This is a genomic window from Streptomyces eurocidicus (genome assembly GCF_002891295.1).
Classification (GTDB): domain Bacteria; phylum Actinomycetota; class Actinomycetes; order Streptomycetales; family Streptomycetaceae; genus Streptomyces; species Streptomyces eurocidicus.
Genome location: NZ_LGUI01000012.1, coordinates 1 through 57,671, shown reverse-complemented (window position 1 = coordinate 57,671; position 57,671 = coordinate 1). Strand labels below are relative to the sequence as shown.

General features: G+C 68.8%; 41 protein-coding genes, 1 tRNA gene, 3 rRNA genes and 1 pseudogene (1 of these 46 running past the window's edge). 31 read left to right on the top strand and 15 right to left on the bottom strand.

Annotated features, from left to right (window positions below; all coding sequences use genetic code 11):
- The 3 genes in view from AF335_RS29625 to AF335_RS29615 are tightly spaced (at most 35 nt apart) and all read left to right on the top strand, a layout consistent with a single transcriptional unit that may run on beyond the window.
- Nucleotides 1–250 carry the 3' end of a M16 family metallopeptidase gene (locus AF335_RS29625; RefSeq protein ID WP_102921525.1) on the top strand. The gene continues 1,133 nt to the left of window position 1, outside the view, so 250 of the gene's 1,383 nt are visible here — the last part of the coding sequence; its start codon lies beyond the left edge, outside the window; it ends in the stop codon at nucleotides 248–250.
- Nucleotides 251–285: 35 nt separating this feature from the next.
- The gene (gene dapB / locus AF335_RS29620; protein WP_102921524.1) at nucleotides 286–1,038 is read left to right on the top strand and encodes a 4-hydroxy-tetrahydrodipicolinate reductase; all 753 of its coding nucleotides are present in this window, start codon (nucleotides 286–288) and stop codon (nucleotides 1,036–1,038) included.
- A 5-nt stretch (nucleotides 1,039–1,043) separates the two neighbouring features.
- Entirely contained in the window at nucleotides 1,044–1,505 is a 462-nt protein-coding gene (locus tag AF335_RS29615) for a tetratricopeptide repeat protein (RefSeq protein WP_087925965.1), read from the top strand.
- Between the two features lie 136 nt (nucleotides 1,506–1,641).
- Here the strand turns inward: AF335_RS29615 and AF335_RS29610 are convergent, their stop codons facing one another.
- Both AF335_RS29610 and AF335_RS29605 read right to left on the bottom strand, forming a co-directional pair.
- On the bottom strand, nucleotides 1,642–2,202 hold the full coding sequence (locus tag AF335_RS29610; protein ID WP_102921523.1) for a hypothetical protein: 561 nt from the start codon (nucleotides 2,200–2,202) through the stop codon (nucleotides 1,642–1,644).
- A 122-nt stretch (nucleotides 2,203–2,324) separates the two neighbouring features.
- The gene (locus AF335_RS29605) at nucleotides 2,325–2,567 is read right to left on the bottom strand and encodes a hypothetical protein (protein WP_102921522.1); all 243 of its coding nucleotides are present in this window, start codon (nucleotides 2,565–2,567) and stop codon (nucleotides 2,325–2,327) included.
- A gap of 207 nt (nucleotides 2,568–2,774) precedes the next feature.
- Between AF335_RS29605 and thyX the strand changes: the two genes are divergently transcribed.
- From thyX to AF335_RS29560, 8 genes are all read left to right on the top strand, one after another.
- On the top strand, nucleotides 2,775–3,515 hold the full coding sequence (gene thyX, locus AF335_RS29600; protein WP_102921521.1) for an FAD-dependent thymidylate synthase: 741 nt from the start codon (nucleotides 2,775–2,777) through the stop codon (nucleotides 3,513–3,515).
- A 174-nt stretch (nucleotides 3,516–3,689) separates the two neighbouring features.
- The gene (dapA, locus tag AF335_RS29595) at nucleotides 3,690–4,589 is read left to right on the top strand and encodes a 4-hydroxy-tetrahydrodipicolinate synthase (RefSeq protein ID WP_102921520.1); all 900 of its coding nucleotides are present in this window, start codon (nucleotides 3,690–3,692) and stop codon (nucleotides 4,587–4,589) included.
- A gap of 150 nt (nucleotides 4,590–4,739) precedes the next feature.
- Nucleotides 4,740–6,425 (top strand): ribonuclease J, encoded by a 1,686-nt coding sequence (locus AF335_RS29590; RefSeq protein ID WP_102921519.1) that lies wholly within the window; start codon nucleotides 4,740–4,742, stop codon nucleotides 6,423–6,425.
- Nucleotides 6,426–6,970: 545 nt separating this feature from the next.
- Nucleotides 6,971–8,494: ribosomal RNA gene (locus AF335_RS29580) — 16S ribosomal RNA — on the top strand.
- Nucleotides 8,495–8,768: 274 nt separating this feature from the next.
- A 23S ribosomal RNA gene (locus AF335_RS29575) occupies nucleotides 8,769–11,892 on the top strand.
- 73 nt (nucleotides 11,893–11,965) lie between these two features.
- Nucleotides 11,966–12,082 (top strand): 5S ribosomal RNA (gene rrf, locus AF335_RS29570).
- Together the 16S, 23S and 5S rRNA genes form the textbook arrangement of a ribosomal RNA operon.
- 117 nt (nucleotides 12,083–12,199) lie before the next feature.
- Nucleotides 12,200–12,883, top strand: coding sequence for a DegT/DnrJ/EryC1/StrS family aminotransferase (locus AF335_RS29565; protein ID WP_102921517.1), 684 nt, complete (start codon nucleotides 12,200–12,202; stop codon nucleotides 12,881–12,883).
- 84 nt (nucleotides 12,884–12,967) lie between these two features.
- Nucleotides 12,968–13,043: transfer RNA gene (locus AF335_RS29560), tRNA-Thr, on the top strand.
- 123 nt (nucleotides 13,044–13,166) lie between these two features.
- On the opposite strand, the gene AF335_RS29555 is transcribed toward AF335_RS29560, so the two are convergent.
- Nucleotides 13,167–15,827, bottom strand: a complete 2,661-nt coding sequence (locus AF335_RS29555) for a SpoIIE family protein phosphatase (RefSeq protein WP_102921516.1) — start codon at nucleotides 15,825–15,827, stop codon at nucleotides 13,167–13,169.
- Between the two features lie 214 nt (nucleotides 15,828–16,041).
- On the opposite strand from AF335_RS29555, the gene AF335_RS29550 reads away from it, so the two are divergent.
- From AF335_RS29550 to AF335_RS29505, 10 genes are all read left to right on the top strand, one after another.
- Complete coding sequence (locus tag AF335_RS29550) at nucleotides 16,042–21,558, top strand: HAMP domain-containing protein (RefSeq protein ID WP_102921515.1); 5,517 nt, start codon at nucleotides 16,042–16,044, stop codon at nucleotides 21,556–21,558.
- A gap of 274 nt (nucleotides 21,559–21,832) precedes the next feature.
- Complete coding sequence (locus AF335_RS29545) at nucleotides 21,833–22,516, top strand: response regulator (protein WP_102921514.1); 684 nt, start codon at nucleotides 21,833–21,835, stop codon at nucleotides 22,514–22,516.
- Between the two features lie 331 nt (nucleotides 22,517–22,847).
- The gene (locus AF335_RS29540; protein WP_425329132.1) at nucleotides 22,848–25,388 is read left to right on the top strand and encodes a DNA translocase FtsK; all 2,541 of its coding nucleotides are present in this window, start codon (nucleotides 22,848–22,850) and stop codon (nucleotides 25,386–25,388) included.
- A gap of 204 nt (nucleotides 25,389–25,592) precedes the next feature.
- Nucleotides 25,593–26,444 (top strand): helix-turn-helix domain-containing protein, encoded by an 852-nt coding sequence (locus tag AF335_RS29535; protein WP_376697893.1) that lies wholly within the window; start codon nucleotides 25,593–25,595, stop codon nucleotides 26,442–26,444.
- Between the two features lie 139 nt (nucleotides 26,445–26,583).
- Nucleotides 26,584–28,071, top strand: a complete 1,488-nt coding sequence (rimO, locus tag AF335_RS29530) for a 30S ribosomal protein S12 methylthiotransferase RimO (protein WP_102921512.1) — start codon at nucleotides 26,584–26,586, stop codon at nucleotides 28,069–28,071.
- A complete protein-coding gene (gene pgsA, locus AF335_RS29525; protein WP_102921511.1) occupies nucleotides 28,068–28,718 on the top strand; it encodes a CDP-diacylglycerol--glycerol-3-phosphate 3-phosphatidyltransferase in 651 nt (216 codons plus the stop codon). The genes rimO and pgsA overlap by 4 nt, the downstream gene beginning before the upstream one ends.
- Nucleotides 28,715–29,260, top strand: a complete 546-nt coding sequence (locus AF335_RS29520; RefSeq protein WP_102921510.1) for a CinA family protein — start codon at nucleotides 28,715–28,717, stop codon at nucleotides 29,258–29,260. The genes pgsA and AF335_RS29520 overlap by 4 nt, the downstream gene beginning before the upstream one ends.
- Nucleotides 29,261–29,369: 109 nt before the next feature.
- On the top strand, nucleotides 29,370–29,753 hold the full coding sequence (locus AF335_RS29515; protein ID WP_086566431.1) for a helix-turn-helix domain-containing protein: 384 nt from the start codon (nucleotides 29,370–29,372) through the stop codon (nucleotides 29,751–29,753).
- 165 nt (nucleotides 29,754–29,918) lie between these two features.
- Entirely contained in the window at nucleotides 29,919–30,389 is a 471-nt protein-coding gene (locus tag AF335_RS29510) for a Dps family protein (protein ID WP_102921509.1), read from the top strand.
- A 433-nt stretch (nucleotides 30,390–30,822) separates the two neighbouring features.
- The gene (locus tag AF335_RS29505; protein WP_102921508.1) at nucleotides 30,823–31,107 is read left to right on the top strand and encodes a hypothetical protein; all 285 of its coding nucleotides are present in this window, start codon (nucleotides 30,823–30,825) and stop codon (nucleotides 31,105–31,107) included.
- A gap of 186 nt (nucleotides 31,108–31,293) precedes the next feature.
- On the opposite strand, the gene AF335_RS29500 is transcribed toward AF335_RS29505, so the two are convergent.
- The 3 genes from AF335_RS29500 to AF335_RS29490 form a co-directional block, all read right to left on the bottom strand.
- Complete coding sequence (locus AF335_RS29500) at nucleotides 31,294–32,100, bottom strand: DNA-formamidopyrimidine glycosylase family protein (RefSeq protein ID WP_102921692.1); 807 nt, start codon at nucleotides 32,098–32,100, stop codon at nucleotides 31,294–31,296.
- Between the two features lie 77 nt (nucleotides 32,101–32,177).
- A complete protein-coding gene (locus tag AF335_RS29495; RefSeq protein ID WP_228773601.1) occupies nucleotides 32,178–36,944 on the bottom strand; it encodes an ATP-dependent helicase in 4,767 nt (1,588 codons plus the stop codon).
- A gap of 96 nt (nucleotides 36,945–37,040) precedes the next feature.
- Entirely contained in the window at nucleotides 37,041–37,961 is a 921-nt protein-coding gene (locus AF335_RS29490) for a hypothetical protein (RefSeq protein WP_102921506.1), read from the bottom strand.
- Between the two features lie 79 nt (nucleotides 37,962–38,040).
- Here AF335_RS29490 and AF335_RS29485 point away from each other — a divergent pair, with 79 nt between their 5' ends.
- Together AF335_RS29485 and AF335_RS29480 are read left to right on the top strand one after the other, a co-directional pair.
- On the top strand, nucleotides 38,041–38,235 hold the full coding sequence (locus AF335_RS29485; protein WP_087925947.1) for a DUF3046 domain-containing protein: 195 nt from the start codon (nucleotides 38,041–38,043) through the stop codon (nucleotides 38,233–38,235).
- A 108-nt stretch (nucleotides 38,236–38,343) separates the two neighbouring features.
- Entirely contained in the window at nucleotides 38,344–39,474 is a 1,131-nt protein-coding gene (locus AF335_RS29480) for an AI-2E family transporter (protein ID WP_376697894.1), read from the top strand.
- Nucleotides 39,475–39,546: 72 nt separating this feature from the next.
- Here the strand turns inward: AF335_RS29480 and AF335_RS36335 are convergent, their stop codons facing one another.
- Complete coding sequence (locus AF335_RS36335; RefSeq protein ID WP_260423838.1) at nucleotides 39,547–39,669, bottom strand: hypothetical protein; 123 nt, start codon at nucleotides 39,667–39,669, stop codon at nucleotides 39,547–39,549.
- Complete coding sequence (locus tag AF335_RS34255; RefSeq protein WP_146045638.1) at nucleotides 39,666–39,884, bottom strand: hypothetical protein; 219 nt, start codon at nucleotides 39,882–39,884, stop codon at nucleotides 39,666–39,668. Before AF335_RS34255 ends, AF335_RS36335 begins: the two co-directional genes overlap by 4 nt.
- A gap of 393 nt (nucleotides 39,885–40,277) precedes the next feature.
- Here AF335_RS34255 and AF335_RS29470 point away from each other — a divergent pair, with 393 nt between their 5' ends.
- Entirely contained in the window at nucleotides 40,278–40,535 is a 258-nt protein-coding gene (locus AF335_RS29470; RefSeq protein ID WP_102921504.1) for a GntR family transcriptional regulator, read from the top strand.
- A gap of 82 nt (nucleotides 40,536–40,617) precedes the next feature.
- Here AF335_RS29470 and AF335_RS34910 read toward each other — a convergent pair whose 3' ends face one another.
- Nucleotides 40,618–41,088, bottom strand: a complete 471-nt coding sequence (locus tag AF335_RS34910) for a hypothetical protein (protein WP_170127833.1) — start codon at nucleotides 41,086–41,088, stop codon at nucleotides 40,618–40,620.
- A 24-nt stretch (nucleotides 41,089–41,112) separates the two neighbouring features.
- On the opposite strand from AF335_RS34910, the pseudogene AF335_RS36765 reads away from it, so the two are divergent.
- Nucleotides 41,113–41,256: pseudogene (locus AF335_RS36765) on the top strand (daunorubicin/doxorubicin resistance ABC transporter ATP-binding protein DrrA); the annotation flags it as partial.
- A gap of 57 nt (nucleotides 41,257–41,313) precedes the next feature.
- On the opposite strand, the gene fabI reads toward AF335_RS36765, so the two are convergent.
- From fabI to AF335_RS29445, 3 genes are read right to left on the bottom strand one after another with little or no spacing between them, the layout of a single operon-like run.
- A complete protein-coding gene (gene fabI, locus AF335_RS29455; RefSeq protein WP_102921502.1) occupies nucleotides 41,314–42,141 on the bottom strand; it encodes an enoyl-ACP reductase FabI in 828 nt (275 codons plus the stop codon).
- Nucleotides 42,122–43,198 carry a radical SAM protein gene (locus tag AF335_RS29450; protein WP_146045637.1) on the bottom strand — a complete coding sequence of 359 codons (1,077 nt, stop codon included), beginning with the start codon at nucleotides 43,196–43,198 and terminating at the stop codon, nucleotides 42,122–42,124. The genes fabI and AF335_RS29450 overlap by 20 nt, the downstream gene beginning before the upstream one ends.
- A 53-nt stretch (nucleotides 43,199–43,251) precedes the next feature.
- Entirely contained in the window at nucleotides 43,252–43,794 is a 543-nt protein-coding gene (locus tag AF335_RS29445; RefSeq protein WP_184744033.1) for a hypothetical protein, read from the bottom strand.
- Nucleotides 43,795–45,148: 1,354 nt separating this feature from the next.
- Between AF335_RS29445 and AF335_RS29430 the strand changes: the two genes are divergently transcribed.
- The gene (locus AF335_RS29430) at nucleotides 45,149–46,018 is read left to right on the top strand and encodes a helix-turn-helix domain-containing protein (RefSeq protein ID WP_102921497.1); all 870 of its coding nucleotides are present in this window, start codon (nucleotides 45,149–45,151) and stop codon (nucleotides 46,016–46,018) included.
- Nucleotide 46,019: 1 nt separating this feature from the next.
- Nucleotides 46,020–46,235, top strand: a complete 216-nt coding sequence (locus AF335_RS29425) for a DUF397 domain-containing protein (RefSeq protein WP_102921691.1) — start codon at nucleotides 46,020–46,022, stop codon at nucleotides 46,233–46,235.
- A 128-nt stretch (nucleotides 46,236–46,363) separates the two neighbouring features.
- Here the strand turns inward: AF335_RS29425 and AF335_RS29420 are convergent, their stop codons facing one another.
- On the bottom strand, nucleotides 46,364–46,696 hold the full coding sequence (locus AF335_RS29420; RefSeq protein WP_146045432.1) for a hypothetical protein: 333 nt from the start codon (nucleotides 46,694–46,696) through the stop codon (nucleotides 46,364–46,366).
- A 77-nt stretch (nucleotides 46,697–46,773) separates the two neighbouring features.
- Between AF335_RS29420 and AF335_RS29415 the strand changes: the two genes are divergently transcribed.
- The gene (locus tag AF335_RS29415) at nucleotides 46,774–47,088 is read left to right on the top strand and encodes a hypothetical protein (protein WP_102921496.1); all 315 of its coding nucleotides are present in this window, start codon (nucleotides 46,774–46,776) and stop codon (nucleotides 47,086–47,088) included.
- On the opposite strand, the gene AF335_RS29410 is transcribed toward AF335_RS29415, so the two are convergent.
- Together AF335_RS29410 and AF335_RS36330 are read right to left on the bottom strand one after the other, a co-directional pair.
- Nucleotides 47,070–47,330 carry a hypothetical protein gene (locus tag AF335_RS29410; protein WP_170127838.1) on the bottom strand — a complete coding sequence of 87 codons (261 nt, stop codon included), beginning with the start codon at nucleotides 47,328–47,330 and terminating at the stop codon, nucleotides 47,070–47,072. The two genes, AF335_RS29415 and AF335_RS29410, sit on opposite strands and share 19 nt — an antisense overlap.
- Nucleotides 47,331–47,461: 131 nt before the next feature.
- Nucleotides 47,462–47,584: a hypothetical protein gene (locus tag AF335_RS36330; protein ID WP_260423847.1), complete on the bottom strand. Its 123-nt coding sequence runs from the start codon at nucleotides 47,582–47,584 to the stop codon at nucleotides 47,462–47,464.
- A 770-nt stretch (nucleotides 47,585–48,354) separates the two neighbouring features.
- On the opposite strand from AF335_RS36330, the gene AF335_RS29405 reads away from it, so the two are divergent.
- The 3 genes from AF335_RS29405 (at nucleotide 48,355) to AF335_RS29395 (ending at nucleotide 57,446) form a co-directional block, all read left to right on the top strand.
- Nucleotides 48,355–48,603, top strand: a complete 249-nt coding sequence (locus AF335_RS29405) for a hypothetical protein (RefSeq protein ID WP_146045635.1) — start codon at nucleotides 48,355–48,357, stop codon at nucleotides 48,601–48,603.
- Nucleotides 48,604–50,097: 1,494 nt separating this feature from the next.
- Entirely contained in the window at nucleotides 50,098–56,109 is a 6,012-nt protein-coding gene (locus AF335_RS29400; RefSeq protein ID WP_146045634.1) for a DUF3560 domain-containing protein, read from the top strand.
- Nucleotides 56,110–56,279: 170 nt separating this feature from the next.
- Nucleotides 56,280–57,446, top strand: a complete 1,167-nt coding sequence (locus tag AF335_RS29395; protein ID WP_211304143.1) for a DUF3987 domain-containing protein — start codon at nucleotides 56,280–56,282, stop codon at nucleotides 57,444–57,446.
- Nucleotides 57,447–57,671: the final 225 nt, after the last annotated feature.

Sequence of the window (57,671 nt, the reverse complement as noted above, 5' to 3'; positions counted from 1 at the left end):
CCAGCTGTCCGGCTCCACGGTCCTCGGCCTGGAGGACACCGGCGCGCTGATGAACCGCATCGGCAAGAGCGAGCTGTGCTGGGGCGAGCAGATGTCGGTCGACGACATGCTGGCGCGCATCTCGGCCGTCACCCCGGACGAGGTCCGCTCGGTGGCCCGCGATGTACTGGGGCAGCGCCCCTCGCTGTCCGTCATCGGCCCGCTGAAGGACAAGCAGGCGGCCAAGCTCCACGACGTCGTGGCCCGATAGGGCCCGAACGGTCCCGAGAGAAGGAAGCACCAAGGATGAGCAAGCTGCGCGTGGCGGTCATCGGCGCCCACGGCCGGATCGGCTCCGAGGCCGTCCGGGCCGTGGCGGCCGCCGAGGACATGGAGCTGGTGGCCGAGCTGGGCCGGGGCGACGAGCTGGAGACGCTGACCCGGGCCGGTGCCCAGGTCGCGGTCGAGCTGACGCACCCCGACTCGGTGATGGACAACCTGGAGTTCTGCCTCGCCAACGGCATCCACGGCGTCGTCGGCACCACCGGCTGGACCGAGGACCGCCTCGCGCGGCTGAACTCCTGGCTCGACGCCGCGCCGTCGACCGGAGTGCTCATCGCCCCGAACTTCTCCATCGGGGCCGTCCTGACCATGACCTTCGCCCGGCAGGCGGCCCGCTTCTTCGAGTCCGCCGAGGTCGTCGAGCTGCACCACCGCGGCAAGGCCGACTCCCCCTCCGGCACCGCCACCCGCACCGCCCAGCTGATCGCGGCGGCCCGGGAGGACGCCGGCCTGCCGCGGCAGGAGGACCCGACCACGCACGGCCTGCCGGGCGCGCGCGGCGCGGACGTCGACGGGGTGCCGGTGCACGCCGTACGGCTGCGGGGCCTGCTGGCCCACCAGGAGGTCCTGTTCGGGGACACCGGCGAGACGCTCACCATCCGGCACGACTCGCTGCACCACAGCTGCTTCATGCCCGGCATCCTGCTGGGCGCGCGACGCGTGGTGGACACGCCCGGGCTGACCTTCGGCCTGGAACACTTCCTGGATCTGGGCTGAGCACCGTGCGCGCGAAAATTGTCTATTTCGGACTGGCGGCCGTCCTGGTCGTCTACTTCTTCCTGGTCGGCAGCCGCGGCATCATGCTGATCAGGCAGGGGACGGCGATCACCGTCGCCTTCGGCGTGGCGGTGCTGGTCCTGCCCTTCATCGGCGCCTGGTTCCTCTACCAGACCACCCGGTTCGCCCGGGCCGCCAACCGGCTGGCCCAGGAGCTGGAGGCCGAGGGCGGCCTCCCCGTCGACGAGCTCGTACGGACACCGGGCGGCCGGATCGACCGCGACTCCGCGGACGCCGTCTTCGCCCGCCGCCGGGCCGAGACGGAGGACGCGCCGGGGGACTGGCGCGCCTGGTTCCGGCTGGCGGTGGCGTACCACGACGCGAGGGACACCCCGAGGGCCCGTAAGGCCATGCAGCGGGCCATCGCCCTGCACGACGGGAAGCCGGTACGGGCCGAGGCCGTCTGACGGCGAACGGCGGAAGGGGGCGGTCAGGGGTTCTCCCCCGACCGCCCCCTTCCTTCTGCTTTTCCTCGCCCGTGGATCCTTCCGGGCCCGTGGATCCTTCCGGCTCCGAGGCGGGGCCCCGGTAGCGGGAGGCGCGTCAGACGGGCCGGAACTCCGCGACGCGCCGCTCCACCGCGGCCACGGCACCCGCGAACCGCTCCGGCCGCCCCAGGAAGTCCGCGCCCTGGTCGGTCACCACGGTGACCACCGGCTCGCCCCGGCCCCGGGCGACGACCAGCGCCTGCCCCCGCACCGTACGAGGCAGCCCGAGCCGGCGTACCGGCTGCTGGACGGTGCGGACCCCCGCCACGTCCGCCCACGGGACCACCGTGCTCGACAGCAGCCGGACCTGCCGCAGCCCCTCGGGGCTCAGCCAGACGCCGACGTGGACCAGGCGTACCGCCGCCGCGATCAGCAGCGCGGCCACGGCGACACAGATGCCCGCGGCCGGGAGCGAACCGGCGACGGCGATGATCAGGGCGGAGAAGAGCACGCACGAGGCGAGCAGCAGCACCAGCGCGGCGCCGCCGACCCGCCAGGGGCCGATCCGGTACGGACGCCGCCGGCGGGCGCGGTCCTCGTAGGGCAGGACCACCTCGGGGGCCGGGCCCGCGGGTGCGGCGTCATCTCGGGCGGCTGTCAGGAAGGGCAGGGGCATTGGGCGAGGCTACCGATGAGTGAGGGGCCCGGCCACCTCGGGTGGCCGGGCCCCTCACGCCGTGACCGAACGCTTTCCGGTCGACAACCAGCTGGAAATCGACCCGAAGCCGACCGGACCGGTCAGCGGCCGTCCTTGGCCTCCGACTGCTGCGTGTGGTGCGTGCTCTGCGTGCCCGCCTGCATCGCCGGCATGCCGAAGAGCAGCGCTCCGACCAGCCCCGCTGTCACCGTGATCCCCACGAGGGCCTGACGGGCCAGCTGCGAGCGGCTCGCGCGGGCCCGGGGCGGCGGCGTGACGTTGCTGCGGTAGCGCTCGGATTCGGCGACGAAGGCGAAGGGCACGGGCTCACGCCGGCGAAACATGAAGGGCTCCTTGGAACCTCGAAGTGTGTTGTCACACAGAAGGACGTTCGAAAGGCGCCTCAGGTGCCCGTTTTCGGCGACTTCTGTGAAAAATCTCAACAGGTGCCCCGGCTCATCCCTCCGCCCCGCTCTGTCACGGGCCGAGTGTCAGTGGTGGCCCGTAGGCTGGTCGCCGCCCGAGCAACGTGATTTGGAAGGACCCCGCCGGTGACCGACAGCCCCACCGAGTACGCCAAGCCCACATTCCGCGGTGACGTGACCGTCGAGCTGGTCAAGCACAGCGCCGCCGACTCCGACGTGCTGTGGGCCGCCCGCGTCTCCACCGCCGGTGAGCAGTCCCTTGAGGAGATCACCAAGGACCCGGAGCGGTCCAAGGGGCTCATCAATTACCTGATGCGCGACCGCCACGGCAGCCCCTTCGAGCACAACTCGATGACCTTCTTCATCAGCGCCCCGATCCTCGTCTTCCGCGAGTTCATGCGCCACCGCGTCGGCTGGTCCTACAACGAGGAGTCGGGCCGCTACCGCGAGCTCCAGCCGGTCTTCTACGTCCCGGGCCAGGACCGCAAGCTGGTCCAGGAAGGCCGACCGGGCAAGTACGTCTTCGTCGAGGGCACCCAGGCGCAGCACGACCTGACCACCCGCGTCATGGAGGACTCCTACCGCCAGGCGTACGAGGCGTATCAGGAGATGCTGGCCGCCGGCGTCGCCCGTGAGGTCGCCCGCTCGGTCCTGCCGGTCGGACTCTTCTCCTCCATGTACGCCACCTGCAACGCTCGCTCGCTGATGCACTTCCTCGGGCTGCGCACCCAGCACGAGCAGGCGACGGTTCCCTCCTTCCCGCAGCGCGAGATCGAGATGGTCGGGGAGCAGATGGAGGCGGAGTGGGCGAAGCTCATGCCCCTCACCTACGCCGCGTTCAACAAGAACGGTCGCGTCGCGCCCTGAGCGTGCTCCTACGCGCCGGTAGGGAAGGTGTCCGTATTGCGGCTTTTCCTGACTTTCATCTAGGCTGAAGAAACGGACCCGGTACTGCTTGAACCCCCGAGCAGGCAGTGCCGGGATCCCTTTGGCACTCCCCGAGGGGGCACCTCACGGTGAGCAACGAGTAGCGTGGCCCCCATGGCTCCGACCTCCACACCGCAGACGCCCTTCGGGCGGGTCCTGACCGCCATGGTCACGCCCTTCACCGCTGACGGCGCCGTCGACCTCGACGGTGCCCAGCGCCTCGCCACCCACCTGGTGGACGCCGGCAACGACGGCCTCGTCGTCAACGGCACCACCGGCGAGTCGCCCACCACCAGCGATGCGGAGAAAGCCCAGCTCGTACGGGCCGTGGTCGAAGCGGTCGGCGACCGCGCGCACGTCGTCGCCGGAGCCGGTACGAACGACACCCGCCACAGCGTCGAGCTGGCCCGCGCCGCCGAGCAGGCCGGCGCCCACGGCCTCCTGGTCGTCACCCCGTACTACAACAAGCCGCCGCAGGAGGGCCTCTTCCGGCACTTCACGGCCGTCGCCGACGCCACGGAACTCCCCGTGATGCTCTACGACATCCCCGGCCGCAGCGGCGTCCCGATCGACACCGAGACGATCGTCCGTCTGGCCGAGCACCCCCGGATCGTCGCCAACAAGGACGCCAAGGGCGACCTGGGCCGCGCCAGCTGGGCCATCGCCCGCTCGCGCCTCGCCTGGTACTCCGGCGACGACATGCTCAACCTGCCGCTGCTCTCCGTGGGCGCCGTGGGCTTTGTGTCCGTCGTCGGCCACCTCGTCGCCCCCGAGCTGCGCGCGCTGCTCAGCGCCTATCTCTCCGGCGACGTCACCAAGGCGACCGAGATCCACCAGAAGCTGCTTCCGGTGTTCACGGGTATGTTCCGCACCCAGGGAGTGATCACCACCAAGGCGGCCCTGGCCCTCAAGGGCCTCCCGGCCGGTCCGCTGCGACTGCCGCTCGTCGAGCTCTCCCCGGAGGAGACCGAGCAGCTGAAGCGCGATCTCTCGGCCGGTGGGGTAGAGCTCTAACCAGAGGCCGCCCCGGCGCGCACGGCGCCCGCCGACCGGTCGGCGCCCACAGACTTCACAACTGAATACGGAAACAACTGCAAGTGCACGAATGTCACGCGCGCCATGTGTCCCAGGAGGGCATGTGGCGCGTGTGGTGAGGAGAGTCTTTTGAGTCACCCGCACCCTGAACTCGGTCCCCCGCCGAAGCTCCCCGAGGGCGGCCTCCGGGTCACCCCCCTCGGCGGTCTCGGCGAGATCGGCCGCAACATGACCGTCTTCGAGTACGACGGCCGTCTGCTGATCGTCGACTGCGGAGTGCTCTTCCCCGAGGAGGAGCAGCCCGGAGTCGACCTGATCCTGCCGGACTTCACGTCCATCAGGGATCGTCTGGACGACATCGAGGGCATCGTGCTCACGCACGGCCACGAGGACCACATCGGTGGCGTTCCCTACCTGCTTCGCGAGAAGCCGGACATCCCGCTGATCGGCTCCAAGCTGACCCTCGCCCTGATCGAGGCCAAGCTCCAGGAGCACCGCATCCGCCCCTACACCCTTGAGGTCGTGGAGGGGCACCGCGAGCGCATCGGTCCCTTCGACTGCGAGTTCGTGGCGGTCAACCACTCCATCCCGGACGCCCTCGCGGTCGCCATCCGCACCCCGGCCGGCATGGCCGTGCACACGGGCGACTTCAAGATGGACCAGCTCCCGCTGGACCGTCGCCTCACCGACCTGCCCGCCTTCGCGCGGCTCGGCGAGGAGGGCATCGACCTGCTGCTCTCGGACTCCACGAACGCCGAGGTCCCGGGCTTCGTACCGCCCGAGCGCGACATCTCCAACGTGCTGCGCCAGGTCTTCGCGAACGCCCAGAACCGCATCATCGTGGCCAGCTTCGCCAGCCACGTGCACCGCATCCAGCAGATCCTGGACGCCGCGCACGAGTACGGCCGGCGGGTGGCCTTCGTCGGCCGCTCGATGGTCCGCAACATGGGCATCGCCCGTGACCTGGGCTACCTGCGCGTCCCGGCCGGCCTCGTCGTGGACGTCAAGACACTCGACGACCTGCCGGCGGACGAGGTCGTGCTCGTCTGCACGGGCTCCCAGGGCGAGCCGATGGCCGCGCTGTCCCGCATGGCCAACCGCGACCACCAGATCCGGATCGTCCAGGGCGACACCGTGATCCTGGCGTCGTCCCTCATCCCGGGCAACGAGAACGCGGTCTACCGCGTGATCAACGGCCTGACCCGATGGGGCGCCAACGTCGTGCACAAGGGCAACGCCAAGGTGCACGTCTCGGGCCACGCCTCCGCGGGCGAGCTGCTGTACTTCTACAACATCTGCAAGCCTCGCAACCTGATGCCGGTCCACGGCGAATGGCGTCACCTGCGGGCGAACGCGGAGCTCGGCGCCCTGACCGGCGTGCCGAAGAACCACATCGTGATCGCCGAGGACGGCGTCGTGGTGGACCTGGTCAACGGCGCCGCGAAGATCGTCGGCAAGGTCCAGGCGGGTTATGTGTACGTGGACGGCCTCTCGGTCGGCGACGTCACGGAGACCTCGCTCAAGGACCGCCGCATCCTCGGGGACGAGGGCATCATCTCGGTGTTCCTCGTCGTCGACAGCGCCACCGGCAAGCTGGTGGGCGGCCCGCAGATCCACGCGCGCGGCTCGGGCATCGAGGACTCCACCTTCTCGGCGGTCGTTCCGAGGATCGAGGAAGCCCTGGCCAAGTCGGCCTCCGACGGCGTGCTGGAGCCGCACCAGATCCAGCAGCTCGTCCGCCGGACCATGGGCAAGTGGGTGTCCGACACCTACCGCCGGCGCCCGATGATCCTCCCCGTGGTCGTCGAGGTCTGACGCTAGATCAGCCATCTGGGCGGCCGCCCCGGCGCCGATTTGCATCCGGGCGCGGCCGTCCAGTAGGTTTACGGCTCCACCGCAAGGGGAACCCCTGAACGCCAAGAGCGTGATGGAACGTTCCGAAAGCGGCGGGAAACCGGCCCAGAGAAATCTGATAAAGTCGGTGAAGCCGGAAAGCGAATAGCTCGAAGGTAAACCCCGCTCCAACAGGGGGCCGGAAACGGGAAACAGACCGGAAACGGACTGGAAAACGGATCTGGTAAGATTGGAAACAACGAAGGGAAGCGCCCGGAGGAAAGCCCGAGAGGGTGAGTACAAAGGAAGCGTCCGTTCCTTGAGAACTCAACAGCGTGCCAAAAGTCAACGCCAGACTATAAAATACCCCGTCTCCGGCCTTCTGGCCGGGACGCGGTTCCTTTGAAAAGTCCTGTGAGCCTTTCGGGGCTGGCAGGCAATAACACAGCGAGGACGCTGTGCACGACTGGTCCTATTCCGACCGGTTGTGCCGCTCTCGTGTGTGTGCACCCGATTACGGGTAAACATTCACGGAGAGTTTGATCCTGGCTCAGGACGAACGCTGGCGGCGTGCTTAACACATGCAAGTCGAACGATGAAGCCTTTCGGGGTGGATTAGTGGCGAACGGGTGAGTAACACGTGGGCAATCTGCCCTGCACTCTGGGACAAGCCCTGGAAACGGGGTCTAATACCGGATAATACCTGCCGAGGCATCTCGGTGGGTTAAAAGCTCCGGCGGTGCAGGATGAGCCCGCGGCCTATCAGCTTGTTGGTGGGGTGATGGCCTACCAAGGCGACGACGGGTAGCCGGCCTGAGAGGGCGACCGGCCACACTGGGACTGAGACACGGCCCAGACTCCTACGGGAGGCAGCAGTGGGGAATATTGCACAATGGGCGAAAGCCTGATGCAGCGACGCCGCGTGAGGGATGACGGCCTTCGGGTTGTAAACCTCTTTCAGCAGGGAAGAAGCGAGAGTGACGGTACCTGCAGAAGAAGCGCCGGCTAACTACGTGCCAGCAGCCGCGGTAATACGTAGGGCGCAAGCGTTGTCCGGAATTATTGGGCGTAAAGAGCTCGTAGGCGGCTTGTTGCGTCGGATGTGAAAGCCCGGGGCTTAACCCCGGGTCTGCATTCGATACGGGCAGGCTAGAGTGTGGTAGGGGAGATCGGAATTCCTGGTGTAGCGGTGAAATGCGCAGATATCAGGAGGAACACCGGTGGCGAAGGCGGATCTCTGGGCCATTACTGACGCTGAGGAGCGAAAGCGTGGGGAGCGAACAGGATTAGATACCCTGGTAGTCCACGCCGTAAACGTTGGGAACTAGGTGTTGGCGACATTCCACGTCGTCGGTGCCGCAGCTAACGCATTAAGTTCCCCGCCTGGGGAGTACGGCCGCAAGGCTAAAACTCAAAGGAATTGACGGGGGCCCGCACAAGCAGCGGAGCATGTGGCTTAATTCGACGCAACGCGAAGAACCTTACCAAGGCTTGACATATACCGGAAACGGCCAGAGATGGTCGCCCCCTTGTGGTCGGTATACAGGTGGTGCATGGCTGTCGTCAGCTCGTGTCGTGAGATGTTGGGTTAAGTCCCGCAACGAGCGCAACCCTTGTTCTGTGTTGCCAGCATGCCCTTCGGGGTGATGGGGACTCACAGGAGACTGCCGGGGTCAACTCGGAGGAAGGTGGGGACGACGTCAAGTCATCATGCCCCTTATGTCTTGGGCTGCACACGTGCTACAATGGCCGGTACAATGAGCTGCGATACCGTGAGGTGGAGCGAATCTCAAAAAGCCGGTCTCAGTTCGGATTGGGGTCTGCAACTCGACCCCATGAAGTTGGAGTTGCTAGTAATCGCAGATCAGCATTGCTGCGGTGAATACGTTCCCGGGCCTTGTACACACCGCCCGTCACGTCACGAAAGTCGGTAACACCCGAAGCCGGTGGCCCAACCCTTGTGGAGGGAGCCGTCGAAGGTGGGACTGGCGATTGGGACGAAGTCGTAACAAGGTAGCCGTACCGGAAGGTGCGGCTGGATCACCTCCTTTCTAAGGAGCATATGGCCGACTGCGAGCGAATGACTCGCACGGTTGCTCATGGGTGGAACGTTGACTATTCGGCACGATCGGTTGGGATCATTAGTACTGCTTCGGCGTGGAACGTGAATTCTCATCTGGTCGGGCCGGGCACGCTGTTGGGTGTCTGAGGGTATGGACTTCGGTCTGACCTTCTAGCGCCGGCCCCGGTATAAGTCTGCTTCGGCAGGGTGTGACGGGTGGCTGGTCGTTGCTTGAGAACTGCACAGTGGACGCGAGCATCTGTGGCCAAGTTTTTAAGGGCGCACGGTGGATGCCTTGGCACCAGGAACCGATGAAGGACGTGGGAGGCCACGATAGGCCCCGGGGAGCTGTCAACCAAGCTTTGATCCGGGGGTGTCCGAATGGGGAAACCCGGCAGTCGTCATGGGCTGTCACCCGCTGCTGAACACATAGGCAGTGTGGAGGGAACGCGGGGAAGTGAAACATCTCAGTACCCGCAGGAAGAGAAAACAACCGTGATTCCGGGAGTAGTGGCGAGCGAAACCGGATGAGGCCAAACCGTATGTGTGTGATACCCGGCAGGGGTTGCGCATGCGGGGTTGTGGGATCTCTTTGCTGTCGTCTGCCGGCGACAGGACGAGTCAGAAACCGTTGGTGTAGGCGAAGGACATGCGAAAGGTCCGGCGTAGAGGGTAAGACCCCCGTAGCTGAAACATCAACGGCTCGTTTAAGAGACACCCAAGTAGCACGGGGCCCGAGAAATCCCGTGTGAATCTGGCGGGACCACCCGTTAAGCCTAAATATTCCCTGGTGACCGATAGCGGATAGTACCGTGAGGGAATGGTGAAAAGTACCGCGGGAGCGGAGTGAAATAGTACCTGAAACCGTGTGCCTACAAGCCGTGGGAGCGTCGCGCAAGGAGCTTGCTCCTTGCGTCGTGACTGCGTGCCTTTTGAAGAATGAGCCTGCGAGTTTGCGGTGTGTTGCGAGGTTAACCCGTGTGGGGAAGCCGTAGCGAAAGCGAGTCCGAATAGGGCGGTTGAGTAGCGCGCCCAAGACCCGAAGCGGAGTGATCTAGCCATGGGCAGGTTGAAGCGGAGGTAAGACTTCGTGGAGGACCGAACCCACCAGGGTTGAAAACCTGGGGGATGACCTGTGGTTAGGGGTGAAAGGCCAATCAAACTCCGTGATAGCTGGTTCTCCCCGAAATGCATTTAGGTGCAGCGTCGTGTGTTTCTTGCCGGAGGTAGAGCACTGGATAGGCGATGGGCCCTACCGGGTTACTGACCTTAGCCAAACTCCGAATGCCGGTAAGTGAGAGCGCGGCAGTGAGACTGTGGGGGATAAGCTCCATGGTCGAGAGGGAAACAGCCCAGAGCATCGACTAAGGCCCCTAAGCGTACGCTAAGTGGGAAAGGATGTGGAGTCGCAGAGACAACCAGGAGGTTGGCTTAGAAGCAGCCACCCTTGAAAGAGTGCGTAATAGCTCACTGGTCAAGTGATTCCGCGCCGACAATGTAGCGGGGCTCAAGCGTACCGCCGAAGTCGTGTCATTTCAGCATGAGGGTTAACGCCCGCTGGGATGGGTAGGGGAGCGTCGTGTGCCGGGTGAAGCAGCCGCGGAAGCGAGTTGTGGACGGTTCACGAGTGAGAATGCAGGCATGAGTAGCGATACACACGTGGGAAACGTGTGCGCCGATTGACTAAGGGTTCCTGGGTCAAGCTGATCTGCCCAGGGTAAGTCGGGACCTAAGGCGAGGCCGACAGGCGTAGTCGATGGACAACCGGTTGATATTCCGGTACCCGCTTTGAAACGCCCAATATCGAATCAGGCGATGCTAAGTCCGTGAAGCCGTCCTGGATCCTTCGGGTGAAGGGGAGTGGTGGAGCCGACGAACCAGACTTGTAGTAGGTAAGCGATGGGGTGACGCAGGAAGGTAGTCCAGCCCGGGCGGTGGTTGTCCCGGGGTAAGGGTGTAGGCCGTGTGGTAGGCAAATCCGTCACACGTTAAGGCTGAGACCTGATGCCGAGCCGATTGTGGTGAAGTGGATGATCCTATGCTGTCGAGAAAAGCCTCTAGCGAGTTTCATGGCGGCCCGTACCCTAAACCGACTCAGGTGGTCAGGTAGAGAATACCGAGGCGTTCGGGTGAACTATGGTTAAGGAACTCGGCAAAATGCCCCCGTAACTTCGGGAGAAGGGGGGCCATGTCTGGTGATGAGTCTTGCACTCTGAGCTGGGTGTGGCCGCAGAGACCAGCGAGAAGCGACTGTTTACTAAAAACACAGGTCCGTGCGAAGCCGTAAGGCGATGTATACGGACTGACGCCTGCCCGGTGCTGGAACGTTAAGGGGACCGGTTAGCTCCATTTCGGTGGGGCGAAGCTGAGAACTTAAGCGCCAGTAAACGGCGGTGGTAACTATAACCATCCTAAGGTAGCGAAATTCCTTGTCGGGTAAGTTCCGACCTGCACGAATGGCGTAACGACTTCTCGACTGTCTCAACCATAGGCCCGGTGAAATTGCACTACGAGTAAAGATGCTCGTTTCGCGCAGCAGGACGGAAAGACCCCGGGACCTTTACTATAGCTTGATATTGGTGTTCGGTTCGGCTTGTGTAGGATAGGTGGGAGACTGTGAAGCATGCACGCCAGTGTGTGTGGAGTCGTCGTTGAAATACCACTCTGGTCGTGCTGGATGTCTAACCTGGGTCCGTGATCCGGATCAGGGACAGTGTCTGGTGGGTAGTTTAACTGGGGCGGTTGCCTCCTAAAGAGTAACGGAGGCGCCCAAAGGTTCCCTCAGCCTGGTTGGCAATCAGGTGTTGAGTGTAAGTGCACAAGGGAGCTTGACTGTGAGACCGACGGGTCGAGCAGGGACGAAAGTCGGGACTAGTGATCCGGCGGTGGCTTGTGGAAGCGCCGTCGCTCAACGGATAAAAGGTACCCCGGGGATAACAGGCTGATCTTCCCCAAGAGTCCATATCGACGGGATGGTTTGGCACCTCGATGTCGGCTCGTCGCATCCTGGGGCTGGAGTCGGTCCCAAGGGTTGGGCTGTTCGCCCATTAAAGCGGTACGCGAGCTGGGTTTAGAACGTCGTGAGACAGTTCGGTCCCTATCCGCTGTGCGCGTAGGAGTCTTGAGAAGGGCTGTCCCTAGTACGAGAGGACCGGGACGGACGAACCTCTGGTGTGCCAGTTGTCCTGCCAAGGGCATGGCTGGTTGGCTACGTTCGGAAAGGATAACCGCTGAAAGCATCTAAGCGGGAAGCCTGCTTCGAGATGAGGACTCCCTCCTCCTTTGAGAGGGTAAGGCTCCCAGTAGACGACTGGGTTGATAGGCCAGGTGTGGAAGACCGGTAACGGTTGGAGCTGACTGGTACTAATAGGCCGAGGGCTTGTCCTCAGTTGCTCGCGTCCACTGTGTAGGTTCTGAAGTAACGACCGTGTTGTATCCGGTTTCGTTAATTTCATAGAGTTTCGGTGGTCATAGCGTTAGGGAAACGCCCGGTTACATTCCGAACCCGGAAGCTAAGCCTTTCAGCGCCGATGGTACTGCATGGGGGACCGTGTGGGAGAGTAGGACGCCGCCGAACAAATTTTATAAAAAGCTCTGTTGTCTGAACTTCGGTTCAGACAACAGAGCTTTTTTGTTTTCACGATGAACTGCGGAGCGTCACCCTGCGTTAACGTCGCGCGGTAACGCTCCCTCCATGGGGACCGTGGAGATGCTGACCGCAGCGGGTATCGGCACAGGTGACGAGGTCGTCGTGCCCTCCTACGCCACGACCGACGCGGCCGAGGCGGTCCGCCGGGCCGGAGCGACACCCGTGTTCGCCGACATCGATCCGCGGAGCCTCTGCCTCGACCCGGCCTCGGTCGCCGCGAGCCTGAGCCTCCGTACCGCGGCCGTGATGCCCGTTCACCTCTTCGGACGTCACGCCGACCTGGCCGGCCTCCGAGCCGTCGCCGAGCGGCGAGGGCTGCTCGTCATCGAGTACGAACGGGCCGCGCCGGCCGACGAGAGCACCCGTAGGCGCCAGGAGAACGCCTTCTACCTGAACGCCCGGCTCCGGGGCGTGGAAACGCCCACCGTGCCCCCGGGAGACCTGCACGGCTACCGCTCGTACGTCGTGCGGGTGCCCGGCAACGGGCGGCCCGACCGGGACGCGTTCGCCCGGGCACTGCGTGCCCGGGGCGTACGGTGCCACGTGCCCGTACAGACTCCCGTGCACCGGCTGCCGTCGTTCAGGCGGGAGTTGTGGCTGGCGGAGACCGAGCGCGCCGCCGACCAGTGCCTCGCGCTGCCCGTGGACGCCTCCGTCACCCAGCGGGAACTGCACCGCGTGGTCGCCGCGTGCAACGCGCTCGGCGGGCTGCTGCCGGCAGCCGTCTAGCCCTCCGGAAGGGACCGGCCGTCCCGGCGCCCCAGGGTGGTCAAAAGGACGTGCGAAAGTCGGGTATGCTTTATCTCGTTGCCGGCCCCAATAGCTCAGTCGGCAGAGCGTCTCCATGGTAAGGAGAAGGTCTACGGTTCGATTCCGTATTGGGGCTCCACAGAAGAAGGCCCCCGCCGTTCGGCGGGGGCCTTCTTCGTATCCATGTGTTTCCGGCGGCGGGGGAGCCGGTGCACCGGCTCCCCCGGAAATCGGAGGCCCCCGGCCGCACCGGCCCGCCGATTCAGGGCTCCTGACGCTCCGGCACCCGCATGGCCAGAATCGCCATGTCGTCCGACGCCGGCTCCGCCGCGAAGCGCTCCACCGCGCGCAGGATCCGCGCCGTGACCGCCCCGGCCGTCAGCCCCGTACACGTCGTCAGGACGTCCGCCAGGCCGTCGTCGCCGAGCATGCGAGAGCCCTCGCGGCGTTCGGTCACCCCGTCCGTGACGCACAGCAGGACATCGCCCGGGTCGAGGGCGACGGTCTGCTCGTACAGCTCCAGGTCCTCCATCACACCCAGCAGCGGCTGGGGGTCCGCCGCGGCCTCCACGCTCCCGTCGGGGCGCAGCCGCAGCGGCAGCGGATGGCCGGCACAGACGATCTTGAGGATCGCGCTGCCGTCCTCCTGCGGCCAGAGCTCCCCGTAGAGCAGGGTGAGGAAGCGGCTGCGTGCGCCCTCGTCCAGGATCGCGGCGTTGAGCCGCTCCAGGACCGCCGGGCCGCCGTAGCCCTCGCGGGCCAGGAGCCGCAGGGCGTGCCGGGCGAGGCCGGTGACGGCGGCGGCCTCCGGGCCCGTACCGCACACGTCACCGATGGCGAAGCCGTACGCGCCGTCGCGGATCGGGAACAGGTCGTAGAAGTCGCCGCCCACCTCGTTGCCCTCGCCCGCCGCGCGGTAGATCACGTCGACCTCGACGCCCGGCACATGGGGCAGCTCCGGGGGCAGCAGGCTGCGCTGGAGGGACTGGCTGATGGCCGTGCGCTCGCTGTAGAGGCGGGAATTGTCCAGGGCCAGCGCGGCACGGCGGGAGAGGTCCTCGGCGAGCTCCAGGATCTCCTGGCGGAAGTGGTCGTCGGTGGGCTTGCCGAGGGTGAGCATGCCGATGACGCGGTTGCGGGCCACCAGCGGCAGCACCACGGTCTCACCGCCCACGGCGGTCGCCGTGGCGAGCGAGGTTCCGGGACCGGCGGGCTGCCGGGCGATGTCGGTGAGACCCAGGCTGCGCAGGGAACTGCGCAGCGCGGCGGCGTGCGCGGCCTCCGCGGGCGCCGTCCAGACGCGGGCGCCCGGGGTGGGCACCGGCTCCGGCGGGTCGAGCCTGCCGAGGAGCGTCTTCAGACCGTCGATGCGGTCCTCGTCCTCGTGCAGGACGTAGGACAGCTCGGGCTCCGAGGCGGGGTCGGCCACGGTGTAGACGGCGCACCAGGCGGCCAGGGTGGGGACGGTCATCTGGGCCATCAGGGCCAGCGTCTGGTCCCGGTCCAGGGTGCCCGCCAGCAGGTCGGACGCCTCGACGAGGAAGGACAGCGAGCCCCGGCGGAGCCGCTCCAGCTCATTGAGCCGGGCCCGCTCGACGGCGAGGGCGATGCGGTCGGCGGCGAACTGGAGGCGGAGCGCCTCCTCGTTCGTATAGCGGCCCGGGGCCTCGGCGGCGACGCCGAGCGAGCCGGTCAGGCGGCCCTCGACCTTCAGGGGGACGGTGACGACCGAGCGCATGCCGGTGTCGGCGAGCAGCGGCACGGCGCCCGGCAGGACGGCGAGGTCCTCGTGGACGGCGGGCATCCGGGCCGAGCCGTAGCGGCCCGTGCCCGCTTCGACGGGGACGCGGGCGAAGCGCTGGCGGGCCGAGGGGAGGCCGGTGGAGGCGCGAACCTCCAGCTCGGTCTCGTCGTCGGTGGCGAGCAGGAGATAGGCGGCGTCGCCGTCGAGCATGTCACGGGCGCGCTCGACCGTGCGCTGGAGCAGGCCGTCGAGGTCGTCGGGGGCGGGGGAGCCGATGAAGACCTCGAAGGGGTCGGTGGCGGGGCTCCGCTCGCTGGTGGCGGTGTCCGTGGCCGGGGTGCGCTGGAGGCTCTGGAGCACCGCGCGCTCGTCCTCCCGGACCAGCAGGCAGACGGTGGAGGGGGCGCCCGCGATGTCGCGCACGCGCAGGTGGGAGGCGTAGACGGGGGTGATGCGGCCGTCGGCGCCCCTTATGCCGTACGAGCCCTCCCAGCGGGAGAGGCGCAGGGCCTCGGCGACCCCCGTGGAGGTGCCGGGGGTGTGCGGCCAGGCCGCGAAGTCGGTGAGGGGCTTGCCGATCACCTGGTCGGCGGGGAAGCCGAAGAGGACGTCGGCGTCGTCGTTCCAGGAGCTGATGGCGCCCGTGCGGTCGATCTGGACGACCGCGACCCTGACCCGGGGGTCGGCGACGGGAAGGGCCTCGGGCGGCAGGGCGGGGCCGGCGGAGCGGGTGCCGGCCGGGCGGTCGGACAGGTCGAGCTGGAACCACACCTGCTTGTGGGTGGGGGTGTACTCGACGCCCCAGCGGGCGGCGAGCGCGGCGCACAGGAGCAGGCCGCGGCCGCCCTCGCGGTCCACGCCGCCGATGCGGCGGGGCGAGCTCTGGAGCGGCACCTCGCGCTCCGGATAGCGGTCGGCGACCTCGACGCGCACGCCGTCCTCCGTGCGCATGCACAGGACGTCGGCGGCGGTGCCGGCGTGGACGACGGCGTTGGTCACGAGCTCGCTGGTGAGGACGACCGCGTCGTCGATGATGTCGGGAAAGCCCCAGCCCTGGAGTGTGTCCCTGACAAAGGCCCGGGCGGCGGCTACCGAACGTCCGACCGGCTCGAAGGTGGCGGCAGCCCGCGCGGTGATCACAGGTCTCCTCGTGTACGTCTCGGCGATCTGCTCACCCATTTCGCAGCGCCCCTCCATTGCCCCGGCCGGATGCCAGGTTACTTACCTTCGTCGCACGGGCGGAGGGCGGTGCGCGCTGATTCCACCTTGGGAGTGCCCGCGGACCGTGTGCGATGCTGCCGAACTGTTATGGCCTGGCCGGGCCGGGGTGAAACACTGGGAAAGATTGAACTGAAAGCCCGACGAGGATGATCGACCCTGCGGGAGGGACACGGTGGAGTCTGGCGCGGAGGCGCGGGGCGTGAGCACGCGCGCGAAGGGCGGACGGTCCCGGGCCAATGGGACGACGGAAGTCGACACGGCGGCGCTGAACAGGTTGGTGTCGGCGCTCGCCGCGATGCGGGACGGGAACTTCCGGAAGCGGCTGACGGTCTCCGGCGACGGTGTGATGGCCGAGATCGCGGCGGTCTTCAACGAGGTCGCCGACCGCAATATGCAGCTGACCGGCGAGCTGGCGCGGGTGCGCCGGGTGGTCGGCCGTGAGGGAAAGCTCACGGAACGGCTGGAGACCGGAGCCTGCGAGGGTGCTTGGGCCGCGGCGATCGACGCGTCGAACGCTCTGGTGGACGATCTGGTGCGGCCGGTGTCCGAGGTGGGGCGGGTGCTGTCGGCGGTGGCCGAGGGCGACCTGGAGCAGCGGATGGATCTGCGTTCGCCAGGGGCGGACGGGGAGGCGCACCCGCTGCGGGGCGAGTTCCTCAAGGTGGGCCGCACGGTCAACGGTCTCGTGGACCAGCTGTCGGCGTTCACCGACGAGGTGACGCGGGTGGCGAGCGAGGTCGGTACGGAGGGCAAGCTCGGCGGGCAGGCCCGAGTGCGTGGAATGTCGGGTTCGTGGAAGGACCTCACGGATTCCGTCAACACGATGGCCTCCCGGCTCACCGCTCAGGTGCGTGACATCGCTCTTGTGACGACGGCGGTCGCGAAGGGCGATCTCTCCCGCAAGGTCACGGTGCACGTGGCGGGCGAGATGCTGGAGCTGAAGAACACCGTGAACACCATGGTGGACCAGCTCTCGTCCTTCGCCTCCGAGGTGACGCGCGTCGCGCGCGAGGTGGGTACCGAGGGCGAGCTGGGCGGTCAGGCGCAGGTGCCGGGTGTCGCGGGCGTCTGGAAGGACCTCACCGACTCGGTCAACCTGATGGCCGGCAATCTGACGGCGCAGGTGCGGGGGATCGCGCAGGTCACCACGGCGGTCGCCAACGGAGACCTGTCGCAGAAGGTGACGGTGAGCGCGCGCGGCGAGGTCGCGCAGCTGGCCGAGACGATCAACCAGATGACGGAGACCCTGCGGACTTTCGCCGACGAGGTCACCCGGGTGGCCAGTGAGGTCGGCGCCGAGGGCCAGCTGGGCGGCCAGGCGCAGGTGCCGGGCGCGGCGGGTACGTGGAAGGACCTCACCGATTCGGTGAACACCGCCTTCCGGAACGTCACCACACAGGTCCGCGACATCGCCCAGGTGACCAAGGCCGTGGCCAACGGTGATCTGGGGCAGAAGGTCACCGTCGATGTGTCCGGTGAGATGCTGGACCTGAAGAACACCGTCAACACGATGGTGGACCAGCTCTCCGCGTTCGGTGCCGAAGTGACGCGTGTGGCGCGGGAGATCGGTGTCGAGGGTGAGCTGGGTGGTCAGGCCGCGGTGCCGGGCGCGGCGGGTACGTGGAAGGACCTCACCGATTCGGTGAACACCGCCTTCCGTAACCTCACCGGCCAGGTCCGGAACATCGCCCAGGTGACGACGGCGGTGGCGAACGGCGACCTGTCGCAGAAGGTCACCGTGGACGTCTCCGGCGAGATGCTCCAGCTGAAGAACACCGTGAACACCATGGTCGACCAGTTGTCGTCGTTCGCCGACCAGGTCACCCGGATGGCGCGGGACGTGGGCACCGAGGGCCGGCTGGGCGGTCAGGCCCGGGTGGACGGCGTCAGCGGCACCTGGAAGGAGCTGACCGACTCGGTCAACTTCATGGCCGGGAACCTGACGTCGCAGGTCCGCCAGATCGCCCAGGTGACGACGGCGGTGGCCCGGGGCGATCTGTCGCAGAAGATCGACGTGGATGCCCGGGGCGAGATCCTGGAGCTGAAGAACACCATCAACACGATGGTCGACCAGCTCTCCGCCTTCGCCGAGCAGGTGACCAGGGTCGCCCGGGACGTGGGGACCGAGGGCCGGCTGGGCGGTCAGGCGCAGGTGCCCGGGGTGGCCGGCGTCTGGCGCGACCTCACGGACTCCGTCAACGGCATGGCGGGGAACCTGACCGCGCAGGTCCGCAACATCGCGCAGGTGGCCACGGCCGTCGCGCGCGGCGATCTGTCGCAGAAGATCGACGTGGATGCCCGGGGCGAGATCCTGGAGCTGAAGAACACCCTCAACACCATGGTGGACCAGCTGTCCTCGTTCGCGGATCAGGTGACGCGGGTGGCCCGTGAGGTGGGCACCGAGGGCATCCTGGGCGGCCAGGCGGAGGTGCAGGGCGTCTCCGGCACCTGGAAGGACCTCACCCAGTCCGTCAACTTCATGGCCAACAACCTCACTTCGCAGGTGCGCAACATCGCCGAGGTGACGACGGCGGTGGCCAAGGGCGATCTCTCGAAGAAGATCACGGTCGACGCCAAGGGCGAGATCCTCGAACTCGTCACCACCGTGAACACGATGGTCGACCAGCTGTCCGACTTCGCGGAGCAGGTGAACCGGGTCGCCCGGGACGTGGGCACCGAGGGTCAGCTCGGCGGCCAGGCGCGGGTGCGGGACGTCACCGGCATCTGGAAGGACCTCAGTGACAACGTCAACCTGATGGCCAACAACCTGACCAGCCAGGTCCGTAACATCTCGCAGGTCGCCAGCGCCGTCGCCAACGGCGACCTCACCAAGAAGGTGACCGTCGAGGCACGCGGCGAGGTCGCGCAGCTGGCCGACACCGTCAACACGATGGTGACGACGCTGTCGTCCTTCGCGGACGAGGTCACGCGCGTGGCGCGTGAGGTGGGCACCGACGGCATCCTCGGCGGGCAGGCCCGCGTCCTCGGCGTCAGCGGGACGTGGAAGGACCTCACCGAGTCCGTGAACTCGATGGCGTCCAACCTCACCGGGCAGGTCCGCAACATCGCGATGGTGACCACGGCCATCGCCGGGGGTGATCTCACCAAGAAGATCGACATCGATGCGCGCGGGGAGATCCTCCAGCTCAAGACCACCATCAACACGATGGTCGACCAGCTGTCCTCGTTCGCCGACCAGGTGACGCGGGTGGCCCGCGAGGTGGGCACCGAGGGCCAGCTGGGCGGTCAGGCCCGGGTGCGCGACGTGGACGGCACCTGGCGCGACCTCACGGAGTCGGTGAACGAGATGGCGGGCAATCTGACCCGCCAGGTGCGCGCCATCGCCGAGGTCGCCACCGCGGTGACCCGCGGCGACCTCAACCTCAAGATCGACGTGGACGCGGCCGGCGAGATCCTGGAGCTCCAGGACAACATCAACACGATGATCGCCAACCTCCGCGAGACCACGCTGGCCAACAAGGAACAGGACTGGCTCAAGGGCAACCTCGCCCGGATCTCCGGCCTGATGCAGGGCCGCCGGGACCTGGAGGACGTCGCCGGACTGATCATGAGCGAGCTGACGCCGGTGGTCTCGGCGCAGCACGGCGCCTTCTTCCTGGCGATGCCGGAGGACCCGCTGGAGGGCGAGGGCGGCGAGGACGCGTACGAGCTGCGGATGCTCGGCTCGTACGGCTACTCCATGGGCTCGATGCCCACCTCCTTCCGGCCGGGCGAGACGCTCATCGGCACGGCCGCGCAGGAGAAGCGGACGATCCTCGTCGAGAACGTTCCGCCGGGCTATCTGAAGATCGCGTCCGGGCTGGGGGAGGCGCCGCCGGCCCATGTGATCGTGCTGCCCGTGCTGTTCGAGGGTCAGGTCCTCGGCGTCATCGAGCTGGCGTCGTTCCAGCCCTTCGCGCAGATCCAGAAGGACTTCCTCAACCAGATCGCCGAGATGATCGGCACGAGCGTCAACACGATCAGCGTCAACACCAAGACCGAGGTGCTGCTCAAGCAGTCGCAGGAGCTCACCGAGCAACTGCGCGAGCGGTCGGCGGAGTTGGAGAACCGGCAGAAGGCGCTGGAGATCTCCAACGCCGAGCTGGAGGAGAAGTCGGAGCGGCTGGCCCGGCAGAACCGCGACATCGAGGTCAAGAACACCGAGATCGAGGAGGCCCGGCAGGTGCTGGAGGAGCGCGCCGAGCAGCTCGCCGTCTCCATGCGCTACAAGTCCGAGTTCCTCGCCAACATGTCGCACGAGCTGCGCACCCCGCTGAACTCGCTGCTGATCCTGGCGAAGCTGCTCGCGGACAACGCCGAGGGCAATCTCTCCCCGAAGCAGGTCGAGTTCGCCGAGACGATCCACGGCGCGGGCTCGGACCTGCTCCAGCTGATCAACGACATCCTGGACCTGTCCAAGGTCGAGGCGGGCAAGATGGACGTCAGCCCGACGCGCATCGCGCTGGTCCAGCTCGTCGACTATGTGGAGGCCACCTTCCGGCCGCTGACGGCCGAGAAGGGCCTGGACTTCTCCGTAAGGGTCTCCCCGGAGCTGCCCTCGACGCTGCACACCGACGAGCAGCGGCTGCTCCAGGTCCTGCGGAACCTGCTGTCGAACGCCGTGAAGTTCACGGACACGGGCGCGGTCGAGCTGGTCATCCGGCCGGCCGGCGGCGATGTTCCGGACAGCATCCGTGAGCAGCTCCTGGAGGCGGGTTCGCTGCGGGACCCGGATGGTGAGGTGATCGCCTTCTCCGTCACGGACACCGGCATCGGCATCGCCGCGAGCAAGATGCGGGTGATCTTCGAGGCGTTCAAGCAGGCGGACGGGACGACCAGCCGCAAGTACGGAGGCACCGGGCTCGGGCTGTCGATCAGCAGGGAGATCGCCCGGCTGCTGGGCGGTGAGATCCACGCGGCGAGCGAGCCGGGCCGTGGCTCCACCTTCACGCTCTACCTCCCGCTCAACGCGGGTGAGCTGCCGCCCCAGGGATATCCGCAGCTCACGCCCGGCGCCCACGTCGCCGTGCCGGAGCTGCCGGGCGAGGACTTCACCGGCCACGCGGACCACGCCGGCGACCTCGCCGGGGCCGTGGAGGACTCCGCGCGCGGTGCGGCCGGTCTCTTCCTGCGGCGCAGGCGGGCGGCGCAGGCGGCCGGGCAGTGGCCCGCGGCCGCGCCGGTGCCCCCGGCGCCCCGGCCTGCGGCGGCCGAGCCCGTGGTGCCGGAGATCGATCCCTGGCAGAGCCCGCCCGCCGGTGACACAGAGCAACCGTCGGACCACGGCTTCGGCCGGGGCTTCGCCAGGAGCTTCCACGGCGAGAAGGTGCTGATCGTCGACGACGACATCCGCAATGTCTTCGCCCTGACGAGCGTCCTGGAGCAGCACGGGCTCTCGGTGCTCTACGCCGAGAACGGCCGGGAAGGGATCGAGGTCCTGGAGCAGCACGACGACGTCGTGGTGGTCCTGATGGACATCATGATGCCGGAGATGGACGGCTATGCCACGACGGCCGCGATCCGCAGGATGCCGCAGTTCGCGGGGCTGCCCATCATCGCGCTGACGGCCAAGGCGATGAAGGGCGACCGGGAGAAGAGCATCGATGCCGGCGCGTCGGACTATGTCACCAAACCGGTCGACACGGATCACCTGCTGACGGTGATGGAGCAGTGGATGCGCGCCGAGTGACGGATGGCCGGAAGGTTCCTGACCGCCTGTTGACCGACTGTGCCCGATGACGTGTGGGAGGCCGGGATTCGGGGAACCTTCTGGTCTCCCGCTACGTTTCTGCTACGTGCACAGTGACATCGCGGTGACAGGGTGTGGCGACCGGCGGGGTACGGCTACCATGACCGGCACAAGGACGGGCGGCGCAAGGGAGTCGTCCCCTGGGGCGGCGCCCGGTGCTTCCCTCGGCTCTTCGAGCCGGGGCGACCCCAAGCCGGGGCGAGGAGGACGGGGCATGGTGCAGAAGGCCAAGATCCTCCTGGTCGATGACCGGCCGGAAAATCTGCTGGCGCTGGAGGCCATCCTCTCGGCGCTCGATCAGACACTGGTGCGGGCATCGTCAGGGGAGGAAGCGCTCAAGGCGCTGCTGACGGACGATTTCGCGGTGATCCTGCTGGACGTCCAGATGCCGGGCATGGACGGCTTCGAGACGGCCGCGCACATCAAGCGGCGGGAGCGCACGCGGGACATCCCGATCATCTTCCTCACCGCGATCAACCACGGCCCGCACCACACCTTCCGGGGCTACGCCGCGGGCGCGGTCGACTACATCTCCAAGCCCTTCGACCCATGGGTGCTGCGCGCCAAGGTCTCGGTCTTCGTCGAGCTGTACATGAAGAACTGCCAGCTGCGGGAGCAGGCCGCGCTGTTGCGGCTCCAGCTGGAGAGCGGCCAGGGCCGCGGTGGCGCCGCGGCCCCGCAGGAGCCCGCCGGGCTGCTCGCCGAGCTCTCCGCCCGGCTGGCCGCCGTGGAGGAGCAGGCCGAGGCGCTCACCAAGCAGCTCGACGAGTCCGCGGACGCGGCCGCCATCGCCACCGCCGCCCACCTGGAGCGCAAACTCACCGGGCTGCGCCGGGCGCTGGACGCCCTGGAGCCCGGCACCGGCAGCGGCGCGAGCCCGGTCCCCTCGCCGAGCTGACCCCCTGACGCCGCGTCACCCTTGGCAGTGCGGGACGGCGACACGAATGGGTGAACGCCCGGGCGCAGGTGTCCCTCGCGCCCGACGACGGTAATCTCGGCTCCATGGCCTCACGTACGTCCGGCAAGGGTTCCCAGAGCACGGCGGGTCCCTCGAAGCAGCGCGCCGGGCGTCCCGCGAGCGCTGCCGGGAAGGCGCCCGCCAAGGCGACCGCCAAGAGCGCGAAGAAGGCGCCGGCCAAGCCGGCCGGCCGCGCACCCGCCCGTAAGGCGCCCGCCAAGAAGGCCGCGGCCAGGCCCGCGCCGCGCCGCGCGCCCGCCGCCCCGGTGGTGTGCGCCGTGCGGGCCGAGGGGTCGCCCATGGCGTCGGCGCGGTCTTCCGCGGCGTCGGGCGCGGCGCCAGGAACCTCGACCCGGCGCACCGTAAGGACGGCCTCGCCCTGCTGCTGCTCGGCCTCGCGCTCGTGGTGGCCGCGGGCACCTGGTCCAGCCTGGAGGGCCCCGTCGGCGAGCTGGTGACGATGCTTGTCACCGGCGCCTTCGGCCGTCTCGACCTGGTCGTGCCGATACTGCTCGGTGTCATCGCCCTCCGGCTCTTCCGCCACCCCGAGCGCCCGGAGGCCAACGGACGGATCGTCATCGGCCTGTCCGCGCTGGTCGTGGGCGTCCTCGGGCAGGTCCACGTGGCCTGTGGCGCGCCCAGCCGGGAGGACGGTGCCCAGGCCCTCCAGGACGCGGGCGGGATGATCGGCTGGGCCGCCGCCTCGCCGCTGATAATGACGGTCGGCCGGGTCCTCGCCGTACCGCTGCTCGTACTGCTGACGATCTTCGGCCTGCTGGTGGTCACCGCGACCCCGGTCAACGCCATCCCCCGGCGGCTGCGGCACCTCGGGATCCGGCTCGGGGTGATCGAACCGCTGCCCGGCGAGTACGAGCCCGAGGACGCCGGGCACGAGGACTACGCCGAGGACTGGCGCGAACCCCCTGCCAAGCGCCCCCGGCGCGCTTCCGCACACCTTGATCTCGACGAGACCCTGGCCGCGGACGCCGAGGAGGAGGCGCTGAGCAAGCGCCGCAAGCCGCGCCGCGCCGCCGGGCAGGCCCTGCCGCCGGGCGGCCGGGAGCCGGACGCCGTGGACCTGGCCGCCGCCGCGGCCGCCTCGGTCGACGGCGCCCTGCTGCACGGCGTGCCGCCCACACCGCTCGTCGCCGGGCTCAGCAGCGGCATCTCCCAGGACGCGGGGCAGCAGCCGGGCTCCGTGCCGGCCGCGCGCGGCACCGGCCGGGAGGACCGGGAGGCAGGCGTGCTTGACCTCACCAAGGGCGTGCCGGACCTCACCCGCCCCGCGCCCGAGGCCCCGGCCGGGCTCCCCGCGCGGGCCGAGCAACTCCAGCTGTCGGGCGACATCACCTATGCGCTGCCCTCGCTCGACCTGCTGGAGCGCGGTGGACCGGGCAAGGCCCGCAGCGCCGCCAACGACGCCATAGTGGCCGCGCTGACCAACGTCTTCGCGGAGTTCAAGGTGGACGCGGCGGTCACCGGCTTCACCCGGGGCCCGACGGTCACCCGCTACGAGGTCGAGCTCGGCCCCGCCGTCAAGGTCGAGCGGATCACCGCCCTCGCCAAGAACATCGCCTACGCCGTCGCCAGCCCGGACGTGCGGATCATCAGCCCGATCCCCGGCAAGTCCGCGGTCGGCATCGAGATCCCCAACACCGACCGCGAGATGGTCAACCTCGGCGACGTACTGCGGCTGGCGGACGCCGCGGGCGACGAGCACCCCATGCTCGTGGCGCTCGGCAAGGACGTCGAGGGCGGCTATGTGATGTCCAACCTGACGAAGATGCCGCACATCCTCGTCGCCGGAGCCACCGGTTCCGGAAAGTCGTCCTGCATCAACTGTCTGATCACCTCGGTCATGGTCCGGGCGACCCCGGACGACGTGCGGATGGTGCTGGTCGACCCCAAGCGGGTCGAGCTGACCGCCTACGAGGGCATCCCGCACCTGATCACGCCGATCATCACCAACCCCAAGCGCGCCGCCGAGGCCCTGCAGTGGGTCGTCCGCGAGATGGACCTGCGCTACGACGACCTGGCCGCCTTCGGCTTCCGGCACATCGACGACTTCAACGCCGCCGTCCGGGCCGGGAAGGTCAAGCCGCCGGAGGGCAGCGGCCGGGAGCTGTCCCCGTACCCGTACCTGCTGGTCATCGTGGACGAGCTGGCCGACCTGATGATGGTCGCGCCGCGGGACGTCGAGGACTCGATCGTCCGCATCACCCAGCTGGCCCGCGCCGCCGGCATCCACCTCGTGCTCGCCACCCAGCGTCCCTCCGTCGATGTCGTCACGGGCCTGATCAAGGCGAACGTCCCCTCGCGGCTGGCGTTCGCGACCTCCTCGCTCGCCGACAGCCGGGTCATCCTCGACCAGCCGGGCGCCGAGAAGCTGATCGGCAAGGGCGACAGCCTCTATCTGCCGATGGGGGCGAGCAAGCCCGTCCGCATGCAGGGCGCCTTCGTCACCGAGGCCGAGGTCGCGGCGGTCGTGCAGCACTGCAAGGACCAGATGGCCCCGGTCTTCCGGGACGACGTCACGGTCGGCACGGCGAAGAAGAAGGAGATCGACGAGGAGATCGGCGACGATCTCGACCTCCTGTGCCAGGCGGCCGAACTGGTGGTCTCCACCCAGTTCGGGTCGACCTCGATGCTCCAGCGGAAATTGCGTGTGGGATTCGCCAAGGCGGGCAGACTCATGGACCTGATGGAGTCGAGAAACATCGTGGGCCCGAGCGAGGGTTCCAAGGCCCGCGACGTGCTGGTCAAGCCCGACGAGCTGGACGCCGTGCTCGCGGTGATCCGGGGTGACGCGTAGCCGCGCCGACCGGGCTCCCGGTCCCCGGGAACCCCTCGTAAGAGGTGGTTGATCAACCGTTTCTCTCGGCGGTGTGCCCAGTTGAGGAGAGGGGGCGGGCCGATGTCCCACCGTCGGCGCCGTAGAACCATCTGATGGCGTACAAAGTCCGGCTTCCCGCTTGCCCGACGCTTTCGTATCCCCCCTAGACTGAACCTCCAGCAGGTGGCTGCACGCTCGAAAGGCGCCCACGTGTCCCTCGGCAACCCTCCCGCGGACGACACTCCCGCGGACGACCGGCCGTCCGTCGGCCGGGCCCTCCAGCAGGCTCGTATCAGCGCAGGACTGACCGTCGAAGAGGTCAGTTCGAGCACCCGCGTCCGTGTGCCGATCGTCCATGCGATCGAACAGGACGACTTCTCGCGGTGCGGCGGCCATGTGTACGCCCGGGGGCATATCCGCGTGCTGGCGCGGACCGTCGGAGTGGACCCCGCCCCGCTGCTCGTGCAGTACGCCGCGGAGCACGGCGGGCGCCCCTCGCCGACCCCGGCCGCGCCGCTCTTCGACGCCGAGCGCATCCGCCCCGAGCCCCGGCGCCCCAACTGGACGGCCGCGATGGTCGCGGCGATCGTCGCCGTCGTGGGCTTCGTCGGCTTCACCCTCTTCAACGGCGGGACCAAGGACTCGGGCGGCTCCGTCGCCGCGGACCCCGCCACCGTCAAGCCGTCCACGACCCCGAGCAAGAAGACCAACCCCGGCAAGCCCGCCGACCCCAAGCCCGAGCAGTCCGAGAGCGCCATCGCCGGCGTGCCCGCCAACAAGGTCACCGTCAAGCTCACCGCCGACAACGGCCAGACCTGGATGTCCGCCAAGGACCACAACGGCAAGCTGCTGGAAGAGGGCGTCCTCAAGCGGGGGGACTCCAAGACCTTCACCGACAACAAGCGGATCGACCTGGTCCTGGGCAACGCCGGAGCCGTACAGCTGTTCGTGAACGGCAAGGAGGTCAAGAACCTGGGCGACGACGGGCAGGTCCAGCGCCTGAGCTACACCAAGGGTGACCCCGTGGAGGGCTGATCCCCGCCTCCGTCGGCGGCTGACCAGCGACGGAGCGGGCGCCGAAACCGGGAGCGGCACGCCGTCGGGTGACCATCCTCTCGGTACTGGTGCACACTCGGCAACCGATACGGCCCCGGGACAAAGTAGGCTGAGCCCTATGCCCGAACGCCGTACCGTCGCTCTTGTCACACTTGGCTGCGCCCGTAACGAGGTGGACTCGGAGGAGCTGGCAGGCCGCTTGGCGGCGGATGGCTGGGACCTCGTCGAGGACGCCGCCGAAGCCGATGTGGCCGTCGTCAACACCTGTGGCTTCGTCGAAGCCGCCAAGAAGGACTCCGTCGACGCCCTGCTCGAAGCCAATGACCTCAAGGACCACGGCCGTACCCAGGCCGTGGTCGCCGTCGGCTGCATGGCCGAGCGGTACGGCAAGGAGCTCGCCGAGGCGCTGCCCGAGGCCGACGGAGTGCTCGGCTTCGACGACTACGCCGACATCTCCGACCGGCTCCAGACCATCCTCTCCGGTGGCGTCCACGCCTCCCACACCCCCCGTGACCGGCGCAAGCTGCTGCCGATCAGCCCCGCCGAGCGCCAGGGCGCGGGCGAGGCCGGCAAGGTCGCCCTGCCCGGACACGCCCAGGACACCCCGCCGGCCGACCTGCCGGACGGCCTCGCCCCGGCCTCCGGCCCCCGGGCGCCGCTCCGCCGCCGGCTGGGCAGCAACCCCGTCGCCTCCGTGAAGCTGGCCTCCGGCTGCGACCGGCGCTGCTCCTTCTGCGCCATCCCGTCCTTCCGCGGGTCCTTCATCTCCCGCCGCCCCTCCGATGTGCTGGGCGAGACGCGCTGGCTCGCGGAGCAGGGCGTCAAGGAGATCATGCTGGTCTCCGAGAACAACACCTCGTACGGCAAGGACCTCGGCGACATCCGGCTGCTGGAGACGCTGCTGCCGGAGCTGGCGGCCGTGGACGGCCTGGAGCGGGTCCGCGTGAGCTACCTCCAGCCGGCCGAGATGCGGCCCGGCCTGATCGACGTCCTGACGTCGACGGAGAAGATCGCGCCCTACTTCGACCTCTCCTTCCAGCACTCGGCGCCCGGCGTGCTGCGCGCGATGCGCCGCTTCGGCGACACCGACCGCTTCCTGGAGCTGCTGGACCAGATCCGCGCCAAGGCGCCGCAGGCCGGCGCCCGCTCCAACTTCATCGTCGGCTTCCCCGGCGAGACCGAGGAGGACGTGGCCGAGCTGGAGCGCTTCCTCGCCGGGGCCCGGCTGGACGCCATCGGCGTCTTCGGCTACTCCGACGAGGACGGCACCGAGGCCGCCACCTACGACGACAAGCTGGACCCCGAGGTGGTCGCGGAGCGGCTGGAGCGGGTCTCGCGCCTCGCCGAGGAGCTGACCGCGCAGCGCGCGGAGGAGCGCCTCGGAGAGACCATGGAGGTACTCGTCGACCGTGTCGATGAGGAGGACGGTGTGCTCGGCCGGGCCGCCCACCAGGCGCCCGAGACCGACGGTCAGGTCATGATCCGCACCGACCGGACGTTCGCACCCGGCAGCATGGTCGTGGCCAAGGTGGTGGCGACCGAGGGCGTGGACCTCGTCGCCGAGCCGCTGGGCGGCGAAGGGTGTACCGAGGAGGCGCGCAGATGACCGGAGCCCCGGCCTCCGCCGCAGGAGGCCACGCCCCGGCGACGGCCGTGCGGCCCCCGGCCGGGCTGTGGAACATCGCCAACATCCTGACCATGATCCGGCTGCTCCTGGTGCCCGGGTGCGTCCTGCTGATGCTCCACAACGGCGGCTACGACCCGGCCTGGCGTTCCTTCGCCTGGGCCGCGTTCGCCGTTGCCATGATCACGGACCTGTTCGACGGGCATCTGGCCCGGATGTACAACCTGGTCACCGACTTCGGCAAGATCGCCGACCCGATCGCGGACAAGGCGATCATGGGCGCGGCGCTGATCTGCCTGTCCGCCCTGGGCGAGCTGTGGTGGTGGGTCACCGGCCTGATCCTCTTCCGGGAGGTCGGTATCACGCTGATGCGGTTCTGGGTGATCAAGCACGGCGTCATCCCGGCCAGCCGCGGCGGCAAGATGAAGACCCTCGCGCAGGGCGTGGGCGTGGGGATGTACATCCTCGCGTTGACCGGGCCGTTGGCCACTGCCCGCTTCTGGGTGATGGCGGTGGCCGTGGTGTTGACCGTGGTCACCGGCCTCGACTACGTACGGCAGGCGATCGTGCTGCGCCGGGCCGGTCTGGCCGCGCAGCGCGAGCGGGCGGGCCGGGAAGCCGTGCGATGAGCGCGGCGGAGAGCGAGGGCGCCGGTGCCGCCGGCTCCCCGGCCGCCGAGGTCCTGCGGGTCCTCGTCGACCGGGGGCGTACGGTGGCCGCCGCCGAATCGCTGACCGGCGGGCTGGTGGCGGCCGAGCTGACCGCGGTGCCGGGCGCGTCCCGGGCGGTGCGCGGTTCGGTCACCGCGTACGCGACCGAGGTCAAGCGCGAGGTGCTGGGGGTGGACGGCGGGCTGCTGGCCGCCCGGGGCGCCGTCGACGGCGAGGTCGCCGGGCAGATGGCGCGGGGCGTCCGGGCGCTGCTCGGCGCCGACTGGGGCGTGGCCACGACCGGCGTCGCCGGGCCGGACGCACAGGACGGCAAGCCCGTCGGGACGGTTTTCGTCGCCGCGGCGGGACCGGCCGGCGCGACGGCCGTACGGGAGCTGTCCCTGGACGGCGACCGGGCGCGGATCCGGGCGGAAAGCGTACAAGCCGTGCTGGAACTGCTGCTGGGCGAACTGACAGAAAACGTGGGCGCAAAGGATACGGAACACAACGGGGGGAATTGATGTTTGCAGCCCTGAGTGAACACGACATAGCTCCCCGCACGGCCGGAGCCCGAGGCGGTACGGTGGGGCGTGAAGGATCCGGATTCGCGGTCCAAGGAGGGAGCCACCGATGATTTTGCTCCGTCGCCTGCTGGGTGACGTGCTGCGTCGGCAGCGCCAGCGCCAGGGCCGCACTCTGCGCGAGGTCTCCTCTTCCGCCCGGGTCTCGCTCGGTTACCTCTCCGAGGTCGAGCGGGGGCAGAAAGAGGCGTCCTCCGAGCTTCTCTCCGCAATCTGCGACGCTCTGGACGTTCGGATGTCCGAGGTCATGCGTGAGGTGAGTGATGAATTGTCGCTCGCCGAGCTGGCGCAGTCGGCGGCGGCGAGCGAGCCGGTACCCGCGCCGATGCGGCCTATGTTCAATTCGGTGTCCGTGACGTCCGTGACGGGCGTGCCGGGGGAGCGAGTCACCATCAAGGCTCCCGCGGAGGCCGTGGATGTGGTCGCGGCCTGACGGCGGTCAGGAAGAGCAGTCTGGAAAACAGGTGTTTCCCGTCGAGGATCCCGGTCGGATGTCTGACCGGGATTCTGGCGTTTCCGCCCCCTTCGCCACCTTTGTGCGATGGTGGAGGAAACCGGGAGCAAATGAACGGACTGGACATGCGAACAGGAGAAGCGGATGTCTGTGGTGAAGAGCCCGCTGTCCGAGCAGGACCGCAAGACCGTCGGTGACGCCCTCCAGGGCGCCCTGGTCGACCTGGTCGATCTCTCGCTGGTGGCCAAGCAGGTTCACTGGACCGTGGTGGGGCCACGCTTCCGATCGGTCCACCTCCAGCTCGACGAGGTCGTCGCCAGCGCGCGGATCCACGCCGACACCGTCGCCGAGCGCTCCTCCGCCCTCGGTACGGCGCCGGACGGCCGGGCGGAGACGGTCGCCAAGACCAGCGGCATCGCCCCGGTGGGCGACGGCTGGAACAAGGACACCGGAGCGGTGCAGATCCTGGTCGACGCGCTCGGCGCCGTTATCACTCGAATGCGCGAGCGCATTCAGGTCACCGGTGACCCGGACCCGGTCACCCAGGACATTCTGATCGGCCTGACGGGCGATCTGGAGAAGCATCACTGGATGTTCCAGGCGGAGAACGCCTGATGTGACGAGTCGCTCCGGTGGGCCGGATTGTGGGCCCTCGATCCTTCGAACGAATGAATTGCCGAACGTTCGGGTGGTCGGCTTCGTGTGGCGGGAATCCCCCGGACCCTCGTGGTCCGGGGGATTTCTTCGTCCGGGCCGTTCCCGGGCGTTCCCGGCCGCTCGGGTGGCGCCGGTGGTGTCGCGGCGTTCTCCTGGGGGCAGGACCGGGGCTTCGTGATCCGTCCGACCGCGGGGGAGGGCGAGCAGGCTCCGCCGTGTGACGGTCCGTCCGGCCGACGCGTCGCGCGGTGCGGCGGTGTGGCGGCCCGGCGCCCCTGGGGCCCGGGGTTCTCAGGGGGCGCGTACGGCTATGTCGTGCGCTGTCCGCGGACCTGGGTGCGCTCTCCCACGGGACGGGCGACCGGTCTACCGTCGGCCGAAGGAGGCAGCCATGATCCGGCGTGACTTCTGGGGCCGCTGCCGGTCGTACGGGCGACCGGGTGCCGCGCTCGTCCTGGGAGGTCTGTGGTGGTGGGCCGCGTTGCGCATGCTCGGACAGCCGGGCGGGGGCGGGGCCGTGGAAGCGCTTGTCGTCGCCGGCGGCTGGGGCCTGAGCCTGCTGCCCGTGCACTGCGTGCCGTGGACGCGGCGCCGGCCCCGGCGGGTGTCCCGGGCGGTGCGGACGGCCACGGCGGTCCTCATGACCCGGAGGCGGAGCGAGCCGCCCGCGCCGTGAGCCGTGCCCGGGCGGGCCGGACCTCTTTTCGAGCCGTGAGCCGTGAGCCGTGAGCCGTGAGCCGTGAGCCGTGAGCCGTGAGCCGTGAGCCGTGAGCCGTGAGCCGTGAGCCGTGAGCCGTGAGCTGCGGGCCGTGAGCTGCGGGCTTGCGGGCTTGCGGGCTGCGGGCTTGCGGGCCGTGCCTCGTCACCCGGGCGGCTCAGCGGCGTGCTCGGGCTGGCAGTGGGGGCACCAGTAGGTCGGGCGTTCCTGCCCCGGCCCGCCTTGGCCGGCGGTGCGCACGGCGGTACCGCAGCGGCGGCAGGGCCGCCCCGCGCGGCCGTAGACCCACAGCTGGTGATCCCGGCGGGGGTCGGCCGTGGTGATGCGGGTGGGCCGGTCCTTGTTGGCCTCCAGGAGCCTCTTGGCCAGGGCCGGCAGCCGCTCCGGCGCCGGTAGTCCCGCCACCGGCAGCCAGGGGGAGGCACGGAGCAGGAAGCAGAGCTCCGACTTGTAGACATTGCCGATCCCCGCGAGGTTCCGCTGGTCGAGCACGGCCTCGCCGAGCGGCCGCGTGGGGTCGGCGAGCAGACGGCGCAGCGCCTCGGCGGCGTCCCAGTCGGGGCCGAGGAGGTCGGGGCCCAGATGGCCGACGACCGTCCCCTCGTCCGTGGTGCGCACCAGCTCCAGGACGGGCAGGCGGTAGCCGACGGCGGTGTGGGAGGCGTTGGCGAGCACGGCGCGGATCTGGTGGGAGGGCCCGCCCCGCCACCGCTCGCCCGGGGCGAAGACGTGCCAGGCCCCGTCCATCCTGAGGTGCGAGTGCAGGGTGAGGCCGCCCTCGAAGCGGGTCAGCAGGTGCTTGCCCCGGGGCACGACCTCGAGGACCCGTCTGCCGGCCAGGTCGACGGTGGCGAGCTGGGGGACGCGCAGATCGCCGCGGGTGAGCGGCTCGCCCGCCAGCGCGCCGTGGAGGCGGCGGGCCGTGCGCCAGACGGTGTCTCCTTCGGGCATGCCGACCATGATGCCGCCGCCGGTACGGGCCGGGGCACCGGCTCGCGGCTCGCCGGGACGGGGCCCCGGCGGCGCGGTCAGGGGGCCCGCAGGCGGAGCCCCCTCGGGGTGGCGTGGAAGCCCGCCGCCTCCAGCAGGGTGCCCAGCGGCGAGGAGAGCGCGGGGGAGCCGTTGATCCGCTCGACCGTGACGGTGCCCAGCGCGCCCGCGCGGGCGGCGTCGGCGAGGGCGCCCGCCGCCTCCCTGAGCCCGGCGTCGGCCTCCGGCGCCTCGTCGCCCTCTTCCGCCGGCCAGGCGAGGACGGTCTTGCCACCGCGCTCCACGTACAGGGCGAGGGCGCCGTCGAGGAGCACGACGAGGGAGCCCGCCTTGCGACCGGGTTTGTGGGTCGCCCCGGCGGGCGGCTCGGGCCAGGGCAGGGCGGCGCCGTAGGCGTTGGCGGGGTCGGCCGCGGCGAGGACGACGGCCCGCCGACGGGCGGGCTTCCGGGCGGACCCGGGCCCGTCCCAGGAAGGAGCGCCCGGCTCCTCGGCGAACGTGCCGCCGCCCGCGCGCTCGCGCGCCGAGCCGACGGCGCGCAGCCGGTCGACCGCGCCGTCCATGGCGAACTGCGCGGCGCCCAGGCCCTCGACGACGTACCCCCGGCGGGCCTGCCCGCTCTCCTCGAACACGGACAGCACTCGGTACGCGGCGGAGAATCCGCCCTCCACGCCCTCGGCCGCCACCGCTCCCCGGGTCACCACGCCGTGCCGGTCGAGGAGCGTACGGGCCAGGGCGTGGGCCCGGTGCGTGGGGTCGGGTTCGTGCGCGGGCAGCAGGGACCAGCGGCCCGCGACCGTGGGCGGCCCGCCCCGGGACGCGGCGGGCCGCAGCGGGACCCCGCCGCGGGCGCCGAAGGAGCCGTAACGGCCACGCGGCACCGCCCGCTTGGCGCGGTGCGCCGTGGAGCCCGCCGTCCGGCCCGATCCCAGATAGGCACGGAGGGGGGCGAGGGTGTCATTGGTGAGCCGGCCGGACCAGGCGAGGTCCCAGACGGCGTCGGCGATCTGCGGATCCGTGCTCTCGGGGGACTCCGCGCGCACCCGGTCGGCGATCTGACGGAAGAACAGGCCGTAACCGCCCGACAGGGCGTCGAGCACGGCGCGGTGCACCGGCGAGAGCTCCAGCGGGTGCGGGCCGGGCAGCAGCAGGGGCGCGGTATCGGCGAGCAGCAGCGACACCCAGCCGTCCTTGCCGGACAGCGCGCCCGCCCCGGCCCAGACGACCTCGCCCGCCGCCGTGAGCTCGTCGAGCATCGCCGGGGAGAAGTCCGCCACCCGTGCGGGCAGCACCAGCTTCTCCAGGGCGGAGGCCGGGACCGGCGCGCCCTGCAACTGCTCGACGGCACGCACCAGGCTGTCCACGCCGCGCAGGCTGTGGGTGCCGACGTGCTGCCACTGGGGGAGGAAGGCGGCGAGCGCGGTGGGCGGCACCGGCTCCAGTTCGTGCCGCAGCGCGGCGAGGGAACGGCGGCGCAGCCTGCGCAGGACAGCGGCGTCGCACCATTCCTGCCCGATGCCGGAGGGGTGGAACTCCCCCTGGACGACCCGGCCGTTCGCCGCGAGACGCTGGAGGGCCCCGTCGGTCACGGCGGGGCCGAGCCCGAAGCGGGCGGCGGCCTGCGCCGACGTGAAGGGCCCGTGAGTGCGGGCGTAGCGGGCGAGGAGATCGCCGAGCGGGTCCTTGACGGGCTCCGTGAACGCCTCGGGAACGCCGACGGGCAGGGCCGTGCCCAGGGCGTCGCGCAGCCGCCCGGCGTCCTCGATCGCGGCCCAGTGGTCCCGCCCGGCGATACGGACCCCCAGGGCGCGGCGCGCGCCCGCCAGCTCCCGCACCCACCGTGGATCGGCGCCGCGCTCGGCCAGCTCGGCGTCGGTGAGCGGGCCGAGCAGGCGCAGCAGGTCGGCGACGCCTTCGGCGTCCTTGGCCCGCCGGTCGTCGGTCAGCCACCGGAGCTCGCGCTCCAGCTCGGCCAGCACCTCCGGGTCGAGCAGCTCCCGCAGCTCCGCCTGGCCCAGCAGCTCGGCGAGGAGCCGCGAGTCGAGGGAGAGGGCGGCCGCCCGGCGCTCGGCGAGCGGGGAATCGCCCTCGTACAGGAACTGGGCCACATAGCCGAACAGCAGGGAGCGCGCGAACGGCGAGGGCTCCGGGGTCGTCACCTCCACCAGCCGGACGCGCCGGGCCTCGATGTCGCCCATCAGCTCGGTCAGCCCGGGCACGTCGAAGACGTCCTGGAGACACTCGCGGACGGCTTCCAGCACGATCGGGAACGAACCGAACTCCTCGGCCACCTGCAACAGCTGGGCCGCCCGCTGCCGCTGCTGCCACAGCGGGGTGCGCTTGCCCGGGCTGCGGCGGGGCAGCAGCAGGGCGCGGGCCGCGCACTCCCGGAACCGCGCGGCGAACAGCGCCGAGCCGCCCACCTGGTCGGTGACGAGCTGGGCGACCTCGCCCTGGTCGAAGGTGACGTCGGCGGCCCCGACGGGGGACTGCTCCGCGTCGTACTCCGCGCCCTGCCGGGCGGGGTCGGCGTCCAGCAGGTCCAGGCCCATCAGATCGGCGTCGGGCAGGCGCAGCACGATGCCGTCGTCGGCGTGCATCACCTGGGCGTCCATGCCGTACCGCTCGGTGAGCCGGGCGCCGAGCGCCAGCGCCCACGGGGCGTGCACCTGCGCGCCGAAGGGGGAGTGGACGACGACCCGCCAGTCGCCCAGCTCGTCGCGGAAGCGCTCCACGACGACCGTCCGGTCGTCGGGCACATGGCCGCAAGCCTGGCGCTGCTCCGCGAGATAAGCGAGGACGTTGTCCGCCGCCCAGGTGTCGAGACCGGCCGCGGTGAGCCGCTCCCGCGCCGCCTCGGGCGCAAGGCCCCCGACCTCCCGCAGGAACGCGCCCAGCGCCCGGCCCAGTTCGAGCGGGCGGCCCAGCTGGTCGCCCTTCCAGAACGGCAGCCGGCCGGGCACCCCGGGTGCCGGTGTGACCAGGACGCGGTCGCGGGTGATGTCCTCGATCCGCCACGAGGTGGTGCCCAGGGTGAAGACGTCGCCCACCCGCGACTCGTACACCATCTCCTCGTCCAGCTCGCCGACGCGGCGGCCGCCCTTGGCACCCTTCCCGGACTCCGCGCCCGCCAGGAACACACCGAAGAGGCCGCGGTCGGGGATGGTGCCGCCGGAGGTGACGGCGAGGCGCTGGGCCCCGGGGCGGCCGCTGAGAGTGCCGGCCACCCGGTCCCAGACCAGGCGCGGCCGCAGCTCCGCGAAGGCGTCGGAGGGATAGCGCCCGGCGAGCATGTCGAGCACGGCCGTGAAGGCGGACTCGGGGAGCGCGGCGAAGGGGGCCGCGCGCCGCACCACGGCCAGCAGCTCATCCACCTCCCAGGTGTCGACCGCCACCATGGCGACGATCTGCTGGGCCAGGACGTCCAGGGGGTTGGCGGGCACCCGCAGCGCCTCGATGGCCCCCGCGCGCATCCGCTCCGTCACCACGGCGGCCTGCACCAGGTCGCCGCGGTACTTGGGGAAGACCACACCGGTGGAGACCGCGCCGACCTGGTGCCCGGCGCGGCCGACCCGCTGGAGCCCGGAGGCCACCGAAGGCGGCGACTCGACCTGGACGACCAGGTCCACCGCGCCCATGTCGATGCCCAGCTCCAGGCTGGAGGTGGCGACGACGGCCGGCAGCCGGCCGGCCTTCAGGTCCTCCTCGACCAGCGCCCGCTGCTCCTTGGAGACCGAGCCGTGGTGGGCGCGCGCCAGCACCGGGGGAGCCCCCCGCGCCGCGCCGGACTCGGCCATCAGCTCCGCGGGGGAGTGGTGCTCGGGCAGGGGCTCGCCGGTGGCCCGTTCGTACGCGATCTCGTTGAGCCGGTTGCACAGCCGCTCGGCGAGACGGCGGGAGTTGGCGAACACGATCGTGGAGCGGTGCGCCTGGACGAGGTCGGCGATCCGCTCCTCCACGTGCGGCCAGATGGACGGCTTCTCCTTGGCGTCACCCTCCTGCACGGGTGAGGCGCCGAGCTCCCCGAGGTCCTCGACGGGGACCACCACCGAGAGGTCGAACTCCTTGCCGGACGGCGGCTGGACGATCTCGACCTTGCGCTGCGGTGACAGATAGCGGGCCACTTCGTCGACCGGCCGGACGGTCGCGGACAGGCCGATGCGCCGGGCCGGGCGCGTCAGCAGGGCGTCGAGGCGCTCCAGCGACAGCGCGAGGTGCGCGCCCCGCTTGGTGCCGGCGACGGCGTGCACCTCGTCCAGGATGACCGTCTCCACCCCCGTGAGCGCCTCGCGCGCGGCGGAGGTGAGCATCAGGAACAGGGACTCCGGGGTGGTGATCAGGATGTCCGGGGGGCGGGTGACCAGCGCCCTGCGCTCCGCCGGCGGGGTGTCGCCGGACCGGATCCCCACCCGGACCTCCGGCTCGGGCAGCCCCAGCCGCACGGACTCCTGCCGGATCCCCGTGAGCGGGCTGCGGAGGTTCCGCTCGACGTCGACGGCCAGGGCCTTGAGCGGGGAGACGTAGAGCACCCGGCAGCGCTTCCTGGCCTCGGCGGGCGGCGGGGTGCTCGCCAGCCGGTCCAGGGAGGCGAGGAAGGCGGCCAGCGTCTTGCCCGAACCCGTGGGAGCCACCACCAGGACATCGGAACCCCGGCCGATCGCCCGCCACGCGCCGCTCTGCGCGGCCGTGGGCGCGGTGAACGCCCCCGTGAACCAGGAGCGCGTCGCGGGGGAGAACCCCGCGAGGCCCTCGGCCGGGCCCCCCACCGCATCCGCCGCCGTACCCGCCGCCACGTCGTCCGCCATGCACCCCATCGTGCACCGCACCACTGACAACGCCCGGGAACCCCAGGTCGGCGAGGGTGCGGACCGGTGCGGCAAGCCGGTCGTGGACGCTGTGGGTCAGACGGGCCGGCCGTACGCGCGCAGCGTGAGCAGCGCCGTGATCGTCACCATCGGCCGGCCCTCCAGCCGGGTGCCCGGGGCCCACGCGCGCCAGCGGATGGGCCAGCCGCCGTCCTCCTCCTGTGAGGCGGTGAGGAAGTCCAGCGCCCCCTCCAGCTCCGCGTCGGTGAACCAGCGGCGTGCCAGGGAGCCGGGGCGCCGGGCGTAGTCGTAGGGGAAGTGGAGCTCGCCCGGCGCGTAGCCCTCCGCGACGGGGTGGCCGGTGACCCGGGCCGGGTCCAGGACCACCAGTCGCTGTTCCCGCACCACCCGGCCCAGCCGCTCCGCCGCCGCCTCCGCGCGGGGCCGGTCCGGGGCGCCGTCGAGGAAGGCGACGGCCGCCTGGACCTCGTACGGGTGAGTCTTCGCGCCGTCGCCCAGGGCGTCGACGGCCTCCCAGCAGAAGTCGGTCGCGCGGAAGAGCCACGCGTGCCACACGGCGTTGCGGTGCAGCAGACCGACGACGGGGCCGGTGGCGAGCAGGTCGCTCGGCGGGTCGTCCACCACGGGGAGCCAGGGGGCCGCCGGATAGCCGCGCAGCGAGGGGTGCAGCGCGGGCAGGGCGCCGTCCGGGGTGGAGACGGACGTCAGATAGCGGCAGACCCGCTCCACCCGGCGGTCGCCGCAGCGGCCGATCTCGTCGAGCACGTGGAGCGCGTGCGCGGTGTGCAGCGGCTGGCTGGCCGGGCCGCGCAGATCGGGCTCCAGGGCGTGGCCGTACCCGCCGTCGTCGCCCAGGTAGGCGTTCAGGGCCGCCTCGACGGCGTCGGGGCCGCCGTCCAGGAAATGGAAGGCGAATCTCCGCTGTTCGAGGGCGCGGGCGGTCAGCCAGACGAACTGCTCGGCACGGGCTGCGGGGGATGCTCCGGATCGGGCCATGAACCGACCGTAGGGCGGAAAGCGCCGCCGGTCAGCGGCTCGTGCGGGGCAGCACCCTCAGGGGCGGGATACTGGTCGCATGCGGTTGACGGTCTTCTGGCAGCGGATGGCGGATTATTTCGGCGCGGCGTACGCCGACTCCTTCGCGCGCGATCATGTGATGTCCGAGCTCGGCGGGAGGACCGTGCACGAGGCGCTGGACGCCGGCTGGAACGCCAAGGACGTCTGGCGCGGGGTGTGCCGGGCGCTGGAGATCCCCGAGGACCGCCGCTGACCCCGGCCGGCCCGTGAGCCGGCGGGACGTCCCGGGGAGCCGGCCGGCTGGTCCCTCCGGCGCATCCCCGGCCGGGTCCGGGAACGTTCCCGGATCTGCTCCCACCCGATGGTCCACACTGACCCCGTGGCAGCAGACGACACGGCTCCGGACTCCTCCACCCCACCGCCCCCGCCCGGCACCGATGCCCGTATGCCGCGCTGGCTGCCCCGCGCGATGGTCGCGGCGCTCGCCCTCTTCGCCTGCTTCCAGTTGGCGGGGTGGGCCTTCCACCAGCTCATCGGGCTGCTGCTGAACATCCTGATCGCCTTCTTCCTGGCCCTCGCCATCGAGCCGGCCGTGGCGCGGATGTCCGCGCGCGGGATGCGCCGGGGGCTCGCGACGGGCCTGGTCTTCCTGGGCGTCACCGTCGTCGCGGCGGGGTTCTTCACCCTGCTGGGCTCGATGCTGGCCGATCAGATCATCACCATGGTGGAGAACTTCCCCTCCTACCTGGACTCGGTGATCAGGTGGATCAACCGGACGTTCCGCACCCACCTCTCCCGGGTCGAGGTCCAGGAGAGCGTGCTGCACTCGGACTGGCTCCAGAAGTACCTGAAGAGCAGCGCGGGCGGGGTGCTGGACGTCTCCGCCACCGTCCTCGGCGGGCTGTTCCAGCTGCTGACGGTCGTGCTGTTCTCCTTCTACTTCGCCGCCGACGGGCCCCGGCTGCGGCGCGCCCTGTGCTCCGTGCTGCCGCCCCGCCGGCAGGCCGAGGTGCTGCGGGCCTGGGAGATCGCCGTCGCCAAGACGGGCGGCTACCTCTACTCACGCGCGCTGATGGCGCTGATCTCCGGCATCGCGCACTATGTTCTGCTGGAGGTCCTGGGCGTGCCCTACGCCCCGGCGCTGGCGATCTGGGTCGGGCTCGTCTCCCAGTTCATCCCGACCATCGGGACCTACCTCGCGGGCGCCCTGCCCATGCTGCTCGCCTTCACCGTGGACCCCTGGTACGCGGTGTGGGTGCTCGGCTTCGTCGTGGTCTACCAGCAAAACGAAAGGCTGCTAAACATGTCTTCACCTGCGGAAACGTACCGCGAGCTAGCTGCCCTGATGCTCAAGCTGAGTCCCGAGGAGCGGGGTCAGGTCCTCCGCCAGTTAGAGGGCGGGCCGCGGCGAAGCGACGCTCCGAGACCTCGCACTAGCACCCCGCTTCCCGCGCCTAGGAGGGCCATCCCTGTACGTGTCGTACGAACCTGACGAGCCTCTAGAGCGCGGCGTAGAAGCCCCCCCCAGCCCCCTCCGACACGGGCGGGAGGGGGCTGGGGCTTCTTAGTACGCGGAGGTCTTCGAGGGAGGCTCAGGGCAGTGGTGGCGCACCTTGGCGAAGATGCCGGGGCCGCTGGGCCGCTCGACGTACCTCTCCAGCTCGGCGCCGCACCGGGTGCACTTCATGACCACACCCCTGCGGCTTCCTCGGTCCCCGTCCACGTGACAGGCGTGATCGGGGTGTCTGGCCGGAGGTAGAGGAGCTCCGGGTACTCGCGGCCCTCCTCGGCCGCAAGAAGGGCCGCCTGCCTGTGCGCTCTCAGGAGCTTCTCCGCCTCCTCCTGCCGCTGGCGTCGCTCGGCCGCGCGACGCTCCTCCTCGGCCAGGACGAAGCTGCGCACCAAGGGCTCGTCGCACCAGATGACGGGGTCGAACTCGGAGGTGTCGGGTGTCCCCGCAGGCGACTCCGGCCACCCAAGAACGGGGGTCGACGGCCGGCTCGGCACCGCGTTCCCCGCCGGGGCCTTCCCGGCGTGGCGGCCTCTCGAAGGAAGTACTAACCGAAGCGCCCACATTTGGATGCGCGCGATAAGGTCACGCATGCGTCTCAGCTCCTGAATAGCTGGTGGCGTGTGACCCCGATGGCCGGTGCAACGGCCTCGGGGTCTCTTTGTGCCCGCGACACTACACCTCTTACCTAGCCTTACCTAGGCTTACCTAGGCTTAGGCTTACCTAGGCTTACCTAGGCTTACCTAAGGGGGTGTGGAGTAGGCTGGTTGTCTACGCTCAGCGCATGGCAGAGCACGCGATCGACCGCAGGTCCCCGAAACCACCGTTCCAGCAAATCGCGGAGGACGTCATTCGGGAGATTCAGGCCGGGAAGCTTGAAGTCGACCGCTCCATCCCCTCGGCGCCGGAGCTCGTGAAGCTCTACGGCGTGGCTCTGATGACCGCCCAGAGGGCGATTCGCCACCTCGTGGAACAGGGATACGTCTACACGGTCCCGAGGCGGGGGACGTACGTGAAGGCCCGCGGCGGCGCGGACCAATAGCCGCTCCCTGAGTCGATGGGCGCCCGATCGGGGCGCCGATAGCAAGGGGAAGGGTCAAGGGCCGCTCAAAGCCGCCGCCTGATCAGCGCTCGTTGAGCATGCCCCGAGCTTTGTTTGCCAAGAGCGGATCCTTCAGGGTCAGCGCGCCTGTGTGCACCCCGTACCAGCCGCAGACTGCCCGGCCGTACTGGTGTTCCTTGAACTCTCGAACGGTCTTCCGGATCGTCACAGTCCACTCTTCACCGTCGAGAGTGAGGGAGGGGTTCCAGCGGATCACGGAGTACCCCCACCCAGTGGAGACCACCCAGCGCGCGTACTGCTCGTCCACGTCATCGGGACGGATGTTCGTCGCTAGATGGTTTGCCGCCACGTCCCACAGCGACGGAGCCATCCCTTTTTCGTCGGGGAGTGCGGCGACGACGGCCAGCCCTTCGTGACTGGTGTACGCGAGAAGACATCTCTTGTCCGGCCACCCGTACAGGAACGGGGCAATGATCAACCTGGCGTTTCCGGTAAGGGACTTGGGCTCACTCTTGGGCTTCAGGTTGGGCATGGTCGGAGCCTAGCGAGTTGCCGGCCGGTCTCCGGCGGCGCGAAGCTGCTCGCCGAGGTGATCAGAGAACTGGACGCCCGGGGCATCGAGATCGACGACATCGGCCTGTCGCCGATGGCCCTCCAGGCTGTGAGGAGCCTGCGCTTCGGGGAGCGAGGTGGGACATAGAGAAGCCCCGCCCGTTCACTGAAGCCAGTGCATAGGCGGGGCGTACGAGACGGCGCGCTACCTGCCCGATTCCACGGAACGCGTGCTCGCTCCTACTACCGGGGCCCCCATTGCGTGGTAACCGCCGTCGACGTGCAGCACACTGCCCGTCATGCCGCGGGAGAGGTCGGAGAAGAGATAGGCCACCGTGTCCGCGACCGATCCAGCGTCCCTGACATTCCATCCGAGCGGAGCTTGGCTCTCCCAGGCGTCGGCAAGCTGGTTGAAGCCAGGGATGGACTTGCCGGCCATGGTCTGGATGGGGCCGGACGACACGGTGTTGACGCGGATTTTCGACGGACCCAGGTCGCGAGCGAGGTAGCGCGTGATGGATTCCAAGCTCGCCTTAGCCACGCCCATCCAGTCATAGACCGGCCATGCCACTGTCGCGTCGAAGTCCAGACTTACGACGGACGCCCCCTTGTCGCCAGCCTTCTCCAGCAGCGGCCTGAGCCCCACGACCATGGCCTTCAGGGAATAGGCGGACACCTCGATGGCGGTGGCGACATCTTCCCACTGGGTGTTCAGGAAGTTACCTCCCAGCGCCGTCGGCGGCGCGAACGCCACCGCGTGCAGGATTCCGTCGACCCCGCCCCAGTACCTTTCCGCAGCCTCACGCAGGGCCTGGACACCGTCCTCGTCGGTGAGGTCGGCTTCCACCAGGGCAACGGGGTCGTCCGGCAGCCGCTTGGCGATACGCCCCATGATCGACGATGGGCGACCAGGTGCGTTGGTGAGCAGCACCTTCGCACCGTGGTAGATGGCGGTCTCAGCGACGGCGTATGCGATCGAGTCGTCCGTCAGCACACCCGAGATGATCAGACGCTTACCGTCCAGCAGTGCCATGGAGTTCTCCGGCCAGGTAGGGGTTCAAGACGGACGGCCTAAGGTAGCCGCCTGTTCCGTCGACGACGGGCGTTGCGAGGTCCGGGCGCAGCACACACGGGGTGATCTTGTAGTCGGCTGTGATGCGGATTCCGCAGCCCAGCCACCCTTCGGCGCACGCGTCCTTGAGGGCACAGGACCGACAAACAGGAGCGGTGTGCTGAACCTTCGGCGCGTTGACGTTGGTTTCGACCGAGGCCCCGCCGCGCAGGTGGAAGACCACGTTGATGCGGCCGGGCAGTCCGTACGTCCACACCGTGATGCGCTCAACCATGCGGGCCCACAGGTGAACGATGGCTTGCCAGGACACGTGGTTCGCCAGGAAGTGCTTATCCTGGCCAGGCATCCACAGGACGTCGTAGAGTCGTACGCGCAGCTTCCGGTCAACGGCCCACGTGAGGAAATCGGGGATGTCCTCGTAGTAGCCGCGGAGCAGAACGCGGTTGACCGTGACCGGGAGTCCCAAGTCGCGGCAGTGGTCGATAACGCGTAACGCGTTGTCGAAGGCGTCTTCACCCATGATGTCGGCGTAGCCGTGGCGATCGAACCCCTGCATGGACAGGACGACATCGGAGAGGCCGGCGTCCCGGAGGCGGGGGATCCAGGGGATCAGCTTCAGGCCGTGCGTGACGAGGGAGACGCGCTTGATGTCGTTGGCGCGCAGCCGCTCGATGAAGGCGATGAGCCCGTCGTCCAGGCGCGGCTGGAGACCAGCCAAGGTTACTTCCCTGATGCCGTGGTGGTCGCGGAAGTACTCCACGATGCCGAGCATCCGTTGCAGGTCGGCTTCAGGGATCGCGTTCCTCTCCATGCCCTCGTTGTGGCACCACATGACCCCCTCGCCCGGGTAACCACAGCGCATGCGACAGGTGCTGGTCGTCAGAAGCCGGAGGTTGCTGAAGTGCCCGCCTGCACGGATCTCTTCGACCGGCACCTCGGGGAAGCGCTTGCGTACATCGTCGACGGTGTGGATTGGTAAGGCGTTGAGGAGCTCAACGACTTCAGCGGGTGGGGCCACGTTGCCGCGACCCTGCACAGGAACGAGAGGGAGGTGTCGGCGTGTGGGGCGGGTCACCGTACATCCCTCCGGGTCCACATGCCGGCGATACCGTCCTCGTGCGTGCCGTAGAAGTTGTGGAGGGTGGTGTAGATTCCCCAGCTCTCCAGCAAGTCACGGGACAGTGGCGTGATGTGGGTGGGGTCCATGGCTAGAACGTCGACTACGTCGGGGTTCGGAGTCGTGATGACGAATCCGAACTCGGCCCTGGCCTTGAGCTCCTCCACGAGTCGCTTGGGGTCATGAAGGTGTTCCAGGAGCTCCAGGGCCGCGAACCAGTGGAAGTCGAACTCCGGGGCCCACTTTTCGATGTCGGTGCCGTCGACCCAGCCGTCGATCGGCACGTACCGGCCACGCCAGCCGTGCTCGGTTCGAAGGCAGAAGTCCAGCTCGGTGTATCCGGCACCAATGTCCACGACGATGTCGCGTTCGCACAACCCTCCGCGAAGCAGACGGTCGCAAGCAACCTGGTAGCGGGATTTGCGTTCGTGGTACGGCCGCCGATCCAAGCGGGCGTACCCCTCGCATTCCTTCCGGTGTTGGATTCGGGAAATCACGGTTTCCTCCTTGCGCTCGTATAGAAGGAAGAGCCCCGCCTTCATTCTTCTCAGGCGGAGTGCCGGCCGGGGAGCCGCTCCCGGCCGGCACGAGAGAACCTAGGACCTGAAAAGTATCTAGGGAAGGGGTAGGAAAAGATTTTTAGAAGTGGCATATGCATATGCCTAACGGGCACGCCAAAGGGCGGGACGGAAACCCAACAAGAGGTCATCTCCCTGTCGTTGGAATGAGCAGAGGAATGTTGGATGAGCTTCCGCCCCGCACTTCATCCGTCGCTGGCAAACCCCGTTAGCTGCCAGCGACGGGCTTACCCCGCAACCCTTCATGCGCTGCGGGGCAGTATTAGAGGTTCTTCAGCCCGTGAAGAACTCGGTATAGTAAAGGGAGGTCTAGTTCGTGTGCGGCCGCCACTGCCCTGGCGTACTCGACTTGTTCGCCGAAAGCTGTACGCCGCTTCCGCGCCGCGGACTCAGTCCGTCTACGAATGCCGTTGAGCGCCTCCCGGATGTCTTGCTCAAGAGCGAGCAGATCGGCAGCCGAGCAGTACGTGTAGCCCCACTCCGTGACGCTGGCTCTATCGGGGTCGAGGTACACCCTCGGCAGCGCCAGCTCCACTTCCCCCCGCTGCGAGCCGGCACGAAGTTCAGCCGCCTCCAGCAGTCTGATGACGATCGGCGACCCGACGCCGCGACGAGGCAGCGTTCCTAAGCCCCCCAAGGCCCCTCCCTGGGCTCGAAATACACTGTCTTCCCACCCTTGCGGAGCACGGCCCCCCATTCCGCAAGCTTGTCGAGGAGACGCACTCCTCGGCCATGCACTTCGTCGGCACCGGGGTGCCGGAGGTACGGAATCCTGTAAGACCGGTCATCGACCTCGACCCGAAAGCGGTCCTTCATGCGGAAGCAGCGAACAGCGAATCCACCCCCGCCGTGGATCAATGCGTTCGTCGCCACCTCGCTGATCAGCAGGTCGACTGGCTCCAGCGGGTAGCCAACCGTCGCACACAGGTTCGCAACGAACCGGCGGGCCTCCCTGACGGACTGTGGGAGACCGGGGAACTCGCGGCTCCCCAGCTCCTCCCATCGACCCGGAGACTCGCATCTGGCCGCACGCACTGCATGCATAACTGCCTCCCGAACGCGCGCACTTGAAGGCACGCGACACCGGACACACACCGCTTCGGACCCCGTCCGGTGCGCACTGGAAGTAGTGTGGTGCGATCGCAACTGCGATCGCAACCCCGATGCAGTTCTTTCCTTCGCGCGTGTCGTCAAAGCTGCTGATCGCGCTACGCTGCGAACAGGGTTTCTTGCTGAAGAGGTTGGTTGCTGACTTGGAGGGGAGGGAGCCACCGTGGCCCTCAACACGGCCGCGATGGTCGCTCGCCGGCGGTTCGGCCAGGCGCTCAAGGAAGCGCGCAGCGCTGCTGGCGTCGTACAGGCCGACGCCACGCGGGCCATCGGCAGAAAGACCGTCGACCGCATCTCTCAAATCGAGCGCGGCATGTCCTGGCCGAAGGGCGAGGAACTGGACACTCTCGCCGAGCTGTACGGACTCGACGCTGTACAGTGCATGCGCCTGGCGACCATGCTCCACGAGGGCCAGGCGATCAAGGGTACCTGGTGGACTCAGTACGAAGATGAATTCCCCGAGTCCTTGATGCAGTTCATTGCCTACGAAGATGCAGCCCAGCGCATCGTCACATGTGCGGGCAGCTTGATTCCCGGAATCCTGCAAACAGCCGAGTATGCGCGGTCGATCAGCGAAGCGATCTTGAAGACCTATGCATCCACAGGGTTCCTCGATAGATCGGTCGAAATTCGAGCGAAGCGTCGACAGATCATCACCCGCAAGCAACCGCCTTTGCTTGAGATTATCTTGGGTGAGGGGGCCGTCCGCCAACAGGTGGGAGGCGCCAGCGTCATGATGCGTCAGCTCGACTCGCTGATCGCGGACGGACAGCGTCGGAACGTTTCCATTCGCGTCATCCCCATGGACGCGCGTGCGACAGTGGCTTACATGTTCACGAGCTTCGAGTTTTCGGGGGCCGATGAGAAGCCGGTCGTCGCGTTCGACGCCATGAACGGCCTGTCCTTCAGGAAGAAGTCAGGTGATGTTCGCAGTATCCGCGGCTACCTGAACGCCATGCGTGAGATTTCAGCCTCGCCGCTGGACTCGTTGGATTTGCTCAGAGCGATTAGGAAAGAGCTAGACAGTGCGTGACATGACCCCGCTCACCAGCCAAGACATGACCAATGCGGTTTGGACGAAATCCGAGCGGTCACACAACGGCGCCGACTGCATTGAGGTTGCGCACATCGATGGCGGTGTGGCGATCAGGAACTCGAACCTCCCTGACCAGGTGATCTTTGCGTTCACCAGTGAGTGGGACGCCTTCACCGGAGGCGTCCAGGACGGCCAGGCGGAGCTGCTGCCGTAGGCTGTCGCCGACGAATACGGCCCGCACCCCTATGGCGCCATCCTGGGATGCGGGCCTTTCGCTACCACTTTATGACAACACGCTGCGGCCAGACGCGCGCCTCGAACTTGCCCTGCGGGGTGCTCGTCTCAGAGGGGCAGGTCTCGGAAGTCGTCTTCCCCGTCGCCGTCGTCGAACCGCTGGGACGATAGCGCGCCGCCCTTGGTCGTTACCCGGAACTCGACGTCGACGCCGACCGCCCGCACTTCGGCGTCGGGCGTGAGCCGCCAGTCTCGGCTGGTGTGCCCGGTAGGGCACGTGAACAGGACTTCGGACTCCGCCGAGATCAGGGTCAGCCCCGTTTGGGCCTCGCAGACAGAGCAGGCCAGGGGGCTGAGGCCCCAAGAGGTCGGTGTGTACCGCATCATCATCACCCGTCCCGGTACGACAAGACGGTCCCGCACTTCACTCGTTGACGCCATGATCAAACACCGTACGCTGAGACAGCGCCGGGGTACACAGGAATCGGACGGCACGGGGTACAGGGCGAGGAGACTTCATGACCGACGTGACTACGGTCCTGCTGATGGGCACTGCCGTCTTCAGGACGGTGGACCCCGTCATCCGCGCTCGTATACCGATCACCTGCCGACGCTGTGACATCGGAACTGGGCTGGCCGTGGGCACCGATGGAGTGAGCACCTGGATCTCCTGCCCTGCCGGGCACACCACCCGAGACTGGCGGCTCTCATCCGAAGCCGTCCTTGAGATCGCCGCTGCGGCCGGCGGAGCCCCCGTCCCGGCCGAAGGGGAAGCCTGGTTCCGCGTCCCCGTACAGACCGAGATCCTGCCGGACTACGAGGACCTGCTCTGACCCCTCGGGGTCTCCTGATCCGCTGGCATGCCCAGCTCTACCACCGGCTGCTCCTCGGCGACTTCGGCCAGGAAATGCATGGCGCCGGCCGCGACGACCGCGGCCGGCGCCACGCCGTTGAGCCGGCACAGGTGGAAGAGGTTCGCCATGAGGTCCCCGGCGACCTCCCGGAGCACCTCTTCCCTGACCATGAGGCCCCCGGTGAAGTAGGCCGGCCCGTGCTGGCCGGTCTCCCGGCCCATGGCCTCCATGGCGATCAGCGCCCAGCGGGCCCGAGAACGATTAGCCTCGGCCGCATCTTCGTCACAAATTCCCAATTCGTTTCCCCTCGATCAGTGCTGCGAATTCGATAAAGACTGCTTGAGGGCGAAAATCAGGCGACCAAGCGCACCTCGTCGCATTCGAATCCGGTCGCATCGGAAAAATACTTATTGGGGTCGTGGCTCCACTTCTCCTCTGCCGCTTCACACGCCTCATCAGCGTCGGCAGCATTCACAGGGATATCGTAAGTCGCTGTCTCTACCACAGTGACAATGTATCGACCCATCCACCATCTCCTCTTCAGGTACCAGGTCGGGATGACCGGAGCTGGCACACCAGTCAGGGCCTTAGGGGCCCTGATGGAGGGGGGTATACAACCCCTCACATTAATTATGTAGGTGTTACCGGCCTCCAGACCGCTCGCTGTGCACCTGAAAAGTGACGCAGGTCATCGTAGAAGCGCTGCTTAGTTGGTTAGAGCGCGGTGCCCGCAGCCCGCTGACCTGGGGTGTGTGCCCGCAGGGGGCCCTGATGTGCCCGCGGCGACCCCTCCAGTGGCCGGCGGAGGCTCCAGAGTTCCAATTCGGGCAGCAATAACGGCCTTCTATGCGAATGTTTGATACCCGTACACGGTCGGAAAGAGGCACCCCCGGTGGGTCCTATCGCCGTCTAACTAGGCATTACCCCCGGGTTCGAAAAGGGCCTCTGACCTGCGGAAACGCAGTTTTTAGGGGTGCCTGGAATGGGGTCTGGCATTCGGGTGCCTATTCATGATTGTGACGCGGATCACCATGAATTCGGATTGCTGAGGCTCGGGTCTGGGATAGAAATGGGTCGTGACTTCATTTGCTTGGTGATGAGGGCACGGAATGCGAGCCGGATGATCTGATGCCCGGTCGCTCACTAACTAAGGCTTGTGGCGCTCCCTGTAGGGGTTGCAGCGCCGGGGAAACGTAGAGCGCGTTCCGGCCGGTAGGCGGGCGCACGGATAGCTGTGGGGTGGATATGTCGAAGCGTCGTGTGGTGGCCGGTGTGATCGCCGCTGTGGTCCTGATGGCGGGGGCAGGGACGGCGGGGTTCAAGGCGGGTGAGAACGGCAAGCAGGGCGCGGTTGAGCGGGTGTCCGTGGACGCGTTCAACGAGGGGTTCGACACGGCGCTGTGTGCTCCGGCTGCGGGCAACGGCCGCACGGACGGCGGGGGCTGGATTGTGGACGGCGCGGGCAACGTGTGCGGCGAGTACGAGCCGCAATGACTGACCAGCCTTGACCGGCCCCGGGGCACATGGCCCGGGGCGGTCCCGAGACATCAGTTCACTGCCCGGTGGGGCTCATTGAAGGGAAGCTGCGCGATGCAGGTCATGGTGACGACTCCTGCCCGTCACGCCATGGAGGGGCACGGCCTCACGGACGCTGTCTTGATCACGGACGACCGCTGTAAGGCGGTCGCCTACTCGGTGTTCTGCCCGGCGACGGGGCGGTACAGCGTGATCACCCTTGACGGCCGGTGGGTGATCCCTGGTGAGGGGGACGGGCACAAGACGCGAGGCCCGGTCACTTCCTACGTGCGGAAGAACATGGCCGTGGTGCGCCCTGAGGGTCTGGTGATCTTGGAGCCTGTGCGGCACAACGGCGGCCGGTACGGCCGGTCGGGAACGTGCCTTAGGGCTCTGGGGGTCGCTACGCGCGGCACGGGTTTCGACTGCGCGTGCGGTGCGGTGGTGACGCGGGAAGCAGCCCACCGGGACGGGTGGGTGATCGTGGGGGACGGCCGGGGCACGCACACGGTGAGCTATGCCCTTGATCGCTCGCACGAGCGGAAGTTCGGCACTGTCACGGGTGAGGCCCTAGACGAGGTTGTTGTGTCTGGTGCGCCCACGGAGCCCGAGGAAGAGACGGCCCCGGAGGTGGATGGGCCCAAGGCGACGCCGGGGCACGTGAAGGTGACGATGCCCAACGCGGCTGACCACACCGACCCGATCACGTTCAAGTGGTCCAAGGGAACGGATCGGTGGTCGGTCACGGCCTCTTGGCGCGGCATGTCCTTTTGGGTGCTTAAGAAGGACAGTAAGCTCCACGTCAGCCGCAATGCGGAGCGTCGCGTCAAGGGGTACGGGGACATGCGTACACGGCATGACGCGGAAGCGGCGATGACCGCGCACGTTCGTCAGCGTCAGGCTGCGGAGGCTGAGGCGCTGCGACAGATCACGGAAGCCGAGATGCGGAATGCCCCTGTGTGGGCGTCGACGTTGGATAAGGGCCCGCACAAGGCGCCTACGCGCAAGCGGCCGGAGAAGGTGGCGGCTGAGTGGGCGGACGAGGTCATGTTCGAAGTGATCAACGAGGGTGACGCTCCGCGCATGAGTGAGCGGAATTCCACGCCCAACCCTGCCCCGGCCGAAGCTCCGAAGACTGAGGCGTCGACCGCTCCCGTCTTCCCCGGGGAACTCCTTCCGGGTGAGTCCGTGCAGGCGTACGCCGGTGAGCATCACCGGGCTAAGGACGACGGGTATGACTGGGCGTTTGCTACGGCGGCCGGGCATGGATTCCGGCTCTGCACCTCGCCTATCTCCCGGGAGAGTTGGGAGGTCGCGCGGGCGCCGTTCTCCCCCGAAGGGTCCTCTTCCGGGGGCTGGTTCTGGTGGGCGGACCTTGACGAGGACCAGACGCTTGCGGCGGCGCTGGCTTGGTGCCGGAAGGACTCGGCCTCGCGGGCGTGGGCCGGTGACGTGTGGGCCCGGTACGGGCACATGAATGAGGAGCGCGTGCCCTGGTCGGCGGAGCTGGTGGAGACGCAGTTGGAAGCCCGGGTGTTCCGGGTGGAGCGGTACGGGCGTGTGGGCATCATGGCGTCGTACCCGTGGGGCTGGGAACGCCGGGCCAACGGCAGGCTCGTTCAGACAGGTTCGGGGAGCAACGTCGACGGAATGTTCCGGCGGCGGGCCGCCCACTACCTGACAGTGGGCGGGCTGCACGAGATCCCGACCGAGCGTTGGGTGATCGTCGCCACGGACGCCCCGCACGGGAAGGACGCCTTGGAGTGCGGCCCCGGGGGATGGGATCACGGTGGGTGCCGTGCCCGGAAGGCGGCCGGGCGCTTCCTGGTGGACATCCTTGCCGAGGACGGCTCTGTCATGGGGCGGATCGGTGTCTGTGCCGAGGACCTGGCCCGCCGTCTGGTGGAGGTGCACGGGCACACGGGCAAGCCGTGGGACGAGGCGCACGAGCTGTGTGGCAAGACGTCCGGTCAGTGGGGTTCCTGGGTGGACTGGCAGACCCGGCTGTACGAACTGGTGGCGGAGAGGGTAACGGCTGCCCTGGAAGGGGGTGAGCACAACCCCCGCCCCGACGTGGCGTCGGCCCTGTTCGCGGAAGCGCGGGTGATCGGCGATGCGGTAGCAGCGAAGGCGGCGAAGAAGGCGGCACGCGCAACCAAGCAGGGCGGGGCGCTCGTGCCGCTGTGCACGGTGCGGCTGCCCAACGGCGTCCTCGGGCGTGTGATGAGCATTGAGGGGGAGACCGCGAAGGTCTCCGTCAGCAGTGCTGTCCCGATGGACGCCATCGTGTTCGCCGTGGCCGACCTGGAACGGGTCGACGACATCCCCCGGCTGTACGTGACGGACGACATCGTCTATGTCGACGGGGTCGGTTACAAGGTCGCCAAGCGGCTCGGCACGGATCGGGTGCTCGTCTTCGAGAGGGACGAGAGCGACGAACAGATGTCGTTCGCCGTTGATGAGGTCACGTTGGCGGCCGACATGCCGCCGGTTGGGCGCGAGGAACTGGCTAAGGGGTGGTGGCGGTACACCTACGGCGGGCGGGCCTTCCTCTCGGCGAACCTGCCTGACTCTCTCGCCCGGGGACGGCTGGCCACCCTGTGCAACCTGACTGTTGACGAGTCGGGGGAGATGGTTGGCCGGTCCTTCGGTGTCGGGGGCTCTGACTCCACCTTCTACTGGTACGCCGCCCGGCCGGGCGTTCCGGCACCCGGGGTTACGTGGTGGCTGGACATGAAGGGTGAGGGGACGCCCCTGCCGCCGATGACTGAGGGAGAGCGGGCCTACATGGCGGCCGGTCCGCAGGAGAGGCCCGCCCAGAGGGCGGAGGCCAAGAAGACGGCGAAGGTGCCGGAGGGGAAGAAGAGCATGTCTGCGCCCAAGGTCAAGGACATCTCCTTTATGGGGACCAGGGGCGACGAGCGGGCCATGGTCCTTGGCCAGACCTACGAGGTAGAGGAGTTGGTGGGCGAGTATCTGGTGCACCACGTCGGGAGTGGTGAGGAGGTCTGCCACTACGTGAAGGGGCGTCCGGCTATGAAGCGGGCGATCCTCGCGGACGCGGTGCAGCGGGGGCAGGCGCAGCCGGGAGTGGTGGCCAGGGTCACGCCGTCGGTTGAGGTGGTGGAGACGGTGCCGGAGCAGCCGGTTTCCGAGTACGGGTGGGAGCGGTACGGGCAGCGGTTCGTTGTCGGTGACGTGGTGCGCTCGGGGCACCCGCGTGCGCACCTGCATGTGGCTACCGGTCGCACGGGTGTGGTGGTCTCGGTGAGCGAGCGTGGCGACGGAGAGCAGATGACCTCTGTTCGCTGGGGTAAGAACCCGGTCTCCTACGGCACGTGGGCGGGGAACCTTGTGCCCGTGCCCGTGACTGTGGTGGAGCGGGCCGGGACGTCGCAGCTTCCGGTGGCCTCTCCGTCAGAGGCGGACGTGGTCGACGCGGAACTCGTCGACGAGGAGCCGGAGGGCCAGGGGCGCCCGCAGGTCGTGGACTTGCGGGGTGGCCGTGAGGCCAAGCCCCTGATTCAGCAGGTGAACGGGCAGTGCGGGAGCAAGGCCGATGAGGGTATGTGGTGGGCGAACGCGGGCGGCGGCATCATCGGCCGTCGCAACGGCGACACCGGGTCGATGTGTGAGACCCGTGAGGACGCCGAGGCACTGGCGGCGTGGCACCTCGCCGGGCGAGTCGGCCCCTACCCCAACGACCGGCACGGGGCATTCGCCGTGCTGCCGTCGACGGTGGCCGTCGAATGGATGACTGACTTCAACGAGCACGAGTACCGGGTGACCTGTGCGCAGTGCGCGCACGTCGACACGGTCACTGGTCCGCTGGGGCACGGGTCCACTGCTGCCAAGCGGCGCGTGGAAGTGCGTGACCGGGCGATAGCAGCCGCGCTTGACCACGCGGCACAGCACGACGCCTCCGCCGATACGGACGGCGGCGGGAAGCAGTCGGGGCCGGTGGTGGGTGAGGAGCACTGCGAGCGGGAGTGGGAGCAGGAGCGGGACGCTCACACGGCAGCTGTGATCGAGGCGGAGAAGGCCGAGTTCGCGCGCACCGGGCGAGTCCCTGCGGCATACGGCAGCCTTGAAGAGTGGTTGGGCGAGGACGGCGACGAGACGCCGGAGGTCGCCGAGCACGGGGGGTCGTGCGCTGACACGGCAGAAATCCCGGCCCAGGGTCCAGCCGGCTCCGAGGGGCAGGATTTCGGGCCCGCCGACGCGGGCGGCGACTCGGCCGACCCGGTGGTCGTGTTCCTCGCGAGCAAGAACACCACCCCGCCCCGCTTGCGGGTGTTGTGGGCGGTCACCCGCGCCGAGGCCCAGCGGATCTGTTCCGACGAGCGCTCCTCGGGCCGCCGTCACATGCTGTGCTGGACGGCCGACCCCGGCACGGAGGGGGAGGACTGGGAATGGATCAAGGACACCGGCTCGTACGGCGCCCTGCTGGCCGAACTGGGTGCCGTGCCCGCCCGCACGTGGGGACAGCAGGAACCGGAGCTGACCCTGACCAAGGACGCCCCGGAGAAGGGGTCCACGTTCTCCTACAGGTGGACTGCCGAAATCGGCGGCGACAGCGGGTATTCGATCACGGGTGACTGCCAGGGCAAGGTGAAGAACGGGGCCCCGGGGCACAAGTTCTACCGTGTGTTCTGGTCCCACGGGGAGGGTGACGAGCTGAATGTGTGGACGCTCGGCAAGGTCGCCACGCTGGACGCCGCACAGGATGTCGTCCGGGAGCACTGGCGGCGGTCGCAGTCCGAGGACGCGCGCATGGTGGCGCAGCGGATGCGGTACGCGTCCGGTGAGTGGCTGATGCCGGAGGTCGGCGACGGCGAGGGCATCGAGTACCACGTCGAAAACTTCTGGACGATCACCAGCGGGGAGGGTCACCGGTACGAGGTGACGAAGGGCGGCCGTAAGTGGCTGACCTATCGGGGTGATGATCTCCACGTTGACCACATCGACGGTGACGGCTTGGTGTTCGTCGGGAAGGCCACGGAGAAGTACGAGCGGCGGTGGCCGCAGATGCTGGGGATCCTGCGGGAGCACTCCGCCGCCCTGGCGGCCCGTGCCGACACGGCAGAAATCCCGGCCGAGGCGGCGGCCGGCTCCGGGAGCCAGGATTCCTCGGCCGGCTCCGAGGGCCAGGATTTCGGGCCCGCCGACACGGGCGAGGAGGGAGCGGAGGCCGACATCACGATCAGCCACACGCGTCGGGACGGCACGCTTGTCGAAGGCACGTCACGGGGGGACGGTTCCGCCGAGGTGCTCAAGGAGCACCGGTTCCGCTGGTCCCGGAACCTGGAGTGCTGGTACCGGCCCCACTCGCGGGACAAGCGTGCCGACACGTGGCGCATCAACAAGGCTGCGGAGGGGCTGCGCGCTGCCGGGTTCACGGTCGCGGTGACCACCGATGAGGACACCCGCCGCACCTTCGCGGAGGCCGAGGCCGAGCGCCTCGACCGTGCCGGGGACCGTGCCGAGCGGTTCGCCGGTCGGGCCAGCCGTGCCGCCGCGTCGTCGGATGCGTCCTACGAGCGGTCGAATCAGATCAGCGAGCGCTTTCACATGGGGCAGCCGATCCTGATCGGCCACCACAGCGAGGGGCGGGCCCGCCGCGATCAGGAGCGCATGCACAACGCCATGCGGAAGAGCATCGAAGAGAACCGCCGCGCCGGGTACTGGGCGGACCGGGCGCGGGCCGCAGAAAGCTACGAGCAGCACCGCAACGACCCCGGTCGGACGCTGCGACGCATTGACAAGCTGGAGGCGGAACGGCGCGGCATCCTCCGCCAGCGCAACGGCGACCCCCGCAACCCGTGGCGGAAGGCGCCCAGCAAGGAGCGCCGCGCCGAACTGGAACGCCTCATCGAGGAGATTGACGAGGAACTGGCCCACTGGCGGGAGATCATCGCGCAGGCGGAAGCCGACGGGTTCAAGGTGTGGAGCAGTGCCGACTTCTCGCGCGGTGACTTCGTGCGGTACCGGGACACCTGGTACGAGGTGCTGCGGGTCAACCCCAAGTCCCTGACGGTGCCGCACATCCTCAACTCCACCGACGGCGGGACCGCCGGGGCGGTCGGCGGTAACCCGGTGGTGTCCAAGGCATCGGCGGCCGGGACCCGGGTCGCCACCTGGACCTGGAAGGCCCCCTACAACGACGTGTCCGGCCGCATGAACGTGGCGCAGATGCGGGCTGTCCTGGCCGGTGAGCCCATCCCCGCCGAGACGGCGGCGGAGACCCCTGTCGACACGGAGGAAAACCCGGCCCAGGGTCCGGCCGGCTCCGAGGGCCAGGATTTCCCGGCCGGCTCGGAGGCGGAGGATTCCGCGCCCGCCGACACGGCAGAAATCCCCGGCGCAGAGGCAGCCGGCGCGGCCCCGCGGAATTTCCCGGTCGCCGACAACGAACAGAAGAAGGAGAGCACGGTGAAGAACAGCGTGGTGGGTCGTCGGCTGCGTCAGGTACGCCCGGCCCGGGAGAAGTTCGCGGGCGCCCGGCAGAAGGCCGCAACGTTCGTGCGGGAGACGCTGCCTCCCACGGCGGCGCGCCTGCGGGCGGCCGGTCAGCAGGTCGCTAAGACGGTCCAAGCCCGCGTCCACAAGCCCGCCCGGCCCGCCGTTCCCCTGTACGTTCCCGTGGAGCCGAAGACCCCGGTCGTGCACCCGGACCCGGCTCCGGTGGTGGCGCGGTGTGATGCGCACATCGCCCGGGACGGCTCGCACGTCGACGCCACCGAGGCGCTGACCCTCGGGGAACGCTCCTGGGGCCTGTGCCCGGAGCACACCCAGCGGTTCGGGAACCTGTTGGAGGAGAAGGCGGTGCCCCTGACCCTCGGGGGCCGCGAGTGGGCCGTGTGGTCCGACCACGCGGAGCAGTTCGCCGCGCTGCTCGTCGAGGTGCTGGGCGAGCCCGGCGACCGTGCCACCGAGGACGCGGACAACGGCGACGCCCCGCAGGAGCAGGGCCAGGAGTGCGACGTCGACGGCCAGGAGCAGGACGATCAGCCCGGCGAAAAACCCTCCGAGGCCCAGCCGGCTGAGCCGGAGCAGCCGTCCGTGATGCTCGTCGGTGAGGTGCCGGGGTACTCGTGGGAGGACGCCCGGGACGCCTTGCGCAACGCGGGCTACCGGGTGGTGGGCCGTGCCGATGAGTCCACGGTCCTGATCATCTGCGGCCAGAGGGCGGAGCGGAACGCGATCAAGCTTCGCGACGCCCGGCAGTACGGCATCCCCTGCATGGACGTCACCGCTCCGGGACGGCTCCGAGACGCCGTCCGGGCCGGAATCTTCGAGGGTGGTGACCCGCTGCCCGAACCGGTGAAGGCGGCGAGCTCCGGCATGAGCGAGAGGGAGCGGAACGACCTCATCCGCGAGTGGGGCAAGCGTCAGGGCTACGAGCTGAAAGACCGGGGGCGCCTCCCCCTGAACGTGCGGAAGGCGTACGAGCTGGCACACCAGCCTGAGGCGGTGGCCGCGTGAGCGCCCCCGACTACCGCACCATGTGCACCGGCCGTCTCCGGGCGGCCGTGGACTCCCTTGCCCCGCACGTGGAATGGTCACCGGCCGGTCTGCTCGTCAGCCTGCTGTGCGCCTTCTCCGCGATGCTCCCCGAGACCCGGGTACAGCGCGGGTCCGGCACCATGCCCCTCGTGCTCCACGTGCTGCTGTGCGGGGATACCGGTGAGGGTAAAGGCCAGTCCTGGGGGGTGGCCGCCACCGTCGCCAAGGACGCCAATGACACCTTCATGAGCGGGCACATCATCAATGGCGTGGTCGGCGGGGCCGGTCTCATCCAGGCGATTGCCAACCGTGGCGGGCACGCTCTGATCGTCGACACCGAATACGCCCGCGTCCTGCGGGCCGGCCGTCGGCAGGCGAACCTGTCCCAGACGCTCCGCGACCTGTGGGACGGGGCCACCGTCGCCACGTCCAGGGCCAAGGAACCCGTTGAGGTCGACGAACCCCGGGTTTCGATCATGGGGCACATCACCCCCGCGGAATTCCGGGCCTGCATGAGCACGACCGACCGCGACGGGGGCAGCTATAACCGGCTGATCATCGTGCCCGTGGAACAGATCCGCTGGCTGAGCGAACGGCACGTGATGCCCGCGCACATCATCCCCGACATCGGCGAAGCCATGGCCCGCGCTATCCGGCACGGCCAGCGGGCGAAGCTCGTCACTCTCACCGACGACGCTTACGACGCCGCCGACATCATCAGAAAGGATCTCCTCACAATGGCCCGAGAGTCCCAGGGACTCAAAGCATTTGCAGCCCGCTGCAACGAACAAGTACGCCGCATCGCAGCCCTGTTCGCACTCTTCGACCTCCGCACGAAGATCACGGTGGACGATCTGAAAGCCGCCGCCGCACTGGTCAGGTACACGATGGAGTCCGTGGAAATGTTCATCGGGGAGAACGACGCTCCGAAGGCGAAGCGGGAGCCACGCAGCCTCATGGAGAAAGTCCGGGACCGCATCGAGATGTACGGCGGCAAGGCCACCTCCTCGGAGCTGCTCCCCTTCGTCGGGGCGTCGGCCGCAGAGGTCAGGGCACTGCCCGGTATCGTCGTCGGCCCGGAACCGCAGGGGAACGGCGGCCGACCGGCCATCGTCTACCGGCTGGCCGACGCCCAGCCCGCACCGGCCCCGGCGGCCGAGACCTCCCCGGCCCCGGAGACGGCTGCACCGAAGGAGGAGATCCCCGTGCCCCGGCCGCACCGCCGCCCCGTAACCCCCGCACCGGAAAAGCCAGCGGCCCAGCCGGCTGTCCCGGCACCCGCCCGGGAAGAAAACCCGTTCCGCGCCGCCCTCTGAAACGAAAAGCAAAAAAGCGGCCCCGCACTTAAAATGCGGGGCCGCTTTTCTTTTCCCGTAAAGGGATCTGTGTGAATGCGAGTGGTAATTCGTGCGCCGCTTTGTTTGTAAGTTGGCGCGGGGCGGAGGCGGGGTTCGAGGAGTGTGTCACCCAGCCGTGCAGTGCTGTCCACCCCGGCCAGCCTTGGCGCCATCCGCCCTCAGGGGCTGCGACCAGGGCCCCGA

Bases quoted from the DNA above. Each gene is read 5' to 3' on its own strand.
- dapB (WP_102921524.1), top strand. From the start codon at position 286: ATGAGCAAGCTGCGCGTGGCGGTCATCGGCGCCCACGGCCGGATCGGC.
- AF335_RS29610 (WP_102921523.1), bottom strand. From the start codon at position 2,202: ATGCCCCTGCCCTTCCTGACAGCCGCCCGAGATGACGCCGCACCCGCG.
- AF335_RS29605 (WP_102921522.1), bottom strand. From the start codon at position 2,567: ATGTTTCGCCGGCGTGAGCCCGTGCCCTTCGCCTTCGTCGCCGAATCC.
- dapA (WP_102921520.1), top strand. From the start codon at position 3,690: ATGGCTCCGACCTCCACACCGCAGACGCCCTTCGGGCGGGTCCTGACC.
- AF335_RS29565 (WP_102921517.1), top strand. From the start codon at position 12,200: ATGGGGACCGTGGAGATGCTGACCGCAGCGGGTATCGGCACAGGTGAC.
- AF335_RS29555 (WP_102921516.1), bottom strand. From the start codon at position 15,827: ATGGGTGAGCAGATCGCCGAGACGTACACGAGGAGACCTGTGATCACC.
- AF335_RS29545 (WP_102921514.1), top strand. From the start codon at position 21,833: ATGGTGCAGAAGGCCAAGATCCTCCTGGTCGATGACCGGCCGGAAAAT.
- rimO (WP_102921512.1), top strand. From the start codon at position 26,584: ATGCCCGAACGCCGTACCGTCGCTCTTGTCACACTTGGCTGCGCCCGT.
- pgsA (WP_102921511.1), top strand. From the start codon at position 28,068: ATGACCGGAGCCCCGGCCTCCGCCGCAGGAGGCCACGCCCCGGCGACG.
- AF335_RS29520 (WP_102921510.1), top strand. From the start codon at position 28,715: ATGAGCGCGGCGGAGAGCGAGGGCGCCGGTGCCGCCGGCTCCCCGGCC.
- AF335_RS29515 (WP_086566431.1), top strand. From the start codon at position 29,370: ATGATTTTGCTCCGTCGCCTGCTGGGTGACGTGCTGCGTCGGCAGCGC.
- AF335_RS29510 (WP_102921509.1), top strand. From the start codon at position 29,919: ATGTCTGTGGTGAAGAGCCCGCTGTCCGAGCAGGACCGCAAGACCGTC.
- AF335_RS29505 (WP_102921508.1), top strand. From the start codon at position 30,823: ATGATCCGGCGTGACTTCTGGGGCCGCTGCCGGTCGTACGGGCGACCG.
- AF335_RS29500 (WP_102921692.1), bottom strand. From the start codon at position 32,100: ATGCCCGAAGGAGACACCGTCTGGCGCACGGCCCGCCGCCTCCACGGC.
- AF335_RS29495 (WP_228773601.1), bottom strand. From the start codon at position 36,944: ATGGCGGACGACGTGGCGGCGGGTACGGCGGCGGATGCGGTGGGGGGC.
- AF335_RS29490 (WP_102921506.1), bottom strand. From the start codon at position 37,961: ATGGCCCGATCCGGAGCATCCCCCGCAGCCCGTGCCGAGCAGTTCGTC.
- AF335_RS29485 (WP_087925947.1), top strand. From the start codon at position 38,041: ATGCGGTTGACGGTCTTCTGGCAGCGGATGGCGGATTATTTCGGCGCG.
- AF335_RS29480 (WP_376697894.1), top strand. From the start codon at position 38,344: ATGGTCCACACTGACCCCGTGGCAGCAGACGACACGGCTCCGGACTCC.
- AF335_RS36335 (WP_260423838.1), bottom strand. From the start codon at position 39,669: ATGAAGTGCACCCGGTGCGGCGCCGAGCTGGAGAGGTACGTCGAGCGG.
- AF335_RS29470 (WP_102921504.1), top strand. From the start codon at position 40,278: ATGGCAGAGCACGCGATCGACCGCAGGTCCCCGAAACCACCGTTCCAG.
- AF335_RS34910 (WP_170127833.1), bottom strand. From the start codon at position 41,088: ATGCCCAACCTGAAGCCCAAGAGTGAGCCCAAGTCCCTTACCGGAAAC.
- fabI (WP_102921502.1), bottom strand. From the start codon at position 42,141: ATGGCACTGCTGGACGGTAAGCGTCTGATCATCTCGGGTGTGCTGACG.
- AF335_RS29425 (WP_102921691.1), top strand. From the start codon at position 46,020: ATGACCCCGCTCACCAGCCAAGACATGACCAATGCGGTTTGGACGAAA.
- AF335_RS29420 (WP_146045432.1), bottom strand. From the start codon at position 46,696: ATGGCGTCAACGAGTGAAGTGCGGGACCGTCTTGTCGTACCGGGACGG.
- AF335_RS29415 (WP_102921496.1), top strand. From the start codon at position 46,774: ATGACCGACGTGACTACGGTCCTGCTGATGGGCACTGCCGTCTTCAGG.
- AF335_RS29410 (WP_170127838.1), bottom strand. From the start codon at position 47,330: ATGGGCCGGGAGACCGGCCAGCACGGGCCGGCCTACTTCACCGGGGGC.
- AF335_RS29405 (WP_146045635.1), top strand. From the start codon at position 48,355: ATGTCGAAGCGTCGTGTGGTGGCCGGTGTGATCGCCGCTGTGGTCCTG.
- AF335_RS29400 (WP_146045634.1), top strand. From the start codon at position 50,098: ATGAATGAGGAGCGCGTGCCCTGGTCGGCGGAGCTGGTGGAGACGCAG.